Below are 56939 nucleotides of genomic sequence, written 5' to 3'. Positions count from 1 at the left end.
TGACCAGCGGCCTGGTGGCGGAGCGCGGCTGTCCCTCCGGCACGGAGAGGGCGTCGTCGCCGAAGAGTGCCTTGGGGTAGGCCGGGCTGAGCAGCGAGAAGTAGGCGGCGACCCGCATCTCGTAGCGCAGGGTGGCCGCCGTGGCCTCGAAGAGCGGCCGGGGCATGCGGCCGAGGATCAGGGTGATCAGCCACCACAGGACCGCCAGGGCCGACCAGCCGGAGGTGACGAGGCCCTGCACGATCGCGGCGGGGATGACCAGGAACACCCGGAAGAAGACGGCGAGCCGGTTCAGCCGGGTCGGCCGGACATCGATGCGCACCGGGTACTGCGGCGGCTGGGACAGCGTGAACGGCGGGTAGCTGTCGACGAGCAGCATGGCGCTCGCGGCCACCCTGGTCCGGTAGGCCAGCACCTGGGCGAGGAAGCGGTAGACGGGCCCGGGGAGCCGGGCGAGGGCCAGCGCGGCGAACCAGCCGAAGATCAGCGTGAAGAAGGCCGCGATCTCCAGGAAGAACAGCACGACGGCGTGCGGGATCAGCAGGAGCAGCCGGGAGAACACGGTGAGCCGCCGCTGGCGTGCGGGTTCGACGATGTCCAGCACGGGCCGGAACTCGTTCGCGTCCCCCTCACGTGGACCCGGGCTCCACTGGGCGTCCGTCATGTCGCTCCTCTTCGGCGGTGACCCGCGCGGCCGGGCCCGCCCGCCCGCGACCTTGGCGGCCGGGCGGGCCTCGCGGCACGCCCGGTGTCTCCCACCGTCGGGCGCGGGGCGGCGGTCCGCAATCGGCCGCGGGCCGATCGGGTAGCCGGACCGCGGCGGGGTCAGCGCTTGGTGGAACGGCCGCGGGCCGCCTTGCGGCGGACACCGTGCCGCAGCCGCGACCAGGCCGACGCGGGTACCGCGGTGCGCCGGGGCGTGGCACGGGCCCCGGTCTTCTTGCCCGGTACGGCCTTCGTGCGCGGCTCGCTCTTCTTGGCGGGCTCGGCCTTGCGGCGGGTTCCGGTCTTCGGGCGGCCGTTCTTCGGTCGCCGGGTCTCGCGGGCCGCCGGGGCGCGTGCCGGCTCCTCCGCGAGGACGTGGTAGCGGTGGCTCAGGCGCCGCCCCACCAGCAGGTAGGCGAGCAGAGCACCCGCGGTGTTGAGGATGACGTCGTCCACGTCGAAGGCGCGGCCCCGGACGATTGCTCCCTGCACCAGCTCCACGAGGACGATGACCAGCACCGTCAGCACGAACATGCGGAGCATCCTGAGCTTTCGCGGGACGAGGATGGGCAGCAGGATGCCGAAGGGCATGCCCAGCACCAGGTTGCCCCCGGCCTGCTTGCACGCGGCGAGGAACGTGTAGTCCTCGGCGTACTGCCGCAGCGAGCGGCCCGGGTGCAGGTTCGACTTCACGAGTTCCTCGGAGGCGGGCGACGGGGTGAGCGTCACCTTCGCCAGCACCACCGAGAATCCGACCATGGCCACGAAGGCCAGCACGAGAATGGAGACGCGCAGCAGAAGCCGCCCCCACCCTCTGCTGCGCGTTCCGTCGCGTTCGGGTCTTGCCGCCACTGCGTCCATGGGCGACGGATGCCCCGCAAGCGCGGGACCACACCCGTCGCGCCGTGCGGGGCGCGGAGCGCGGCGGCACACTGGTCGCGAGGGGCCGGCCGCACAGGGCCCGGCGTACACGGACGGATGCGGAGACCTCATGACGGGCGATCACGCGCACGCACCCCTGAGCTGCCTGGTCACCGGCGCCACCGGCTATATCGGCGGCCGGCTGGTGCCGGAGCTGCTGGCCGCGGGACACCGGGTGCGGTGCCTGGCCCGCACCCCGGAGAAGCTGCGCGACCACCCCTGGGCCGGGGAGGTCGAGACGGTCCGGGGCGACGTCACGGACGCGGCGTCGCTCGCCCCGGCGATGGACGGCATCGACGTGGCGTACTACCTGGTGCACGCCCTGACGACCGGGTCCGGCTTCGAGGAGACCGACCGGCGGGCCGCCGTCGCCTTCGCGGAGCAGGCACGGGCCGCGGGCGTCGGCCGCATCGTCTATCTGGGCGGTCTCACCCCCGAAGGCGTGCCCGACCACGAGCTGTCGCCGCATCTGCGTTCGCGGGCCGAAGTCGGCCGCATCCTGCTGGAGTCGGGCGTCCCGACCACCGCGCTGCGGGCCGCCGTCATCATCGGATCGGGTTCCGCCTCCTTCGAGATGCTGCGCTACCTCACCGAACGGCTGCCGGTCATGGTGACGCCGAGCTGGGTGTCGACGCGGATCCAGCCGATCGCCGTACGCGATGTGCTGCGCTATCTGGTGGGCAGCGCCCGCATGCCCCGGGACGTGAACCGCACGTTCGACATCGGTGGTCCCGACGTCCTCACGTACCGCGACATGATGCAGCGCTACGCGGAGGTGGCCCAGCTGCCGCACCGGCTGATCCTGCCCGTGCCGATGCTGTCACCAGGGCTGTCCAGCCACTGGGTCGGGCTCATCACACCCGTGCCCGCGTCGATCGCCCGGCCCCTCGCCGAGTCCCTGCGGTACGAGGTGGTGTGCCGGGAGCACGACATCGCGGGCCACGTCCCCGACGGCGCGGGGCAGCCGTTCGGTTTCGACACGGCGCTGCGGCTGGCCCTGCAACGGGTGCGCGAGGCCCGGGTCACCACCCGGTGGTCCTCCGCATCGGTGCCGGGCGTGCCCAGCGACCCGCTGCCGACCGACCCGGACTGGGCGGGCGGCAGCCTGTACACGGATGTGCGCGAACGGGCCGTCGACGCCTCGCCCGAGGCCCTGTGGCGGGTGGTCGAGGGCATCGGCGGGGAACACGGCTGGTACTCGTTCCCGCTGGCCTGGGCGGTGCGCGGCTGGCTCGACCGGCTGGTCGGCGGGGTCGGGCTGCGGCGCGGTCGGCGCGACACCGACCGGCTGCGGGTGGGCGACTCGCTGGACTTCTGGCGCGTCGAGGAGATCGAACCGGGTCACCTGCTGCGGCTGCGCGCCGAGATGCGGCTGCCGGGCCCGGCCTGGCTGGAGATGTACGTGGAGCCGGACGGGGAGGGCCGGTCGCGCTACCGGCAGCGGGCCCTGTTCCATCCGCGCGGGCTGTTCGGTCACGCGTACTGGTGGAGCGTCTCGCCCTTCCACGCCCTCGTGTTCGGCGGGATGGCGCGCAATATCGCGCGGGCCGCGGAAACGCGTACGTCACCCGGACGGGCGGTACCCGCGGTGTCGCGCTGAGCGATGCGTCCGGGGGAGGCAGGGTAGCGGCAGCATGACTGTCCCCGCCTCTTCCGGAGTTGCCCCATGACCGTTGCGGTCGTCCTGTTCACCGCCGATCTCCGCCTGCACGACCATCCGCCGCTGCGGGCCGCGCTCGCCTCGGCCGACGAGATCGTGCCTCTGTTCGTCCGGGACAGCGCGATCGAGGCGGCCGGCTTCGACGCCCCGAACCGGCGCGCCTTCCTCGCCGACTGTCTGCGCGACCTCGACGCCGGGCTGCGCGAGCGGGGCGGCCGGCTGGTCGTCCGCTCCGGGGACGTGGCCGAGGAGGTGTGCGCGGTCGCCTCGGAGGCCGGTGCGGACGAGGTCCATGTGGCGGCGGGCGTCAGCGCGTACACCCGGCGCCGCGAGGAGCGGCTGCGCGAGGCGCTGGAGTCCGGCGGGCGCCGGCTGCGCGTCCACGACGGGGTGGTCACCGCGGTGGCTCCCGGCGCGGTGACACCCGCTTCCTCGGACCACTTCGCCGTGTTCACCCCGTACTTCCGGCGCTGGTCGGGGGAACGGTTGCGCGAGGTGTTCGGTGCGCCGCGTGCGGTACGGGTGCCGGAGGGACCGCGGTCTGAGAAGCTTCCGGCCCGAAGCGGTGTGTCCGGCGTGTCGGAAGGACTCCCGGAGGGCGGGGAGCAGGCGGCGCGCAAGGCGTTCACGGCCTGGCGGCGGCGCGGTCTCGCCGCGTACGAGGAGCGGCACGACGACCTGGCGGGCGACGGCACCTCGCGTCTCTCGCCGCATCTGCACTTCGGCACCCTGTCCCCCGTCGAGCTGGTGCACCGGTCGCGCGACGCCGGCGGCGCCGGGGCCGAGGCGTTCGTACGGCAGCTGTGCTGGCGCGAGTTCCACTACCAGGTCCTCGCGGCCCGGCCCGCCGCGTCCTGGGAGAACTACCGTGACAAGCAGGACCGTTGGCGCTCCGAGAAGGAGGCGGCCGACGAGGTGGAGGCGTGGCGCGAGGGGCGCACCGGCTATCCGGTGGTCGACGCGGCGATGCGCCAGTTGCGCCACGAGGGCTGGATGCACAACCGGGGCCGGTTGCTCACCGCCTCGTTCCTGACAAAGACGCTGTACGTGGACTGGCGTGTGGGCGCACGGCACTTCCTGGATCTCCTGGTGGACGGCGACATCGCGAACAACCAGATGAACTGGCAGTGGATGGCCGGTACGGGGACCGACAGCCGGCCCAACCGGGTACTCAATCCGGTGGTGCAGGCCAAGCGGCTCGACCCGGACGGGGCGTACGTACGGCGCTGGGTGCCGGAGCTGGCGTCGCTGTCCGGGTCCGCCGTGCACGAGCCGTGGAAGCTGCGGGGCGGGGAGCGGGAGCGGCTGGACTATCCGGAGCCCGTGGTGGACCTGTCCGAGGGGCTGGACCGGTTCCGGCGAGCGCGCGGTCTGGAGTGAGCGCGGCGGACCGGGGCGCCGGGCCCCACTCCGCGCTGTTGCTGCTCTCGGCGGCGTCCGGGGCGGCGGACGCGTTCGTGTTCATCTGCGTGGGCCAGGTCTTCGCCGGGGTGATGACCGGGAACCTGGTTCTGCTCGGCGCTTCGGCCGCCGGGGCGGGCGAGGAGGGGGTGGCGCTGCGGGTGGTCACCGCGCTGCTCTCGTACGGCTGCGGGGTGGCCGGCGCCGCGCTGGTGGGTGAGCGGATGTGGCGGCGGGTGCCGGTGATGCTGCTGGCCGAGGTGGTGCTGCTCGCGGCGGGGGCGGCTCTGTGGGCGGCCCGGCTGGTCACGTCGGACGCGGACCGGCTGGGGCTGCTGGTGCTGATGGGGCTCGCGATGGGCATCCAGGGGCGGGTGCGGGCCACGCCCACGAACTACTTCACCGGGACCCTGACCTCGCTCGTCGGCCGGCTGGCCGTGGGGGCGTGGCGCGGCGGCGACGGCTGGGTCGCCGGGCGGCTGGCCGCCGTGGTGGCGGGCGCCGCGCTCGCCGCGCTGACCGTGCGGCTCCGGCCCGAAGCCGGTGCGGTGGCAGCGGCGGCGCTGGCGGTGGCCGCGCTGCTGGTGGAGGCGTCGACGGGGCCGGGGCGCACGGATACGGACGCGGAAAAGGAGAAGCCCCGGCCGGATCGGGGGAATCCAGCCGGGGCGGCTTGAGAAGTGGGCGCTCGCGCGTCATCCACATATAGGTGAACGATAAACCACCGCGCGCCGTTCCCGGCAATCCGCACCCCGCACTGTGATCCAGGGCACGGACGCCGGGCCGCTCGGGCGGGTCTCACTCACCGGCGGCGGGCACCTCGGTGCCGTAGCGGCGGTGGAACTGTTCGATCCGGCCCGCCGTGTCCAGCACCTGCCGGGTTCCCGTGTAGAACGGGTGGCTCGCCGACGAGGTCTCCACGTCGATCACGGGGTAGCTGCGGCCGTCCTCCCACGTCACGCGCCGCTCGGAGTCGGCGGTGGAGCGAGTGAGGAAGGCCGTCCCGGCGGCACGGTCACGGAAGACCACCGGACGGGAGACGGGGTGGATACGGGACTTCATGGGCATTCCTTCCTTGGCGCGGGAGAGGGCGTATGGGCGTACCGGACGGTCAGCGTTCCTCGCGGAAGAGGACGTGCCGCCCTGCGGCCGGGTCGTACTTGCGCAGGACCAGACGGTCGGGGTTGTTGCGACGGCTCTTGCGCGTCGCATAGCTCTGCCCCGTCCCCGCGGTCGAGCGGAGTGTGACTACGGGACGGATCTCGCTGCGGGCCATGAGCACCTTCCGGAGTCGTGGATCACGAGCCCCGCACCGTCCTGGTAACGGGATTCGTTTTCGTTCTGCCGGTACAACGCGAGGGCACCCGCATGCATTCCCGCCCGTTCCCGCCCGTCACGCGGCCCGCGATTTGCGCCAACCTCCTTGAACAGCAAGGCTGTTCGAGAGAAGTGGGCTAGAGTCAGCCGCTGGCATATGCCGGATGCAAGAACGCGTCGAGTGTTGCCAAACCACTTACGGGCCCCTTCCGGCTGTGCGAAAGTCGTATGCGGTCCACCCTTCGTCACTGGTTGTGCCGCCCTGCATCGGAGTACGTCATGCCGTCCCCCCTCTCTGCGGACCGCCCCGCCCCACAGCCGCCGGAGCGCGATGCCGTCGACGCGTTGATCCACCGGACGCGCCGGCTGCGCGGTGATGTGGACGCGGTGCGGCGCGACGCCGTGCTCGTCGACGAGGACGACCCGCGGATGCGCTGGCAGCGCGCGCTCTGCGAGCTGGCGGTGAACCACCTCGACGACCTCGGCACCCACCTCGGACAGCTCCGGGAGGGGCTGCCCGAGGAGCCCGAACGGCCCTCGCGCGAAGACACCGCCCCCGCCGGGCCCCAGGGCTCCCTGATCGCCCGGGTGGGCAGCGCCGAATGGAATCTGCTCACCGACGAGGTCAGCTGGTCCGACGAGCTCTTCCGGATCTTCGGCCGGGCGCCGGAGGCGGGCGGGCTGTCGCTCGACGACCTGCCCTCCACGCTGCTCCCCGAGGACCAGCCCCTGCTCACCGCGCTCGTCACGGACTGCCTGGTGGACGGCAAGCCGATAAACGGCGAGTTCCGCATCCGGCACACCGACGGGCGCGTCCGCACCCTGCACATGATGGGCGAGCCCGTGCTCGACTCGGACGGCTGCACCGCCTCCATGTGGGCCGTCCTGCGCGATGTCAGCGCGCTGCGGCGCAGCCAGCAGGTGGTGCGCCGCACCCATGAGTCGCTGCGGCGCGAGCAGCACCTCGCCAGGACCGAGCACCGGGTCGCGGTGGAGCTGAAGGAGGCCGTGCTCCCCCCGTGGCAGAGCTCGCTCCGGCTCCCCGACCACGGCCCCGGCACCCTGGACATCGCTGCCCACTACTTGCCGTCGGAGACGAGCGCCCTGGTCGGCGGCGGCTGGTACGACGCCATGGAACTGCCGGACGGGCGGACCCTGCTCACCGTCGGCGACCTGACCGGCCACGGCATCCAGGCCACCTCCGCCATGGCCGTGGTGATGGGCGCGCTGCGCGGCATGGCGGTGGCCGGCATCGAGCCGGGCCCCCTGCTCGGCCATCTCAACCAGTTACTGGAAACCTCCATTCAGCCGGCCCTGGGCAGCGCCGTGTGCTGCCGGTTCGACCCGGCGACCCGCACCCTGGACTGGGCACAGGCCGGACACCCCGCGCCGCTGCTCTTCCGCGACGGGACCGGGCGCCCGCTGCCCCTCCCGGACGGCGTGCTGCTCGGAGCCGCCTCCGGGGTCGCCTACGAACAGGACGAGGCCCACCTGCTGCCCGGCGACGTGCTGGTGCTGCACACCGACGGACTGGCCCGCGACAACTCCTCCGGGCACGGTGGTGCGCGCCCCGGTACGGAAGCGCTGCTCGGTCTGGCTCCACGCTTCGCCGAGGCCCGTTCGGCACAGGAGTGCGTACGAGCCGTGGTCGAGGAGTTCGGCACGGCCGAGCGACTGGACGACGCGTGCGTGCTGATCGCCCGCGTCGGGGCGTAGGGAAGCGACGACGGCCCTGAGCGGGGCGTCGGCACGACCGCACGGCGGAACCCGGGTCTCATCGCGTCCCGGGTCTCCTCAGATCTCGGCGCTCCTCGCGTTCTTGGCGCGCCGGCTGTGCGGGAGCGCGAGCTGGATCTCCTGGCGCAGGTCCTCGATCTTCGCGTAGCCCGCGAACTGCCCGGTGAGCCGGTACATCTCGCGCAGCCGGTCCCAGGTCCGGTGGGAGGAGGTCTCCCCCATCGTGACCAGGGCGAGCCGGGCGTAGCGGTCGGCCTGCTCCGGGTCGTCGGCGATGAAGCAGGCCGAGGCGAGCGAGATGTAGTCGAAGATCTTGGACCGCTGGCGCCCGTTGGCGCGCAGCTCCAGGGCCTGCTTCGCGTGCCGCTGGGCGACTACGGCCACCGAGGGGTCGTGCTCGGCGAGCGTCCGGAAGGCAAGGGCCTGCATGCCGTGCATGTCGGCCTCGTCGAACATCTGCATCCAGCTGGGCGGCGGCACGTCGCTCTTGTCCGAGACGAACAGCTCCTCGGCCCGGCCGAGCGTGCGCCGCATGGCCTGGCCGCGCCCCATGGACGCCTGCGCCCATGCCTCGATGGTGCAGAGCATCGCCTGGGTGCGCGGCAGGACGCTGTCGCCCGAGCCGGACTTGGCGAGCTTCATGAGGTCGAGCGCGTCGTCGGGACGGCCCAGGTGGACCATCTGGCGGGCGGCGCGGGACAGGGCCTCGCCGGCGCGCGGGCGGTCGCCGCCCTCGCGTGCCGCGTGCGCGGCGATGACGAAGTACTTCTGGGCCGTGGGTTCGAGGCCGACGTCGTGCGACATCCACCCCGCCAGGACGGCGAGGTTGGCGGCGACGCCCCACAGGCGTTTCTGGAGGTGGGCGGGGTGGTGGTAGGAGAGCATGCCGCCCACCTCGTTGAGCTGGCCCACCACGGCCTTGCGCTGGAGACCGCCGCCGCGGGAGGCGTCCCAGGCGCGGAACACCTCCACGGACCGCTCCAGCGCCTCGATCTCCTCGGAGCCGATGGGCGCGGCCTCGTACCGGTCGAAGCCGGCGGGGTCCGCGTGTACCGGGCTGTCGGCGCGCGGGGCGTCGGCCGCCAGTACGGGGTCGGTGTGCAGCCAGTCGTGCATGGGGCCGGCGATGGTGGAGCCGGCGGCGAGCGCGGCGCCCGCGCTCACCAAGCCGCGTCGGTTGAGCATGAGGTCCATTCCCGTGAATTCGGTGAGGACCGCTGCCGTCCGTTCGGGCGCCCACGGGAGCCGGTCGGGATTGTCCTGCGTCCCGGCCTCTCGCCGTTTCCCCACACGCCCGCGCCGGCCGAACCCGAGGTCCTCGATGGTCACGACACGGCCGAGTCGCTCGGTGAACAGAGCCGCCAGCACCTTGGGCACGGGATCGCGGGGGGACTCCCCCATGTCGATCCAGCGCCTCACGCGCGAGGTGTCGGTTGCCAGTTGGGGGTGGCCCATGGCCGCCGCCTTCCGGTTCACCATTCTCGCGAGTTCGCCCTTGGACCAGCCGGCAAGGCCGAACAGGTCCGACAGGCGGGTGTTGGGTTCTCCGGTCACGTCAAGCCCCCAGGTTCTCGGCTGTGTTGACAGTAACCCCGCGTCAGATGCCTTGCGACTATTCGCCAGGGTTCGCCAGGGTGCGCTATGTCGAGAGACACCCTCGCGCCGGTGTCAGGTAGGAAAGCGCAACCCCGCCCGGCAGCCCTAGGGACTCCCCAGGGTGCCGAAGGGCCGCCGGCCGGGGTGGCGCACGCAACTTGTCGGCGCACGAAGGGATCTGTCTCGCCCATGTACACAGCATCGTCCTCCGTGTCCGCCCCGCCCCGGCCGCTGCGTCCGATCCAGGCGGGCGCCGGGCCGTACCTCGACCCGCGCGCGGGTGTCCCGGCCCCCGGCCTCGGGCGGCCCCGCCGCCCGGCGGGACCGGGCGTCCCCTCGCTGGGCGGACGGCTCGACCTGTCGGGCCCGCAGGGCGCCCAGTTGAGGATGGTGATCGCGTCCGTGCACCGCATCTGCCCGGAGTTCAATCCGGTGCAGGTGCTGCGGCGCAGCGGGCGTTCGGTCCTGCTCGTCGGCTCCACGGGGCGCGCGACGGCGGTCGCGAAGTGCTTACTGGACCACTCCCCGGCGTGGTCGGAGCGGTTCCGGCACGAAATAGCTGCATACCGGGCGTTCGTCCGGCACCGTCCGCCGGTCCGGGCGCCCCGGCTCATCGCCGCCGATCCGGAGAACTGCACGCTGATCATCGAGCGGATGCCCGGACGGGTGGCGGCCCTGACGCGCCATCCGTCCGAGGCCCCGCCCCGCGCAGACCTGCGGGCGGTGCTCGGCGCGGTCGCCCGGGTGAACGCCTGGCGTCCGCCGGCGGGCCTGTTCGAGGCCCCGCTGGACTACGCGGCGCGGATCGCCCGCTACCACGAGCTGGGTCTCTTCACCGACCGGGACCTGGGCGACCTGCAGAAGCTGCTGCACGGGCTCGCCCACTCCGGCGGACGGCACAGCATGGGGCAGTTCTGTCATGGGGACGCGCTGCTCTCCAACATCCTGCTGTCGCCCACCGGTCCGGTGCTGGTGGACTGGGAGCACGCGGGCTGGTACCTGCCGGGCTACGACCTGGCGACGCTGTGGACCGTGCTGGGTGACGCCCCGGTGGCGCGGCGCGAGATTAGCAAGCTGGCCCAGGTGAACGGACCGGCCGCGCGGGACGCCTTCCTGGTGAACCTGATGCTCGTACTCACCCGGGAGATCCGCAGGTACGAGACGGCCGTGCAGCGTGCCATGCGGGACACGGGGACCACACGGGCGGGGCAGGACCGTCCGGGCGCGCTCGCTCCCGGTGAGGAGCAGCGACTGCTGCTGCGCCGGCTGCACGACGACTGCGCGATGGCCCGGAACGCCGTGCGGGCGGCGGTCGGCACGCGCTGACCGGCCGGCCCCACGGGGCGCGCCGCGGGTCCGGTGCCGACACACCGGGCCCGCGGCGCGCTGTTGTGTTCCCCCGTTCCCGTTCCCTCGCTTCAGCGGGCGCGGACGATGTCCACGTCGGACGCCTTGACGAAGGCCACGCGGTGGCCGATCTGGACGGTCACGTACTTCTCCTTGCCCTTGAAGTACGCGTGGTCCAGGGGGTAGGAGGCGTCGATCGTCGGCGCGTAGAAGAAGCCGGTGGGCGCCTCGCCGCCGCCGGGGTAGGACTGGCCGGCCTTGATCGTGTACTGGAGCGGTGTGCCGACCCGCTGGTCCGCGAAGTCCGCCGGATATTCGGACTTCTCCGGGTACGCCACTCCGTACACCGGCACCTCGGCCTTGCCCGCCTTCGGGCGGACGACGTAGCCGGAGGTGGGGACGGTGGTGCGGGTGTGGGCGGGTGTGCGGAACCACGCCTTCTCTCCGTACCACCAGATCGCCGTCCAGCCGGGGGCGCGGCCGGCCACGACGGCCTGCTGGGTGGCGCTGATCTTGCTGCCCCAGTCGGCGGCGCAGTTGGTGCCGGGCGAGCCGTCCGTGTGGATACCGGGGTCGGAGAAGAGGGGCGCGTCGTCGGAGGGAGCGGTGTGCAGCGGGACGGCGCTGGAGCCCTGGACGGGCAGGTCGACGTTCTTCTCGCAGTCGCGGAACGCCTGCTTGTTGTCCTTGAACCGGGGGCTGACGGTGACCAGTTGGCTGCCCGGGAAGGCGGTCGGCACGGTGGGCCTGCCGAGCAGCGTCATGAAGTAGTTCCAGTCCCAGTAGGTGCCCGGGTCCCAGTGCATGTTCTTGGTGCCGGCGGCGCTCGTGGGCGGGACGCCGTCGTGGCCGATGATGTGCTGGCGGTCGAGCGGGATGTCGTACTTGGCGGCGAGGTAGCGCACGAGGGCCGCGGTCGAGCGGTACATCTCGGGGGTGTACCACTGGGCGCCTTCGACGGCGACGCCTTCCTGCTCGATGCCGATGGAGTGGCTGTTGACGTACCAGTTGCCGGCCTGCCAGGCGACGTCCTTGTTCTTGACCATCTGGGTGACGTGTCCGTCGGCGGACCGTACGACGTAGTGGGCCGAGGTCTGCTTCAGCGGGTTCTGGAAGATCTTCAGCGTGGTGTCGAAGTCCTCCTCGGTGTCGTGCAGCACGATGAACTTGATCTTGTTGGTGCCCGGACGGTCGGCGGTGTCGTAGTTGCCGTACGTCTCCTTGTCGGCCGGGTCGCCGGTCTGCTGGTAGGCCGCCGGGACCCAGTCGCAGGCGAGACCGCGCGGGCACTCGGGCCGGACCCCGTCGGCACCGGCCTGGGCGGCCGGGCTGAGCAGTGCGAGGCTCAGCGCTCCGGCGGTGGTGAAGGCGAGTGCGAGCCTGGTCCTCTGCTTGGACGTCATGACAACCCTTCGTAGAGCCGGGTGGAGCCGTTGCGGACGTGCGCGCACACTCTGTGACCTGAGGTGAAGGGGCGTCAAGAGCGCTGGACGGGCAGCGCGTTGAGCCACTGGACCAGACCACTGACAGGGGCTGTGACCTGCGAAGGGCGGCGAACGGCGAGGCTCTGGCGATGACCCGTTACCAGGGTTTTACGAGGACGGACCGGCCCGGTGTCCCTCGAACGGGCGCTCTGCGGTGTGACTAATGGCGGGGGTGCGTGCCCCGAACGGCCCAAGGGTAGGGCTCGCGCCGACAGGACCGATACGCGTGGCACTCGCGCGGTGGCTCTCGGAAAGGCCGGACGCACATGGCTCAGCCGTTCACCCTGCCGGACTTCTATGTTCCGTATCCGGCGCGTCTCAACCCCCATGTGGAGGAGGCCCGGCAGCACACGAAGACGTGGGCGCGGGCCATGGGGATGCTGGAGGGGTCCGGTATCTGGGAGGAGAAGGACCTCGACGCCCACGACTACGCGCTGCTGTGCGCGTACACCCATCCCGACTGCTCGGCCGAGGCACTGTCGCTCGTCACCGACTGGTACGTGTGGGTCTTCTTCTTCGACGACCACTTCCTGGAGTTGTTCAAGCGGACCCCGGACCGGGAGGGCGGCAAGCGGTATCTGGACCGGCTGCCGGCGTTCATGCCGATGGAGCGCGGTGCGCCGGTGCCCGAGCCCGAGAACCCGGTGGAGGCGGGTCTCGCCGATCTCTGGGCGCGTACGGTGCCCGCGATGTCGGACGCCTGGCGGGTGCGGTTCGCGGAGTCGACGAGGAACCTCCTCAACGAGTCGCTGTGGGAGCTCGCCAACATCAACGAGGGCCGCATCGCGAACCCCGTCGAGTACATCGAGATGCGCCGCAAGGTGGGCGGGGCACCCTGGTCGGCCGGTCTGGTGGAGTACGCTGCGGGGGCCGAGGTACCGGAGGCGGTGGCCGGTGAACGGGCGCTGCGGGTGCTGCGCGACGCGTTCTCGGACGGGGTCCATCTGCGCAACGACCTCTTCTCGTACCAGCGCGAGGTGGAGGACGAGGGCGAGAACAGCAACGGGGTGCTGGTCCTGGAGCGCTTCCTCGACTGCTCGACGCAGGAGGCGGCCGAGGCGGTGAACGACCTGCTGACGTCCAGGCTCCAGCAGTTCGAGAACACGGCCCTGACCGAAGTGGGACCGCTCTGCGCGGCGAAAGGCCTGGACGCGGCGCAGACGGCGGCGGTCGGGGCCTATGTCAAGGGCCTTCAGGACTGGCAGTCCGGCGGCCATGAGTGGCACATGCGCTCCAGCCGCTACATGAACGACGGCGGGGCCGGCGGGGCCGAGCCGGGCTTCGGGATGTCCGCCGCGTCGATCCGCTTCACCAGGCGCTCGGAGTCGGCCCGGCTGCGCAGCCACAGCCACGCGTTCTTCCAGCACGTGGGCCCGTCCCTCCTGCCCGACTTCGATCTGCCGTTCAGTACGACGCTCAGCCCGCATCTGGAGGGCGCCCGGGAGCGGCTGGTGGTGTGGGCCGGCCGGATGGGCATCCTGGGGCCGCAGCCGGGGGTGCCGGGTTCGCACATCTGGGACGAGGAGCGTCTGCGGGCGATCGACCTGCCGTTGTGCGCCGCCGGTATCCACCCGGACGCGACACCGGACGGTCTCGACCTGTCCTCGGGGTGGCTGGCCTGGGGGACATACGGCGACGACTGGTTCCCCGTGGTGCACGGCCGGTCCCGCGACCTGGCGGGGGCCCGGCTGGCCAACGAGCGGCTCTCCCTGTTCATGCCGCTGGACGGGAGCCCGGCCCCGGTGCCGGTCAATGCGCTGGAACGGGGGCTCGGTGACCTCTGGGAACGCACGGCGGGCCCGATGGACGACGCCGGGCGGCGGGCGTTCCGTACGTCCGTCGAGGACATGACGGCGAGCTGGCTGTGGGAGTTGGCGAACCAGGCGCAGCACCGGATCCCCGACCCGGTGGACTACGTCGAGATGCGGCGGATGACGTTCGGGTCCGACCTGACGATGAGCCTGTGCCGGATCGGGCACGGCAGGAAGGTACCGCCGGAGATCTACGAGAGCGGCCCGCTGCGCTCCCTGGAGAACGCGGCGGCCGACTACGCGGCGCTGCTCAACGACCTGTTCTCGTACCAGAAGGAGATCGAGTACGAGGGTGAGGTGCACAACGGTGTCCTGGTGGTGCAGAACTTCTTCGGGGTGGACTACCCCACGGGGATGTCGATCCTGTACGACCTGATGAAGTCGCGGCTGCGGCAGTTCATCCATGTCGCCGAGAACGAACTGCCGGTGCTGTACGACGACTTCGGGCTGGACGCCGAGGCGCGGGAGACGCTGGCGGGTTATGTGCGGGAGCTGGAGCACTGGCTCGCGGGCATCCTGATCTGGCACCGGGGCTGCCGGCGCTACCGCGAGGAGGATCTGCGGCGGGGCACGGGAGCCCCGTGGCACCTCAACGGTCCCACGGGGCCCGGCACTTCGGCGGCGCAGGTGGCGGCGCTGTTCGGTCAGCTCTCGGGGGTGAACGTGTAACGGCCGCCCGCGCGCGCCCGGAGGGTCTTCCGGCCGTTCGCGAACAGTGTGGAGCGGACCGTCGCCGTACGGGTGCGGCTCGCCGTGAGCACCGCGCGGCGGGCCGCGCCCCCGGCCCACGCGATGTCGACGGTGAATCCTCCCCGGGCGCGCAGCCCGCGCACCGATCCCTCGGGCCAGCTCGCCGGGAGGGCGGGGAGGAGGTCGATGGTGTCGTGCTGGCTCTGGAGGAGCATCTCCGCGATGCCGGAGGTGGCACCGAAGTTGCCGTCGATCTGGAACGGGGGGTGGGTGTCCCAGAGATTGGGCAGGGTGGAGTTCTTCAGCTGCTCCGCGAGCATCCTGTGGGCGTGGTCGCCGTCCAGCAGCCGGGCCCAGAAGTTGATCTTCCATGCCTTCGACCATCCCGTGCCCCCGTCGCCCCGGGCGGTGAGCGAGACCTTGGCGGCCTCGGCCCAGGCGGTGCCCGCCTCGATCCGGCGGCCGGGGTGGAGGGCGAAGAGGTGGGAGACGTGGCGGTGGGTGTCGGCGGGGTCGTCCCGGTCGGTCTTCCACTCCTGGAGCTGCCCCCAGGAGCCGGTGCGCAGGCCGGGGTCGAGACGGTCCAGGGCCGCTTCGAGCCGGCCGCGGAAGGCGGGGGCGTCGCCCAGGGTGCGGGCCGCCTCCAGGGTGCTGGTGAGCAGGTCGTGGACGATCTGCTGGGACATCGCGGCCCCGGCGGTGAAGTCCCCGTGCTCGGGCGAGTAGCCGGGGGTGACGACGAGCAGCCCGTCGCGGGGGTCGGTGCGCAGGTTGGCCAGCCAGAACTCGGCGGCCTCCTTCATGGCCGGGTAGGCGGTGGAGCGCAGATAGTCGGTGGAGCCGCCGAAGCGGTAGTGCTCGTACATCTGCTGGGTGAGCCAGGCGGCGGCCTCGGGGAACCAGAAGGCGGTGGACCAGTCGTGGACGCCGGTGAAGCCGTAGGGGTTGGTCTCGTTGTGGACGACCCAGCCGGCGGTGCCGAACATCTCCTTCGCCGTTCTCCGGCCCGGTTCGCGCATGGCCTGGACGTAGCGGTCGTAGGGGGCGGTGGTCTCGGCGAGGTTGGTGACCTCGGCGGGCCAGTAGTTCATCTGGAGGTTGATGTTGCTGTGGTAGTCGGCGGACCACGGCGGGGTGGTGGAGTTGTTCCAGACGCCCTGGAGGTTGGCGGGCAGTGAGCCGGCCCGCGAGGAGGCGATGAGGAGGTAGCGGCCGTACTGGAAGAACAGGGCCTCCAGTGCCCGGTCCGCGGAGCCCGCGCCTCCCGTGTACGCGCTCAGGAGCTGGTCGGTGGGTACGTCGGGAAGCTGCTGGCCGATGTCGAGGACGACCCGGTCGAACAGGGCGCGGTGGTCGCGGGTGTGGGCGTCGCGCACCTTCTCGTACGAGCCCGCGGCGGCGGTGTCGACGGCTGCCGTGACCTTGCGGTGCGGGTCCTCGCCCCGGTAGTCGGGGTAGCTGTCCGCGTAGTCGGTGCCGGCGGCGAGGAGGAACCATGCGCGGTCGGCGCCGGTGACGGTGAGACTTCCGTCGGGGTTGGCGGTGACCGTGCCTCCGGCGGTGCGGACGCGTATCTGGGCCTCGAAGCGCAGGCCGTTGTCCTCCAGCGCGCCGCGCACGGTGAGCCGGTCACCGCTCGCGGCCGCCGTGAAGTCGTCGCGCGGTGAGGTGTAGCGCAGGGTGAAGGCGATCCGGCCGGGGCGGTCGGCGCCGAGCCGTCCACCGATGACACCGCCCGGGTGCGAGGCGAAGTACTCCCGGGTGTGGGCGGCGCCCTCGTGGGTGTACGTGACGGTGGCGAGCGCGGTACGCAGGTGCAGGGAGCGCCGGTAGGAGGCGTCCGGGGCGGCCGGCGCTCCCGGCAGGTCGAGCCGCAGTTCGCCGAAGACCTGGTAGGCGCCGTAGCCGCGGCGGGCCTGGCCGAGTTCGGCGGCGACGGCGTCGGGGCCGAGGGCCCCCTCCGCGTCGAGGCGGTCGCGTACACCGTCGAGGGCGCCGGGGCGCGGCGCGGTCCAGTTGCCGAAGTCGTAGCCCTGGGCCGAGCCGGGGCCGCCGGTCCAGAGCGTCTTCTCGTTGAGGGTGAGGCGTTCCGAGGCGAGTGTGCCCCAGATGCTCGCGCCGAGTGCTCCGCTCCCGATGGGCAGCGACTCGCGCTCCCAGCCGGCGGCGGGGGCACGGTAGTGGAGCACCGGGTCCGGGAGCGTGGTGGCTCGTGCCTGCTTCGCGGATTCATCGGAGGTACCGGCGGCGGCTGCGGTGCCCGCGAGAGTGGGAACTCCCAGGGCCAGAGCGCCGGTTGCGCCGATCACCGTCTTCACTGTGGTACGTCGCGTCATTCCGGATGTCATGCCGGAACACGCTAGAGGTCCGATGACTTGCCGGACAAGGGACATGACAAAGCAGCCTCTTGGACAGAGGCCGCGCGCAGTTGGACGGAAGTGGGATCACCGGGCGGGCGGCCCGGTGACCGTGACGGGCTCAGCCCTGCTGGAAGAGTTCGGCGGGCAGCGGCTTCAGGAGGGTGTAGAGGTCGTCGGTGATGGGCCTGTCCCAGCTGGCGATGGTGACGAGCACACCGTCGCTGCGGTCGAACTGCACACAGGAGATGCGGCTCTCGGAGAGCTTCACACGGCGCACGATCAGCAGGTTGTCGCCCTGCATGACGGGCATGTCCTCGGTGCCGGTGACCTCGACCGGCTCGTCGTTCTCCAGCGCGAGCAGCAACTGCGCCACCTCGAAGGGCACCTGCCCCTCCTCGGTCTCGCGCGCGGGCGAGCCCTCCGGGAGGTTGCCGATGATCATCGCCGGACCGCGCCCGCCGAACAGGTCGTACCGCAGGAACACGCCCTGGCAACTGCCGTCGGGAGCGGGCAGCAGACCGGCGCCGAGGTTTCCGGGCCAGTCACCGGGGTCCATGGCCAGGACGTCGAAGTCGGGGCCCGCGGGTGTGGCGGCGCTACGGCGGCGGAGGAAGGACATGCACACATGTTACGTGTCCCGGCCCACCTCGCAGAGCCGGGCCCGAACCGGCATATGCGCAGGCCCACGGCACACCTCCACGCACTCCGGCACCATCACCCGGTGCGCGACTCCGCCGCCAGCCGTTCCAGTACGGCGACGGCCTCACCGGTCCGCTCGTACGGCACGAAGAGGTGGTCGTGGTGGAAGCCCGCCACCACGTTGCAGCTGATCCCGGCGTCGGTCAGGGCGAGCGAGACGGCGGCGGTCAGCCCCACGGCCTCCAGCGCCGAGTGCACCCGCAGGGTGATCCACCCCGCCACGTAGGTACAGGGCAGTCCGGCCGACGCGGCCTCCGCCTCGGGGAGCACCAGGGTGAGTCCCTCGGTCTCGCGGACGGTGACGACGGGGGTGACGGTGTCGGGCAGGGTGCCGTCGGGCGCGATGGCGTAGACGTAGCGGCCCGGGTGCGGCTCGGGACTCAGGTTGCTCAGCAGGACTCGAAGGTCGCTCTCGGCTGTCACACCACCACGCTACCCACGGGTGCCGTACGGGCGCGGGCGTGAGCCATTCGGGCACGTCCCGTGTCCAACCGCTCACCGTACGTGGCACCGGGGCGGGATCGCCCATAGCTTCGGCTCATGAGGAAACGACACATCACACGCATCGTGGGCATCGCAGCCGCATCGGCCGCCGGACTGGTCGCGGCGGTGCCGTCCGTTCCGGCCGCCGCCGCAGCCGGCGCGCACGTGGTGTCGCCCGGCCAGTCGATCCAGGCGGCGGTCGACGCCGCACGGCCCGGGGACACCGTCGTGGTCCGGCCCGGCACCTACCGCGAGAGCGTGCGGATCAGCACCCCCGGTGTGACCCTGCGCGGCTTCGGGGACCGCACCGTCATCATGCCCGCCGCCGGCCGGGCGGCGTCCGGCGACGCCTGTGCGCAGGCGGGCAACGGGATCTGCGTCCTGGGCACGGCGGACGCCACCGTGGACGGTGTGACCGTCAGGTCCCTGCGCGTCACCGGGTTCACCCGCAGCGGCCTGTGGGCGTCCTGGACGGACCGGCTGACCGTCCGCTCGGTGACCGCCGACACCAACGGCGTCTGGGGCATCGCCGAGCAGCGGTCCACCCGTTCGGACATCCGGGACAGCACCGCCCGCTCCAACGGTGACGCGGGCATCTTCGTCGCCAACAGCGTCGACGAGGAGGGCGGCGCCACAGACACCGGCGGCACCCGCGTCCGCGGCAACACACTGACCGACAACCGGATCGGGTTCACCGCGCGCCGGGTGCGCAATCTGTCGGTGCGCGACAACACCTTCACCGCCAACTGCAGCGGCGTGTTCGTCGTGGGCGACGAGGGCACCCCGCAGGCCGGCGCCATGTCCGTCCGCTCCAACCGGATCACCGGCAACAACAAGTTCTGCGCCGCCACCGACCGGCTGCCCGCGATCCAGGGCTCCGGGATCGTCCTGACCGGCACCGCCTCCACCGAGGTGCGGTCCAACGAGATCCGCGACAACGTGGGTTCGACCCCGCTGTCGGGCGGTGTCGTGCTGTTCAAGAGCTTCGTGGGCGCGAAGAACACCGACAACACCGTCAGCGGCAACGTGGTCCTCGGCAATCAGCCGGCGGACCTGGCGAACCGGGACACCGGCACGGGCAACCGGTTCACCGGCAATGTCTGCACGACCTCCGCACCGGCCGGGATGTGCTGACCGGTGACCCCCCGTACGAGGAGAAGCGAGACGGCATGACCACCGTGAGCACGACCCCCGGCACCACTCCCGTCCAGCCCCTTCCCACCCCGCAGCCCGCGATGCGGCTGCGCGAGATCGTGTTCGGCGCGGCCCGCTCCGCCGCCGTGCGCGCCGCGGCCCGGCTGGGCGTCGCCGACGCGCTGGGCGACGAACCCGAGACCGCGGAGCGGCTGGCGGCGGCGGTGAAGACCGAAGCCGGCCCGCTGCGGCGGCTGCTGCGGGCGCTGGCCTGCTACGGCGTCTTCACGGAGAACGCCGACGGCACCTTCGCGCACACCGACATGTCCCGGCTGCTGCGCCAGGACGACCCGCACAGCCTGCGGGCGATCTCCCTGTGGTGCACGGAGCCCTGGACCTGGGAGGTCTGGCCCCGTCTGGAGGACGCGGTGCGCACCGGCGACAACGTCTTCGAGGAGGTGTTCGGCAAGGAGTTCTTCGACTACCTCCACCAGGACGCCCACGAGTCGGCGCAGGTGTTCAACGCGGCCATGACCACCTCCAGCGTGCAGTCGGCGCTGGACGTCGCCTCCCTGCTCGACCTCACCGGTGTCTCGGCGGTCGCCGACATCGGCGGCGGTCAGGGGCACGTGCTGGCGAGCCTGCTGGAGAAGCACCCGTCGGTCAGCGGCACCCTGATGGACCTGCCGGGGGTGATCGCCCGCGCCGACGAACGGCTGCGCGAGGGCGGTGCGCTGGCCGGACGGGCGGGCATCGTGGCCGGGGACTGCCGTGAGGGCATCCCGGTCGCCGCCGACCTCTACATCATCAAGAACATCCTGGAGTGGGACGACGACAGCACCCGCCGGGCGCTGCGCTCGGTCGTCGAGGCGGCCCGTCCCGGCGCCCGGGTGGTCGTCATCGAGAACCTTGTCGACGACACCCCGTCGATGCGGTTCACCACCGCCATGGACCTGCTGCTCCTGCTGAACGTGGGCGGAGCCAAGCACACCCGGCAGAGCCTGGTGGACCGGCTCTCCGAGGCGGGGCTGCGGATCGACACGGTCCGGCCGGTCAACCCGTATCTGCACGCCTTCGAGTGCGTGGTGCCGGACTGACCCCGGGACGCACGCGAACCGCCCCGGTCCCGGCCACAGAGGCCGGGGCCGGGGCGGTGTTCGTGGCTCACGCGGGGGCGCCGCGCTCCCAGCGGTAGAACTCCTGGGCCATCGCGTCCTTCGGCCCGCGCCAGGTCTCGGGGTCGTAGGGGCTGACGAAGGCGGTGAGCCGTTCGCTGATGGCCCTGAACTCCGGGTGCTCGGTCACCTTGGCGATCTCCGGGCCCGGCGGGCGCTCGGACTCGATCATGTGCAGGTAGACGTCGCCGAACTGGAAGAGCTTGCGGCGGGTGACGCCGACCAGATGCGGCAGTTCGCTGTTGTCGGACGCGGCGAACAGTTCCGCGATGTCCGGGGCCGATCCCGGCGCCATCCGGGCGACGATCAGAGCGTGGTGCATCGGTGGTGCCTTTCTGCCGCCCCGGACCGGGACCCGGCCGGGAGGCCGGGTGCGCCGGCCTGCGACGGCGGGTCAGTTGGCCGGGACGGCGGCGGAGCGCTCGCGGTCGCGCTGCTCGATCTTCTGCCGGATCAGCTCCATCTGGACCTTGGAGTTCCGGTTGATGTTGTCGGTCATCCAGGCGTCGTCGACCGGCGCGTCGGGGCGCATGGCGAAGTCCTGCTGCCAGTGCATCCGCGTACCGCCGGGCACCTCAGCGTACTCCCACCGGATGTCCATGTGCTGGAAGGGTCCGGGCTCGACGCGGCGGGCCCGCACGGTGCGTCCGGGACGGTCGGTGGTGCGCTCGGAGACCCAGCTCCACACCTTGCCGTTCTCGTCCGGGTGCATGGTCAGCCGGAAGGTGGTGCGCTCGCCGTCCCGCTCGATGACCTCGACGGCCGCGTACTCGCTGAAGAGCTGCGGCCAGTTCTCCAGGTCGTTCGTCATCTCCCACACCAGGTCCAGGGGGGCGGCGATGACGATCTCGTTCTCGGTGTGTCCGGACACGTCAGGCTCCTGTCATGAGGCTGTTGTTGACGAGGTCGAGGAACTCGCGGGGCGTCTTGCAGCGGTCCGCGTCGGCCGGCAGCGGCTGCCCGTGCCGGTTCTCCAGTACGCCGACGATGCCGAGGAGGCCCAGGGAGTCCAGGCCGAACTCGTCGAAGGCGGTGTCGGAGCGGTTCTCCATCTCTCGGGGGTCGACGGAGAGCCCGGCGCCCTTCTTCATCAGGGCGGCGAGTTCTTCGTACGTCAGTGGTTCGGCCATGAGGGACTTCTCCTTCTCACGAGGGGTGGGTGGGGCTCAGGCGGGGCGCCGCAGCACCAGGGCCGCGTTCGAGCCCATGAGGCCGCGGCTGAGCACGAGCGCGGTGCGCAGTTCGGCGGGGCGGGCCCGCTCGGTGACGACGTCGAGGTCGTGGCAGATCTCGAAGACGTTGGGCGTGGGCGGTACGAGCCCGTTCTCCATGGACAGGACGGCGGCGGCCGCGTCCAGGACGGGACCCCCGCAGTAGGCGCGGCCGATGCCCGTCTTGGGAGCGGTCACGGGGACGCGCCGGCTGTGCGCGCCGAGCGCGTCGGCCAGCGCCAGCGCCTCGGCGCGGTCGGCGGCCGGTGAGCCGAGCGCGTCCGCGAAGACGACGTCGACCTCCTCGGGCGCGCAGCCGGCTTCCCGCAGGGCGCCCTCGATCGCGTGGGCGAGGCCCTCGCGGGACTCCTCCCAGCGCGCCGCCGTGGTGAAGGTGGCGGCGTGGCCCGCGATCTCCGCCCGGACCCGGGCACCGCGTTCGCGGGCCGACTCCTCCTCCTCGACCACGAACATCGCGCCGCCCTCGGCGGGTACGAAGCCGCAGGCGTCCGAGGTGAACGGGCGGTACGCCCGCGTCGGGTCCTCGGCCGCACTCAGATCGCGGTAGCCGAGCTGGCAGACCACGGAGTAGGGCGCGAGCGGGGCCTCCGCCGCGCCGACCACGACCGCGTCGGTGCCGCGCCGCACGGAGCGGTCGGCGTGCGCGAGGGCGTCGAGACCGCCCGCCTCGTCGCTGGCCACCACCGCGCACGGCCCCTTGAAGCCGCCGCGGATGGAGATCTGGCCGGTGCTCGCCGCGTAGAACCAGGCGATCGACTGGTAGGGGCCGACGTACGTGGATCCCTGGCCCCACAGCCGTTGCAGTTCGCGCTGGCCGAACTCGCCGCCGCCGGAGCCGGCCGCGGTGACCACGCCCACGCCGAACGGCCGGTCCTCGTAGTCGGCGCGGCCGAGCCGGGCGTCGTCCAGGGCCATGTCGGCCGCGGCCATCGCGAAGTGCGTGAACCGGTCGGTCTGGACGAGGTAGCGCTCCTCGATGAGCGCGACGGGGTCGAAGCCGCGGACCTCGCCGGCGATGTGCAGCGGGAGGTCCTCGCATCCTTCCCGGGTGACCCGGTCCAGGACGCTCATGCCCTCCTGCGTGCGCTTCCAGAAGGCTTCGGTGCTCGTGCCGTTGGGGGCGACGACTCCGATGCCCGTGACGACGGTGCGCCGGGCCTTATGGGTGCTCATGGTGTCCTCCCACCTGTTCGGGTCAGGGCCACCGCGGACTGGAAGCCGCCGAAGCCGCTGCCCACCGACAGGACGCTGCGCAGCTTCAGCGGGCGGGCGGTGCGCGGCACGTAGTCGAGGTCGCACTCCGGGTCCGGGGACTCGTAGTTGGCCGTGGGCGGCACCGTCTGGTTGACCAGGGCCAGGACGCAGGCGGCGATCTCTATCGCGCCGATCGCGCCGAGGGAGTGGCCCACCATCGACTTGATGGAGCTCATCGGCACCTTGTGGGCGTGTGCGCCGAGGGCCCGCTTCACCGCGGCGGTCTCGTGCCGGTCGTTCTGCTTGGTGCCCGAGCCGTGCGCGTTGACGTAGTCGATGTCCTGCGGGGAGATCCGGCCGTGGCCGAGCGCGCTGTTGATGGCCTCGGCCATCTCCAGACCCTCGGGGGTGAGCCCGGTCATGTGGTAGGCGTTACCGAAGGTCGCGTACCCGGCGATCTCGCAGTACACCGTCGCCCCGCGGGCCCGCGCGTGCTCCAGCTCCTCCAGGACGAGCACGGCGCCGCCCTCGCCCATGACGAACCCGTCGCGGCGGGCGTCGAAGGGCCGGGAGGCGTGCTCCGGGTCGTCGTTGTTGGGGGAGGTCGCCTTGATGGCGTCGAAGCAGGCCACGGTGATCGGGGTGATCGGCGAGTCGGAGGCGCCCGCGATGCAGACGTCGACCCGTCCCTCCTCGATGGAGTGGAAGGCGTAGCCGATGGCGTCCAGGCCCGAGGTGCAGCCGGTGGAGACGGTCTGCACGGGGCCGTGCGCGCCGACCTGTTCGGCGACGGCCGAGGCCAGTGAGCTGGGTGAGAAGGCGCGCTCCAGGTGCGGGCCGGCCCGGCGGTGGTCGACGTCCCAGCGCGCCCCCCTCTCGCTGACCGCGACGTAGTCGTGCTCCAGCCGGGTGGTTCCGCCGACCGCGGTGCCGAGGGAGACGCCCATCCGCCAGGGGTCGGTCCGCTCGGGGTCCAGACCGGCGTCGGCGAGCGCCTCGCGGGCGGCGACCATCGCGAACTGGACGTAGCGGTCCGCGCGGGCGGTCTCCTCGTCGTCCAGTCCGTGGGCCGCCGGGTCGAAGTCGCACTCGGCGGCGATCCGGGAGCGGAAGCCCGCGGGGTCGAAGAGGGTGATGCCCCGGGTCGCGGTGCGGCCGTTGGAGAGGAGGTCCCAGAAGGCCGGGGCCCCGATGCCGCCCGGGGCGACGACGCCGACTCCGGTGACCGCCACGCGCCGGGTCATGAGGCGGCCTCGGTTCGTTCTGGCGGCGCGCCCGCCTCGGCGGTCTCGGTCACCTCGGTGTCGACGTGGCCGAGTTCGGGGCGGGGGGCGAGCGGGCCGAGGTGGAAGACCATGCGGGCCTCGGTGTCGCCGACGTTGCGGAAGCGGTGGCGCACGTGCGGGGGGATCAGCAGGCCCTGGTCGGGGCGCATCTTGTGCGTCTCCCCGTCCAGGTCGACCTCCAGGAGCCCCTGCACCACGTACACGAACTCCTCGGAATACGGGTGGTAGTGCTCGCCGATGCGGTCGCCGGGCTCGACGATGGCCAGGCCCATGAAGCCGCTGGTGGCGCCCACCGCGGTCGGGGTGAGCAGAGCGCGCAGGTCGCCTCCGCGCCTGCGGTTGGGCTGGGTCTCACTGAGGTCCACGATGCGTGGCCGGTGGGTGGTCATGTCTGCTTTTCCTCCTGGGCGCAGGGCGCGTTGTGATGACGGGTCGAGCGAGAACCCCCCGGGGTGCCGGAGCGCGGTTCAGGAATCCGCGGCCCGCCGGTCGGTGATCAGCCGCATCTCGGACCGGGCGAGGAAGCGTGCGGCGTCCTGGTCGGTGGCCTGGACGGCGTTGGCCTCTCCCTCCAGGAGGCGGGCCAGACGGGCCGCCTTGCCGGGGCCGTTGATGCCGAGCGCCTGCGCGGGCTGTGCGTCGAGCGGGCCGCTCGCCTCCAGCAGGCGGACGACGACGTCGTCGCGCTGGAAGATGGTGCTGCTGTCGATGGGGCTGCCGGTGTCGTCGGCGGCCTCCTCGTCGTGGGCGGCCAGCAGCCGGGCCAGGGCCATCCCGCAACCCTCCTTGGCCTGGTAGAAGACCGCGTGCCGGTTCAGGCTCTCGGGGGCGTGGCGGCCGGCCGAGACGTGGTGCACGGTGGGCAGGGCCGCACGGGTGAAGAACATCCGGGCGGAGTCGGGGTCGGCGAGGTCGCGGTCCTGTTCGAGGTAGGGGTTGATGGCCTCCTCGACGGCGCGGATCTCGGGCTGGCGCGCGACGTGGCGCAGCGCGGCCATGAGGTCTCCCTCGACCTCGACGGCGCGCACCACACGGTTGCCGTGCATGAAGAGCGAGGTGCGGCGCAGCCGGGTGTGGTCGTCGACGCGCGCGCGGGGCGACTCGTAGTCGGCGAGGAGCTTCGCGACGATGTCCTCGGTGCCCGGCTTGACGGTGAAGGTGAGCGCGTGGCGCACGACGCCGTCGCCGAGCCGGGGGGAGGTCTGGAGGCTGCCGCGGACCGGGTCCGGGACGGTCTCGAAGCCCTTGCCGGTCTCGCGCAGAACGCTGAAGCGCAGCGACCGGGTGTCGCGTACGCAGCTGTGCAGGGGCTGCACGGTCGCGACGTGCTCCTCGCTGTTGACCCAGGCGAGGAAGGGCGGGGCGCTCTCCCACTCGCTGGTGATCAGCCACTGCGAGGGGTTCTCGATGGACTGGCACAGCTGGTCGCTGATGTGGCCGGGGACGGAGGCGATCTGGTTGCGCATGTGCTCGTACGCCTCCAGGAACTGGTTCTGCGCGCCCTCGTACAGGTCCAGCAGCAGCACGACGCGCAGCCTGGATCCGTCGAAGGCGGACTGTGAGATCCGTTCCGAAAGGGTGGTGGTCATCTGGCGAACTCCTTCGACGCGGTGAGGCGGGGACGCTGGGAGAGCCGGCCGGAGCTGTGGAGCCGTCGGCTGCCGAGGGGGATCGGTACGGGGAGCCCCGGCGATCACGCACGGCCCGCCCGGACCGAGGGCGTCGTCTCCGTGACCGATCGTGAAACGCTGGTCCGCCCGACGCGAGATTTATGAACCGTTCAGGTGAGCGGGCTCCCGAAGCGCTCCTGCCCGGCCCCCGGCCGGGCATGGACAGTGCATCTGTACGGCGTCGGAGCTGGAGCAACTGATGAACGAGAACGTCGACCTCCATGTACCCGTCCTCATCGTGGGCGGCTCGCTGGTGGGCCTGTCCGCGTCACTTTTCCTCGGTCGGCTCGGCGTCGAGCACCTGCTGGTCGAGAAGCACGCCGCGACCTCGACGCATCCGCGCGGCCGGGGCAACAACGTCCGGACGATGGAGGTGTTCCGCCGTGCGGGTGTCGAGCGGGAGATCCGGGCGGCCGCCTCGGTGCTCGCGGACAACCACGGCATCCTCCAGGCCGGCTCGCTGACCGGCGACGATCAGGAGTGGCTGTTCAAGGAGATCGACCCGGGCGGGGCGATCGCCCGGTTCAGCCCGACGGGCTGGTGCCTGTGCAGCCAGAACGACCTGGAGCCCGTGCTGCTGGACCGGGCCCGGGAGCAGGGCGGCGACCTGCGGTTCTCGACCGAGATGATGTCGTTCGACCCGGACGCCTCCGGTGTCACCGCCACCCTGAAGAACCGGGAGACCGGTGAGCACACGACCGTGCGGGCGGACTACCTGATCGCCGCGGACGGGCCGCGCAGCCCGGTCCGCGAGCAGCTGGGCATCGGCCGTTCGGGTGCGGGCGACCTGTTCCACAACGTGAGCATCACCTTCCGGTCGCGCGGGCTGGCCGAGGTGCTGGGCGACCGGCGCTTCATCGTCTGTTACCTGACCAACCCGCAGGCGGAGGGTGCTCTGCTGCCGGTGGACAACGAGCGGGAGTGGGTGTTCCACGCCCCGTGGCAGCCGGGCCGGGGTGAGACGCTGGAGGACTTCACGGACGAGCGGTGCGCCCTCCACATCCGTACCGCCGTCGGCGCGCCGGACATCGACGTGGAGATCACGGGCAAGGCGCCGTGGCACGCGGCGGAGCGGGTGGCCGAGCGGTACGCGCGGGACCGGGTGTTCCTGGCCGGTGACTCGGCGCACGAGATGTCGCCGACCGGGGCGTTCGGCTCCAACACGGGCATCCAGGACGCGCACAACCTGGCGTGGAAGCTGGCGGCGGTGCTGCGGGGCGAGGCGGGCCGGGGCCTGCTGGACACGTACGGGCAGGAGCGGCTGCCGGTGGCACGGGCTACGAGCGAGCGCGCGTCGGCGCGGTCCGGTGAGCACAGCCACCCCGGTTACGCACCGCCGCCCTCGGTGGGCGGCGGCAAGCGGGGCGGGATGCTGAACGTGGCACTGGGCTACCGCTATACGGCGGGCGCGGTGCTGGGTGTGGCGCCGGACGCGCCGGTGGTCCCGGAGGGGGTGCGGCTGACGGGCGAACCGGGCAGCCGGGCGCCCCACCTGTGGGTGCGCAGGGACGGGGAGCGGATCTCGGCCCTCGATCTGTACGAGCGTTCGTTCGTGCTGCTCACGGACAGCACGGACACGGTGTGGCGGCGGGCCGCGGCCGAGGTCGCCGACCGGCTGGGGGTGCGGCTCGACGCGTTCGGCATCGGTGCGGGCGGTGATCTGGAGCCGGAGGACGGGGCGGACTGGGCCGAGGCGCACGGGACGCACCGGGACGGTGCGGTCCTGGTGCGCCCCGACGGCTTCGTCGCCTGGCGTACGGAGTCGGGCGTCGAGGACGCCGAGGCGACGCTGCGCGAGGTCATGGTGACGCTGCTGCACCGCGACTGACACAGCGTCAGTTCATGGATCAGATACCGAACGACCGGAGGGCTGCCAGGAATTCCTCCGGTCGTTCGGTGTGTACGAGATGGCCCGCGTCGATGGTGACGTGTTCGGCGCCGGGAATGCGCCGGGCCATCCAGGCCAGGTCCTCCTGATCGATCCGGCTGCTCGGGCCACCGCCGATGATCAGGGTGGGGGCGGTGATGTCACCGAGGAGTTCGGGCCCGGCCGGGTCCGGGTCGTTGAGCTGGGCGTCGATCGCCGGCACGAGGGGCCAGTCGAAGTCCAGCTCTCCGGCGGGCCGTTCGGGTGCGGGGCGCGGCGGGTCCAGCGGGAAGGGCGGCGGCGCCTCCTCGATGACGAGGCGGCCGATGAGCCCGGGGTGCCGCTCGGCGAGCAGGTAGGCGGCGGCACCGCCCATGGAATGTCCGACGACGGTGGCACCGGCGAGGTTGCGGGCCTCCAGGAAGCCGTGCAGGTCGTCGCGGAACAGCTCGAAGGAGTAGCGGCCGGGCCAGTCGCTGAGCCCGTGGCCGCGGAAGTCGAAGGCGTACACCCGGTGCGTGGCGGCGAGTCCGGCGGCGATGTGGGCCCAGTCGCCGCTGTTCCCGCACCGGCCGTGGGCCAGGACCACCGGCGGCGCGGCCGGGTCGCCCCAGACCCGGTGGGCGAGCCGTATCCCGCCGGCCCGGACGCTGTGCACCTCGGGGTCGAGGAACGCCTCGACGGTACGGGCGAACGCCCCCGCGTCGTCGGTCCACGGGAAGTGCGCGGCGCCGCGCTGTACCGCGAACTCCGCGTGCGGGAAGAGCGCGGCCAGTTCGGCGGCCCGGTCGGGCGTGGTGACGGTGTCGTACTCACCGGCCAGCACGAGGACCGGGGCCTCCAGGGCGCGCAGGGCCGGGACGGTCTCGGCCGGGTCGAAGGCGCCTTCCGCGGCGTACTCCGCCGCGGCCTCGGCGTTGATCTGCGCCGACGAGCCGGCGGCGTGCTCCTGTGCGGCGGCGTCCCAGCGTGCGTACAGGAACGGCCGCGTCCTGGCGCGCAGTTCGCCGGTCATCCGGCCGGCCCAGATCTCCTCCAGGGCGGCGAGCGCGTCCTCGTACCAGGGTTCCGAGCAGCGCAGCGCGGCCGCCTCGCGGGCCTCGGGCACGGCGACGGGGATTCCGGTGGCCCCGGTGGTGGGGGCGACGAGGACCAGGTTGCGCAGCCGCTCCGGGTGGCGGGCGGCGTAGAGCGCGGCGAGGTCGCCGGCCGCGGAGTGGGCGAGGAGATCGACGCGCTCCAGGCCGAGGTGGGCGCGCAGGGCCTCGACGTCCTCGGCCTGCCGGTCGCAGCGGTAGGTGGCGGGGTCGTCGGGGGCGGCGGAGTCGCCCGTGCCGCGCAGGTCGAGAAGGACCAGCTGCCGGTGGGCGGCCAGTCCGCCGAGGGTGCCGAAATAGGTACTCGCCCGCATGGGTCCGCCCGGCAGGCAGATCAGCGGTGTCCCCTCCCCCACGAGGTGATAGGCGAGCTCGGTTCCGTCGTACGTATGGAAGGTCGGCATGCCCCCATCCAAACAGGGCCGTCCGGGTGACGCAGCCGTGTTCGGTACGGGCGTATCCGGGTCGGAGGGCGATGTGCGTCACGCCTCTTGCCAGGCGGTGCAAGATCCTGAATTACTGCTCCGGAAGGAGTCGACCGAATGATCGGTCGTCCGCACGGCGCGTACGGCACGAGGGAGGCCCGCATGACGGCTCTGCTGGATGCGGCGGAACGGATGAGCCGCGACGAGCTGGCTGCGCTCCAGCTGGACCGGCTGCGGGCCACGCTGCGCCACGCGTACGAGAACGTGGCGCACTACCGGGCGGCATTCGACCGGGCGGGGCTGAAGCCGGAGGACTGCCGTTCGCTTGCCGATCTGGCCCGGTTCCCGTTCACCACCAAGGCGGACCTGCGGGACAACTACCCGTTCGGGATGTTCGCGGTGCCCGAGGAGCGGGTCCGCCGTATCCACGCCTCCAGCGGGACGACGGGCCGCCCGACCGTCGTCGGCTACACGGAGAAGGACCTGGAAACGTGGGCCGACGTGGTGGCACGCTCCATCCGAGCGGCGGGCGGGCGGCCGGGGCAGAAGATCCATGTGGCGTACGGCTACGGGCTGTTCACCGGCGGCCTCGGCGCACATTACGGGGCGGAACGGCTCGGCTGCACGGTGATCCCCGCGTCGGGCGGCATGACGGCCCGCCAGGTGCAGCTGATCCAGGACTTCCGGCCCGACATCATCATGGTGACGCCCTCGTACATGCTGACGATCCTCGACGAGTTCGAGCGGCAGGGCGTCGATCCGCGTACGACCTCGCTGAAGGCGGGAATCTTCGGTGCCGAGCCGTGGACGCAGGAGATGCGGCGCGAGATCGAGGAGCGGTTCGCGATCGACGCGGTCGACATCTACGGCCTGTCCGAGGTGATGGGGCCGGGTGTGGCGCAGGAGTGCGTGGAGACGAAGGACGGGCTGCACATCTGGGAGGACCACTTCTATCCGGAGGTGGTCGACCCGTTCACCGGCGAGGTGCTGCCCGACGGGGAGCAGGGGGAGCTGGTGTTCACCTCGCTGACCAAGGAGGCCATGCCGGTGATCCGCTACCGGACACGGGACCTGACCCGGCTGCTGCCCGGGACGGCCCGGGTGTTCCGGCGCATGGAGAAGGTCACCGGGCGCAGTGACGATCTGGTGATCCTGCGCGGGGTCAACCTCTTCCCGACGCAGATCGAGGAGATCGTGCTCCGTACTCCGGGGGTGTCGCCGCACTTCCAGCTGCGGCTGACGCGCGAGGGCCGGCTCGATGTGCTGACGGTACGGGCGGAGGCCCGGCCGGGGGCCACGCCGGAGCAGCGGGCGGCGGCCGCCGCCTCCGTGGCGGCGGCGGTCAAGGACGGGATCGGGGTGTCGGTCGGTGTGGAGATCCTCGATCCGGAGACGCTGGAGCGGTCGGTGGGCAAGTTCCGGCGGATCGTGGACGAGCGTCCCTGACTGCCCTGCTGGCCAGTGGGGTTGCTGTGACACGATGAGCCGGAACGACCGTCGTCCGCGGGGGGACTCGCGTTCTTCCGCCGAGTGATTGGGGATCACACATGACGGCAGACCGGACCGGCACACCGGTCGACACCAGCAGGCCGCACCCGGCACGCGTCTACGACTACCTGCTCGGCGGCAAGGACCACTACCCCGTCGACCAGGCACTCGGCGAGCAGATGCCGGACCTGGCCAAGACGGGCGTCGCGCAGAACCGGGCCTTCATGCACCGGGCGGCCGACTGGGCCGCGCGGGAGGGCATCGACCAGTTCCTCGACATCGGGACGGGCATTCCGACGCGGCCGAACCTGCACCAGATCGTCCAGGAGGTCGATCCGTCGGCCCGGATCGTCTACACGGACAACGACCCGATCGTCCTGCGGCACGCGGAGGCGCTGCTCGTCAGCAGCCCGGAGGGCGCCACCGAGTACCTCCAGGCCGATGTGCGCGAGCCGGAGAAGATCCTCGCCCACGCCCGTACGGTGCTGGACTTCGACCGGCCCGTGGCGCTCTCGATGATCGCCCTGATGCACTTCCTGGCCGACGAGGACGACCCCTACGGGATCACGCGCACACTGCTCGGCGCGCTGCCCGCCGGCAGTTGCCTGGTGCTCTCGCACTTCACCAAGGACTTCCTGTCGGCCGAGCAGGACAAGACCGACGAGTACCGGGCGAGCGGCATCACGCTGCGGCCCCGTTCGCGTGTGGAGGTGTCGCGGTTCTTCGACGGGCTCGACCTGGTCGGACCGGGCGTGGTGACCGCTCCGCAGTGGCACTGCGGCACGCCCGCGCCGGAGCGCCGGGAGACCACCGACAGCTTCCATGTGGGGGTCGGCCGCGTCCGCGCGTAGGGGGTCTCAGGCGAGACGGTCGCGCAGCTCGCGCTTGAGGATCTTCCCGCTGGCGTTGCGCGGGAGGGCGTCCACGAACACGATCCGCTTCGGTGCCTTGAAGGGGGCGAGCCGTTCGCGGGCGTGCGCGATCAGTTCCTCCTCGCCCGCCTCGCCCTTCAGGACGACCACGGCGGTGACCGCCTCGATCCAGCGTGCGTCGGGCAGCCCCACGACGGCCGTCTCGGCGACGGCGGGGTGGGTGTAGAGGGCGTCCTCGACCTGCCGGGAGGCGATGAGTACCCCGCCGGAGTTAATGACGTCCTTCACCCGGTCGACGACCGTGAAGTAGCCCTCCGCATCCCTGACGGCGAGGTCTCCGGAGTGGAACCAGCCGTCCCGGAACGCCTCCGCGCTCTCCTCCGGCCTGTCCCAGTAGCCGGCGCACAGCTGGGGTGAGCGGTAGACCACCTCGCCCGCGGTGCCGTCGGGGACGTCCTTGCCGTTCTCGTCGACCACCTTCGCCTCGACGAAGAGGACGGGCTTTCCGCACGAGTCCATCCGGCCCTCGTGCTCGTCCGGTCCCAGCACGGTGGCCAGCGGGCCGATCTCGCTCTGCCCGAAGCAGTTGTAGAAGGCCAGGGCGGGCAGCCGGTCGCGCAGGCGTTCCAGCACGGGGACGGGCATGATCGACGCCCCGTAGTAGGCCTTGCGCAGTCCGCCGAGGTCGCGGGTGGCGAACTCGGGGTGGTTGGCGAGGCCGATCCAGACGGTGGGCGGGGCGAAGAGACTGTCGGCCTGCCCGGACTCGACCAGGTCGAAGACCCGGACCGCGTCCGGTGCGTCGAGCACCGTGTTCTCGGCGCCCACCGCGAGGTAGGGCAGCAGGAACACATGCATCTGCGCCGAGTGGTAGAGCGGCAGCGCGTGGACGGGCCGGTCGCCGGCGCGCAGGTCGAGCGCGGTGATCGCGCTGACGTACTCGTGGACCAGGGCACCGTTCGTCATCATGGCGCCCTTGGGGAGCGCGGTGGTCCCGGAGGTGTAGAGCAGCTGGACCAGGTCGTCGGCGGCCGGTTCGCGCGCGGGCGTGAACGGGCGCGGCGTGCTCAGTCCGGCCAGCAGCGAGCTCTCGTCGTCGCGCAGCGCCCGTACGGGGAAGCCCTCGGGGACGCGGTCGGTGAGGCCCGGGTCGGTGAGGACCAGGGAGCTCCCGGACTGGCGCAGGATGTACGCCAGGTCGTCCCCGGTGAGGTTCTGGTTGACCGGCACATGGACGAGCCCGGCGCGGGCGCAGGCGAGGAAGGCGATGAGATACGCGTCGGAGTTGTGCGCGTAGGCGGCGACCCGGTCCCCCGGGTTCAGCGCGTGGTCCCCGGTGAGGGCGGCGGCCGCGGTGGTGACGGCCTCGTCGAGCTCGCGGTAGGTCCAGGCACGGCCGGCGTAGCGCAGGGCGGTGCGTTCGGGGGTGCGCCGTGCGCTGCGGGTCAGGACACTGTCGACTGTGCTGCTGCGTACACCGGTCATGGCGTGATCCTGTGCGGCCGGGGGCCGGTGGTCAAGGGTCCGGATCCCGCCCGGCGCTGTTGACAGGGGTGGGGGCGTGCTGGCTGAGTTGCCCGCGGTATCTGGAACTCCTGAGCAACCGGCTTTTGTAACCGCAGAGTTGGGAGGACCGTTTCCCTTGTGGAACCGTCTGAGGATTCTCGCCGTGTCCGGCCTCGCCCTGTTCACCGTGTCGGCCTCGCTGCCACCGGCCTCGGCGCACGCCCCGCGCACCCACCATCCGTCGGGCGGCGGTCTGTCCGCCGTGATCCGCTACACCGAGTACGGCATTCCACACATCGTGGGCAAGGACTACTCGGACCTGGGCTTCGGCAACGGCTGGGCGCAGGCCGCCGACCAGGTATGCGTGCTCGCCGACGGCTTCGTGACGCTGCGCGGTGAGCGCTCCCGCTGGTTCGGCCCGGACGCGGCGCCCGACGGCTCGCTGTCCTCGGCGTCCAAGAACCTGGCCAGCGACCTGTATTTCCGCGGGGTGCGCGACAACCGCACGGTGGAGAAGCTGCTGAGGACGCCCGCGCCGGCGGGCCCGAGCCGTGCGGTGAAGGAGCTGCAACGGGGGTGGGCGGCCGGGTACAACGCCTGGCTGGCGCAGAACCGGATCACCGATCCGGCCTGCCGGGGCGCCCGCTGGGTGCGCCCGGTGACCGCGGTCGACGTCGCGGCACGCTCGTACGCGCTCTCGGTGCTCGGCGGCCAGGGGCGGGCCGTCGACGGGATCACGGCCGCGCAGCCGCCCGCCGGCGCGCCGGACCCCGCTCCCCCGTCGCCGTCGGGTGCGGCGAGGGCCGCGGAACGGCTGCTGTCGGCGCGGGACGCGGACATGGGTTCCAACGCCGTGGCCTTCAGCGGCGGGACGACGGCGAACGGGCGCGGGCTGCTGCTCGGCAACCCGCACTATCCGTGGGAGGGCGGGCGGCGGTTCTGGCAGTCGCAGCAGACCATCCCCGGCAAGCTCGACGTGGCGGGCGGTTCGCTGCTCGGTTCGGCGACGGTTTCGATCGGGCACAACGCGCACCTCGCGTGGAGCCACACCGTGGCCACCGGGGTCACGCTGGATCTGCGGCAGCTCACGCTCGCTCCGGACGACCCGACCGTGTACCTGGTGGACGGCAGGCGGCACCGGATGACGGCGCGGTCGGTCTCCGTCCCGGTGGCGGGTGGAGGCACGGTGGCGCGTACGCAGTGGTGGACCCGGTACGGCCCGGTCGTCACCTCGCTCGGCGCGGGCCTGCCGCTGCCCTGGACGGGGACGACCGCGTACGCGCTGGACGATCCGAACGCGGCCAATCTGCGCTCGGGCGACACCGCTCTCGGGTTCAGCACGGCCCGCACCACGGCCGGGGTGAAGGAGGCGCTGCGGCGGACCCAGGGCCTGCCGTGGGTGAACACGATCGCGGCGGACTCCTCGGGCCACACGTTCTTCTCGCAGGCGCAGGTGCTGCCGAGGGTCACGGACGAGCTGGCGGAGCGCTGCTCGACGCCGCTGGGGCGGGCGACGTTCCCGGCGTCGGGCCTGGCGGTGCTGGACGGTTCACGCGGCGACTGCGCCACGGGCTCGGACCCGGACGCGGTGCAGCCCGGCATTTTCGGTCCCGGCCGGATGCCGGTCCTGGAGAACGTGCCGTACGTCGAGAACTCCAACGACAGCGCCTGGCTGGCGAACGCCTCGGCGCCGCTCACCGGCTACGGGCGGATCTTCGGTACGGTCGCCACGCCGCGCTCGGTCCGTACGCGCGGCGCGCTCCAGGACGTGTCCGCGATGGCGCGGGGCGGCGGACTGACCGTGGCGAGTCTCCAGCACCAGCAGTTCGCGAACCGGGTGCCGGCCGGAGAACTGGCCGCGCCCGCCGTGGCCGAGGCGTGTGCGGCGCTGCCCGGCGGGACGGTGGCCGGGAGCGACGGCAGGGACGTCGATGTATCGGCCGCGTGCCCGGTGCTGCGCGCCTGGGACCGCACGGCCACCACGACGAGCCGGGGCGCGCTGCTCTTCGACCGGTTCTGGCGCCGGGCCGAGGCGGTGCCGGCCGGCCGGCTGTGGAAGGTGCCCTTCTCCCCCGCCGATCCCGTCAACACGCCGAACACGCTCGACGCATCGGCCCCGGGGGTCCTCGCGGCGCTCGCGGACGCGGTGAGCGAACTGCGGGGCGCGGGGGTCGCGCTGGACGCGCCGCTGGGCGAGCACCAGTGGGTGCGGCGGGGTTCGCAACGCATTGCGCTGAGCGGGGGGACGGAGGCGCTGGGCGTCTGGAACAAGACCGAAGGCGTGTGGGACGCGTCGGCGGGCGCGTACACGGACGTGTCGACCGGGTCCAGCTACATCCAGGCGGTCGGCTGGGACGGCGGCCCCTGTCCGGTGGCGCGCACGCTGCTCACGTACTCCCAGTCGTCGAATCCGGACTCGCCGCACTTCAGCGACCAGACGGAGCTGTTCTCGCGCGGGCGCTGGGTGACCTCACGGTTCTGCGAGAAGGACATCCTGCGGTCTCCCGCGCTGCGAGTGGTCCGGGTGCACGAGGGACGGGGGCGCTCGCACCACTGACACCACAACAGTTTCTGATAGAACATCAGATTCTTTGTGGTTCACGCCCCTACGGGACGACGGGTCCTGACAGTACTCTCTCTGCTCGGCAGGAAGTTTCATGCTCGGACGGGATTTCGAAAGTTACTTTCAGGCAGTGGGAAGGGGCAGTGCATGACGCAGGACACGGCGGGCGGGGGTATCAGCCGGCGGAGGGTCGGCGGTGGGATGCTGGCCCTGGGCGGAGCACTCGCCCTGGCGCCCATCCCGTTCGCGGGCACGGCGTCCGCCACGGAGTCGGGGACGGAGTCGTCGGGGATGCACGCGGGCCGGGGTGCGAAGCCGACGCTGCGGCGCGGTCCGGCCTCCCGTGCCGGACTGCTGCAGGCACCGCTCGACCAGCTGGTCACCGAGGCGGAGCGCTACCTGGCGGCGTCGCCGAAACACCCCTGGTACGCGGGCGCGGTGCTGCTCGCGGGCCGGGGCGGGACGGTGGCGCTGCACCGGCCGATCGGCAAGGCGGTGCGCTACTCGGCGTACGACGAGACCACCGACACCGGGGTGGAGTTCCCCGCGGACCAGCAGATCGCGATGGCCGAGGACACGGTCTTCGACCTGGCCTCCGTCTCCAAGCTGTTCACCTCGATCCTGGCCGTGCAGCAGATCGAGCGCGGCACTCTGGAGCTGGAGGCCACGGTCGCCTCGTACCTTCCGGAGTTCGCCGGCGGCGGCAAGCAGGACATCACGATCCGTCAGCTGCTCACGCACACCTCGGGGTTCACCGCCTGGATCCCGCTCTACAGCGCGCCGACCCGGGAAGGGAAGCTGGAGCTGCTGTGGAAGGAGGTGCCGGCCAACACGCCCGGCACGGTCTACCTCTACTCCGACCTCAACCTGATCTCGCTCCAGCTGGTCCTGGAGAAGCTGACCGGCCGGACCCTGGACGTCCTGCTGCGCGAGCGGATCACCGGCCCGCTCGGAATGCACCGCACCCGCTACAACCCGCCCGCCTCCTGGAAGCCGAAGATCGCCGCGACCGAGGATGCCCGGCTCCCCTGGTCCGGCCTGGACCGCGGCCTGGTCTGGGGCGAGGTGCACGACGAGAACGCGTACAGCCTGGACGGCGTCGCCGGGCACGCCGGAGTGTTCTCCTGCGCCTGGGACCTCGCGGTCCTCGCGCGCACCCTGCTCAACGGCGGGGTCTACGGGCGCGCGCGCATCCTCTCGGAGGACTCGGTCGACCTGCTGTTCACCGACTTCAACACGGCGTTCCCCGGGGACGCGCACGGCCTCGGCTTCGAGCTCTACCAGCACTGGTACATGGGGGCCATGGCCACACCCCGTACGGCGGGCCACACCGGCTTCACCGGCACCAGCCTGGTCCTGGACCCGACCACCGACTCGTTCCTGATCGTGCTGGGCAACTCGGTGCATCCGGTACGGAGCTGGCGCTCCGGCAGCGCGCCGCGCGTCGCCACCGCCAACCAGATGGCGCGGGCGGTCGCGGTCCGGCCGGCCCGGGGCCGTACGGCGTGGTTCTCCGGGATGGCGAGCGCCACCACGGCCACCCTGGCGCTGCCGCCGCTGCCGCTCACCTCCTCGCGCGCCCGGCTGAGCTGTGCGCTGTGGTGGGACACCGAGCCGGCCTCCGACTTCCTTCACCTGGAGGCCTCGACGGACGCAGGCGCCACCTGGCAGCCGGTCCCGTTCACCACCACCCCGACGGGACAAGGCCCGCGCCCGCAGCCCGAGCCGCACCCGGACGGCTCGCTCTCCGGCTGGTCGGGCCGGGTCTGGCACCGCCTCGACGCGGACCTCGCGCCGTGGCGCGGCACCGGGACCGTGCTGCGGTGGCGGTACACGACGGACCAGCTGTACGTGGGCCGCGGGGTGTACGTGGACGCCGTCCGGGTCGAGGACGGCGGCCGTACGGTCTTCGACGAGAGCCGGCCGGGTGACGCCCGGCTCATCACGGCCGAGGGGTGGGCCGCGTCGGCGGACTGACCGTCGCCCCCGCGAAGAACCCGTCGCGGGGACCGGAACGCACGCGTCCCGGTCTCCGTGATGGGTAGGATCACGCCGCACGCCGAGCGGGCGGTCCGAGCCGCGCCGCGTACGGCTCGGAACCGAACCATCGAGGGTGCACGGCATGAGTACATACGGCAACGGTCCATGGGGACCGCCCGGCGGACCCGGCCCCGGACAGCCGGGTCCAGGTCCTCAGCCCACTCCGGGGCCCGGCCCGTACCCGTATCCGTACCCCACCGGTCCCGGCGCCGGGCCCTACCCCCCGGCCGGATCCGTGCCGCCGCAGGGCCCGTACCCGCCGCAGCCGTACGGCCCGCAGCCGCCGGTCCCGCAGCCGCCCCGGCCGCCGCTGTCGCGCGGACAGCGGATCCTCAAGTGCGTCTACAACCCGTTCTACGCGGCTCAGCGCGCCTTCCGCCCCTCGCGTCCGGACACCGTCGAGGATCTGACGGTGCGCAAGCTCCAGAACTGGCGGACCGGGCTCGGCATCGTCGCCTGGCTCGTCCTGGTGATGTCGTACAAGCCGGTCGACAGCGCCAAGGGTGTCGGGGCGGTGGCGGACGACAAGTTCGGCGACAGCTGGATCAGCACGCTCGTCCTGGTGTGCGCCTTCCCGTTCGTGATCGCCGCGTTCGCGTTCGCCGCGCGGGGCAGTCTGCGCGGGCTCTACCTGCGCAGATCCCTCAAGTCCTTCGGGGCGGTGGCGGCGCTGATGGGGTCGATGGCCACGTTCCCCCTCGCCATGGCGCCCGACGCGGCGACCACCGCCTTCCGCGACGCCGTCGGAACCCCCGGCAAGGTCGTGATCATCACGCTCTGCGCGTGGTCGACGGGCTTCGCGCTGTACGGAATCTGGCTCTGCCTCGCGCATGTGTTCCGCACGGCCGACATCCACGAGGTGCTGCCGCCGGTCCTCGCCACGCTGCTGGTCTGGGTGATGGCCGCCCTCGCCATGTTCAACAACGAGAACGCGGAGGTCCCCGCCCTGGCCCGGATCGCCTTCCTGCTCGGCGGTCCGGTGTCGGTGACGGTGCTGTCGTGCTGGGAGCTGTACCGGCTGGGCAAGTACCACGACATGAGCGTGCGCCAGGCGCTGGGGCGCTAGGGCGCTGGGGCGCTGGGGCGCGTCCGTAGCGACCCCGGGGTCACCGGCCCAGTGCCGCCATCGCCGCGTTGTGGCCGGGGACCCCGCTCACCCCGCCGCCGCGCACCGCGCCCGCCCCGCACAGCAGGACGTTGGGGTACGCGGTCTCCACGCCCCAGCGGCCGGTGGTCTCCGTGGCGTAGGGGAAGGCGAGGTCGCGGTGGAAGATGTGGCCGCCGGGCAGGCGCAGGTCGCGTTCCAGGTCGAGCGGGGTCTTCGCCTCGATGCACGGTTCGCCGTTCGCGTCGAGCGCCAGGCAGTCGGCCAGCGGCTCCTCCAGATGCGCGTCGAGCTCGGTGAGGGTGGCCCGGAGCAGGGTGGCGCGGGCGGTGTCGTTGTCGTCGGCGAAGAGGCGGGCCGGGGTGTGCAGGCCGAAGAGCGTCAGGGTCTGGTAACCCCGGGCGGCGAGGTCCGGGCCGAGGATCGAGGGGTCCGTCAGGGAGTGGCAGTAGATCTCCGACGGCGGCGCTGCGGGCAGCCGGCCGGCCGACGCGTCCCGGTGGGCGGCGGCCAACTGCCCGTACCCCTCCGCGATGTGGAACGTACCGGCGAACGCCTCGCGCGGGTCGACGGACCGGTCGCGGAGCCGGGGCAGCCGGGTGAGCAGCATGTTCACCTTGAGCTGGGCGCCCTCGGCGGGCGCCGGCGGCTCGTCCCCGAGGAGGGCGGCGAGTGCCTGCGGGGAGGCGTTGACCAGGACCCGGTGGGCGCCGACGGTGTGTTCGCCGTCGTCCGTGCGTACGGTCAGCTCGGCGCGCGTCCCGTCGGTGTCGATCCGCAGCGCCTCGTGGCCGGTACGGATCTGTGCGCCGGCGGCCAGGGCTGCCCCGGCGAGGGCGTCGGTGAGCGCGCCCATGCCGCCGACCGGGACGTCCCAGTCGCCGGTGCCGCCGCCGATCACGTGGTAGAGGAAGCAGCGGTTCTGGAGGAGTGAGGCGTCGTGGGCGTCGGCGAACGTGCCGATCAGCGCGTCGGTGAGGACGACGCCGCGCACGAGGTCGTCCGCGAAGTGCTCCTCGACGGCGACGCCGATGGGCTCCTCGAACAGCATGCGCCAGGCGTCCGCGTCGCCGATCCGCTCCCGCAGCGCCTCACGGGCGGGCAGCGGTTCGGTCAGGGTCGGGAAGACATCGCGGGCGACCCGCCCGGTCATCGCGTAGAAGCGCTGCCACGCCTCGTACTCGCGGTCCGAGCCGGTGAGTGCGGCGAAGGAGTCGCGGGTTCCGTCGCCGCCGACGAGGAGGCCGGTGGGCCGTCCGTCGCGGACGGCGGGGGTGTACGAGGAGACGGTCCGCTTGCGTACGGCGAAGTCCAGTCCGAGGTCGCGGACGATCTTCCGCGGGAGCAGCGAGACGAGGTAGGAGTAGCGGGAGAGCCGGGCGTCGACACCGGCGAAGGGACGGGTCGAGACGGCCGCCCCCCCGGTGGCCGCGAGCCGTTCCAGGACCAGCACCCGCTGTCCGGCACGGGCCAGATAGGCCGCCGCGACCAGGCCGTTGTGGCCGCCGCCCACGATCACCGCGTCAAAGCTCTCCCGTACCGTCATGCCCCTTGGTAACACGCCACGGGCGGCCGGGCCAGGGCGTGTGACGGGTCAGAGCCGCGGCCCGCCGACCCGCTGCCGCAGCGCGGCCACCTCGCGGTAGAGGTCGGCGGCCTCACGGGTGCGGCCCAGCTGTTCGAGGCAGTGGGCCTCGTCGTCGCGGCCGGCGAGCGTGTCGGGGTGGCCGGCCCCCAGCAGCCGGGCGCGTGCCTCGGCGACCTGCCGGTAGACGGTGAGCGCGTCGGTCCAGCGGCCCAGCCAGCCAAGGGCGACGGCGACCTCGCGGCGGCTGACGAGGGTGTCGGGGTGGTCGGGGCCGAGGACGTGTTCACGGGCGGCGCACACGGCCTGCGCCTCCGCCAGGGCCTCGTCCCAGCGGGCCAGCCGCCCGAGGTTGACGCCCAGTCCGTGGCGGGCGCGCAGGGTCTCCGGGTCGGCCGGCCCGTTGACCCGGCTGCGGTCGGCGACGAGCGCGCCGTACAGTTCCAGCGCGTCGGCGCTGCGGCCGAGCCGTCCCAGGCTGATGCCGACCTCGTAGCGGGTGGCGAGGGTGTCCGGGTGGTCGGAGCCGAGCAGCCGGGTCCGCGCCTCGGCGACCTGCCGGTAGGTGTGCAGCGCCTCGGTCCACCGGCCGAGCCGGCCCAGCGCGTAACCGACCTCGTAGAGCGTGACGAGGGTGTCGGGGTGATCGGCCCCCAGCACCCGGGCGCGGGCCGAGGCCACGTCGCGGGCCATGCGGTAGGAGTCCTCCAGGTGTCCCAGCCTGCTCAGGCTGAAGGCCAGGTTGTGGCGGCAGCGCAGGGTGTCGGGGTGGTCCGGGCCCGCCGCGCGCTCCCATGACACCAGCACGGCGGCGTGGAGTTCGTGGGCCTCGGCGTGCCGGCCGAGGCGGCCGAGCGCGTACGCCATCTGCTGCCGGGCTGCGAGGGTTTCGGCGTGGTCGGGGCCCAGGACGCGGGCGCGGTCGTCGGCGAGGCGGCCGAACTCGCGCAGCGCGCGCTCGGCCCGGCCCTTGCGGCCGGGGCCCGCGCCCGGGATCTCGTGGGCGGGGGCGGGGCCCGGTGCGGGAGCCTGTCCGGCACCGGTGGTCCAGGTGCGGGTCAGGCCCGCCGAGTGGTCGGGCGGCGTCAACGGGGTCACCGCGCCCGTCGCCTTGGGGCCGCCGGTTACCGTGCGGGCCCAGTCGGGCAACGGCGGCGCGGGGGCGGGCGTCCGACCGGACAGGGCGACCGGGACGGGCGGGGCGAGCGGCACCTCACCGGTCGGCTCGATGAAGGGCTGCTCCCCGGTGCGGCCGACGGCGATGCGGCGGCGCAGGTCGTGGGCGTCGGACGGGCGCTCCTCCGGGGTCTTGGCGAGCAGGTCCAGGACGACCCGGTCGAAGAACCCGGGCAGTTCGGCGCGGTGGGAGCGCAAGGGCTCGGGCGGGGTGTCGCGGTGGCCGACGAGGATGCCCCAGGAGTCCGCCATGTCGAAGGGCGGGGCGCCGGTCGCGATCTCGTACAGCACACAGCCCAGCGAGTAGAGGTCGCTGCGGTGGTCGACCTGGCCGCCGCTGATCTGCTCCGGCGACATGTAGTGCGGGGTGCCCATGGCGACGCCGACGCCGGTGAGCCGGGAGGTGACGGGGATGCCGTGGCCGGGCCTGGCGATGCCGAAGTCGCAGATCTTCACCGTTCCGTCGGACAGCCGCATGATGTTGGCGGGCTTGAGGTCGCGGTGGACGATGCCCTGTTGATGGGTGTAGCCGAGGGCGTCGGCGACCTGTTCGGCGATGTCGACGATGTCGTCCACCGGCAGCGGGTGCTGCTCGTTGTCCTCCAGGAGCTGGCTGAGGTTGCGGCCGTCCAGCAGTTCCATCACGAGGTAGAGCACGCCCTCGTACTCGCCGAAGTCGTGCACGACGGTGACGCCCCGGTGCTGGAGGGCGGCGGCGACCCTGGCCTCGCGGCGGAAGCGTTCGCGGACGATGCGGGTGTAGTCGTCGTCCTGCTGCGCGCTCATGGGCTTGAGGCATTTGACGGCGACCTGGCGGCCCAGCGATTCGTCACGGGCGCGCCAGACCTCGCCCATGCCGCCGCGCCCGATCAGGTCGAGCAGCCGGTACCGGCTCTGGATCAGCCTGGTTTCCGCCATCCCTGTTGCCGCCCCCGTCGTTCCGCCTGCTGCCGCCGCGCCCTCCCCGGCCCGTCCAGTATGGCTGCCTGCCTCTTCAGTGTGTACGGGGTGGGGCGGCTGCCGGGTCCCAGGCGCGCCATCGCGTTCATGATGTGACCTGGCGGAAGCCGCCAGCGCAGCCGCGCGGGAACGGCGCGCAGGAGTGCCCCGGTGGTACGCAGCCGCCGGTCGACGGCGGCGGGCGACGGCGCCGTCCTGCCGTACAGCTCGTGGGCGAACGGCGGCAGCGACTGGTAGGCGAGGGCGGCCACATGCCGCCACAGCAGGGCGCGCGCCGGTACGAGGAGGGGCGGTACGGGTGGCCGGCGCAGGAAGTCGTCGACGTCCCTCGCCTCCGGGGTCCCGGCGAGCTGCGGCCGTACCCGGGCGAAGTAGCCGTCCATCTCGGCGGTCGTCGCGGGTACGTCGTCCGGGTCGAGGCCGACGAGGCGGGCGCTGTGCCGGTGTTCACCGATGTACTGGTCGGCCTGCCGGGCGGTGAGCGGGTAGCCGGAGCGGCGCAGGACCTGGAGGTAGGAGTCGGCCTCGGCGCAGTGCACCCACAGCAGCAGCTCGGGCTCGTCGACACCGTGGGTGCGGCCGGTCGCCGGGTCGGTGACCTTGAGGTGCCGGTGGATCTTCCGGACCCGGGCGCCCGCCTTCTCGGCGGCCTCGGTGGTGCCGTACGTGATCGTGCCGACGAATCCGGCCGTGCGCATGAGCCGGCCCCAGGCGTCCTCGCGGAAGTCCGAGTTCTGCATCACCCCGAGCACGGCGAGGGGGTGGAGCGCCTGGAGGTAGAGGGCGCGCACGCCGGCGACCCACATCATCGGGTCGCCGTGCAGCTGCCAGGTGACCGACGAGGGGCCGAAGAGTCCGGGGTCGGCGTCCGTCATGTGCGTGTCCCTCCCGTTCTGCGGCGGCCCGGTGGCGGGGTCACCGGAGACCACCAGTGTGGCCGGGCTCGGGCGCGGTGGGCACCCCGCCACCAGGGAGTCGGGCGGGAGGGGTCCGGAGGCGGTCCAGGAGGGCCGCCTCCGCGGTGTCGGAATGCGTGCCCTGCCAGCTGGACAGGGGCACGGCCCGCAGATGGCGGCCCTGCGGGTCGAGGAGGTGGCCGGCGAGCTTCATCGGCCACAGCGTGAGCGCCCGGTCGGCGACCGTCAGTTCGGGATGGCGCGCGGTGAGCCGGGCCTCGAAGGCGCCGATGTCGTCGACCGAACGCAGCCAGGCGGCGAGCAGCAGGTTGTGCGGGCCGGTCAGGGAGGCACAGAGCCGGATCTCGCGGATCTGGCTGATGCTCTTGGCGAGCTGCGGCGCCCGGCTCTGCGGCACCGCCGCCCAGTACGAGACGGAGACCGGCCAGCCGGAGAGCGACCGCGCCACCTCGCAGCGGTAGGCGAGCGCCCGGTCGGCGTCGAGGCGGTCGAGGCGGCGGCGGACGGTCGTGGGGCTCAGTCCGGTGCGCTCCGCGAGGTGGGCGACGGGCCGGCGCGGGTCCTCGCCGAGGACGCGGACCAGTTCCTGGTCGCGCTCGGGGACGGCGCGGGTGGGCTGCCGGTTCGGGGCCGGCGGTGCGAGTCTGCGGCGCTGCTCGTCGGTGAGGCGGTCGAGCCGCCAGCGACTGCCCTCGGTGTGCAGGGTGGTGGCGACCTGGGTGCGGGAGGCCGCGACGCCGTCGAGCGCGCCGAGGCGGAACCCGACGTACCGGGCCAGCTGGGCGTTGTCCGCGAAGACCGCCGTGACCAGAAGGTCCCGGCTGCCGCTGACGTGCTCCAGATTGAACACGTGCGGGTCGTCCGCGATGTGCCCGGCCACCTCGTGCAGCCGCCCGGAGACGCAGTCGACCTCGATGAACGCGACCAGGGCCGGGGTGTCCGGGCTGATCGCCGCGACGGCCGGATGCACCCCGATCCAGGCGTGGCCGGCCCGGGTGAGCCGGGACCAGCGCCGGGCGACCGTCGAGGCGTCGATGTCCAGGACGTCACCGATGGTCCGCCAGTCCGCGCGCGGCGCGATCTGGAGCGCGGTGACGAGCAGCAGGTCGACCTCGTCGAGCACGGTCCGCCTCCGGGTGGTTGTGGCGTCGACAGGGGCGGTGGTGGTGGTTGTCGGCAAATGATCTGCTTGATGCGGAGGATACCCGCACGACGGCAGGTCCGATCGGCCGGATCGGCACCATACCAGGCATGTTCGAACGCACTGACGCCCTCGCCATCGAAGACTCCCTGGTCCGCCTGCGCCACGCACTGCACCGGCAGCCGGAACTCGGCCTCGACCTCCCCCGGACCCAGCGGACGGTCCTGGACGCCCTGGCCGGACTGCCCCTGGAGATCACGACGGGCCAGAAACTCAGCTCGGTCACCGCCGTGCTGCGCGGCGGCCTGCCCGGACCCGCCGTGCTCCTGCGCGGCGACATGGACGCGCTGCCCGTGCAGGAGGACAGCGCGGTGCCGTACGCCTCCGAGGTACCCGGGCGGATGCATGCCTGCGGCCACGACGTGCACACCGCGGGTCTGGTGGGGGCGGCCCGGCTGCTGTCCGCGCGGCGCGAGGAGCTGGCGGGCGATGTCGTGTTCATGTTCCAGCCCGGCGAGGAGGGCATGGACGGTGCCCGGCTGATGATCGACGAGGGCGTGCTCGACGCGGCGGGCTCCCGGGTCGTCGCCGCGTACGCGCTCCACGTCACCTCGGCCGTGCTGCCCGCCGGCACGGCCGCCGTACGGCCGGGCCCGGTGCTCGCCGCCTCCGATGACGTGACCGTCCGGGTGACGGGGGCCGGCGGTCACGGCTCCTCGCCGCACCTGGCCCAGGACCCGGTGCCGGCCGTCTGCGAGATGGTCACGGCGCTCCAGACGATGGTCACGCGCACCGTCGACATCTTCGACCCGGCCGTCATCACGGTGGGCTCGCTGCACGCGGGGTCGGCCGGCAACGTCATCCCCGGGACCGCCGAATTCACCGCCACCATCCGGTCGTTCTCCGAGGAGACCCGGGCCCGGGTCCGGGCCGGCGTCGGGCGGACCGTGCGCGGGATCGCCGCCGCGCACGGCCTGAGCGTCGACGTCGACCAGCGGGACGGCTACCCGGTGACCGTGAACGACGCCGACGAGGCCGCGTTCGCCCTGCGCACCGCGCGGGAACTCCTCGGCGCCACGCAGGTCTCCGAGGCGCCGCGCCCGATGGCCGGCTCCGAGGACTTCTCGTACGTGCTGCGCGAGGTCCCGGGGGCGTTCCTCGGCCTCGGCGCGTGCCCGCCCGGCCGCGATCCGTCGGCCGCGCCGATGAACCACTCCGAGCAGGCGGTCTACGACGACCGGTCGGTGACGGACGCCGCTCTGCTGCTGGCCGGGCTCGCCGCGAGCCGCCTCCGGCAGGCTGCGGACCGGTCGGCCGTCCGAGCCGCCGCCGTCACCACTGAGGAGGCTTCATGAGCACCACCGAGTCCGTGCGGCCCGCCTCCACCGGGGCCGCTCCCCCGCCCTCCGCGTCCGTCGGCGCGGTCGTGGGACTGCTGATCCTTTTCGAGATGACCAGCGGGTTCCTCCAGGGCGGCATCGCCCCGCTGCTGCCGGACATCGGTACGGAGCTGGGGATGGCCGACGCCGACCTCAACTGGGTCATCGCCGCCCAGCTCCTCGCCGCCGCCGTGTCCGTGCCCGCCTTCGGCCGGCTCGGCGATGTGTACGGGCACCGCCTCATGCTGCGGGTCTCGCTGATCTGCGTCGCCGTCGGCTCACTGCTGGTGGCCTTCGCCCCGTCGCTGCCCGTGCTGCTGGCCGGCCGGGTGCTGCTGGGCCCGCTCGCCGCCCTGCTGCCTCTGGAGATCGCCCTCGTACGCGACCGGCTCTCCGTGGAACGCGCCCGCGGCGCCATCGCACGCCTCGTCGGCGCGCTCACCCTCGGGACGCTGCTGGGCGGGGTCGTCATGGGCCTGGCGCACAAGGCGACGGGCGACGTACGGATCACCCTGCTGCTGCCGGCCGTGCTGGCGGTGCTGTGCGTGCCGGTCTCGTTCCTCGCGATCCCGGAGTCCACGAGGACGCCCGGCGCCCGGCTCGACTGGCCGGGCGTGGGCCTGCTGAGCCTGGCCATGCTCCTGCTGCTCGCGGGCATCTCGGCGGCGAAGAGCGGTCCGCTGCTCTCCGGCGCGGTGCTCGTCCCGGTTCCGCTCGCCCTGCTGACCGGTGCCGTGTGGGCCGTACGTGAGCTGCGGGTGCCCGATCCGCTGGTGGATCTGCGGGCGCTGGCCGACCGCAGTGTCGCCCCGTACTTCCTGTGCGCGGCGGCCTTCGGTGTCGTCTACTTCGGCAGCATGGCCCCGGACTCCACCTTCCTGGCGGCGGACCCGGAGCGTACCGGTTACGGCTTCGGGCTCTCCGCCCTCGCCATCTCGCTGATCATCCTGCCCGCCGGCGTGGCGGCCGTCATCGGCTCCTCGCTGACCGCGCGCATCGCGGGGCGCCTCGGCTACCGCCCCGCGCTGATCGTCTCGTTCGCCCTGATCGGCGTGAGCTTCCTGGCCACGGCCGCGTTCCACACGGCGATCTGGCAGCTGGTGGCGGCGAAGGTGCTGGCCGGGGCCGGCATCGGTGTGGCGCTCGGTGCGCTGCCCACGGTGATCGCCGAGGCCGGCGCCCCCTCCCGTACGGGCATCACCACGGCCCTGTACAACAACGTGAAGACCCTGGGCGGCGCGATCGCCGGAGCCGTCATCGCCGTCGTCCTGGCGACCCCGGCGACGGAGACGGGGAGCGCCGTCACCGATACCCAGGAGGCGGCGAGCGAGTCCGGGTACGTCACGGTCTGGCTGCTGTGCGCCCTGCTGTCCCTGGGCGCGGCAGCGGCGGCGGCCTCCGCACGTCGCGGGGCGGCGGGCTGAAGCGGGCGGGACGGGCGGGCTGAAGCAGACGAGGGTGGCGGGCTGAAGCGCGGGGCAGCCTTCTTGTCATACTGCTCCGATGATCGAACTGCCCTCCCCCGTACTGGATTCCCTCGCCGGACTCGCCTTCGGTGACGCGTTCGGCGACCGCTGGTTCGGCATCCTGCGCCGCGAGGGCCCGGCGGCCCTGGAGACGCGGATCCTTCCCCCGGAGACCGTGTGGCGGTGGAGCGACGACACCGCCCAGGCGCTGGTCCTGGTCCGCGAGCTCGCCGAGGGCGGCGGCACCGTCGACCAGGACCGGTTCGCCCGGCGCCTGGCCGAGGAGTACGCGGCCGACACGCACCGCGGCTACGGCGCCTCGATGCACGACGTCCTGCGCCGGTTCGGCGCGGGCGAGTCCTGGCATGCGGTGGTGACCGCGCAGTTCGAGGGCATGGGCTCCTGGGGCAACGGGGCGGCGATGCGCGTCGCCCCGCTCGGCGCCTGGCACGCGGCCGACCTCGACGCCGTCGCCGACCAGGCCGCGCGCCAGAGCGTCGTCTCGCACAGCCACCCGGAGGCGGCCGCCGGTGCGGTGGCGGTCGCCCTGGCAGCGGCGCTGGCGACCCGCAGCCGGGGCGGGCCGGCGCCGGAACGCGCGGACTTCCTGCGGGAGGTCGCCGCGCTCCTGCCCGACAGCGACGTCCGCTCGGGCATCCGTATCGCGGCCCGGATGCCGGCCCACACCTCCCTCCGCCACGCGGCGGAGGTCCTGGGCTCGGGCTACCGGATGTCCGGGCCCGACACCGTTCCCTTCGCCCTCTGGTGCGCGGCGGGGCACCTGGACGACCTGGAGGAAGGGCTGTGGCGCACGGTCGAGGGGCGCGGTGACATCGACACCACGTGCGCCATCGCGGGCGGAGTGATCGCGGCCCGCACGGGCGTCGCGGCCCTCCCGGAATCCTGGCACACGGCCCGCGAACCGCTGCCCCGCATCGTCCCGGGCGCCGGCTCCGACGCCTGACCGGGGCCCGAACGGCGTCTGGGGGGGTCCGCCTGTTGCCGCGCGACCGCCGGCTCAGCGCTTGACGGCGCGCAGCACCACGAACTTCGGGTCGCCCGCCACTGTGGTGCAGTTGCCGAACACGCGGCGCAGGGTGGTGTGGTGGCCGAGGTGCCGGTTGGCGACCACCCACAGCTCGCCGCCCCGGCGCAGCGCGTGCCGCGCCCCGTGGAACATGGTCCGGGCAGTGGCGTCCGTGGTGGCCTGGTGCGAGTGGAACGGCGGGTTGTTGAGGACGAGGTCCGCGCTGCCGGGCTCGGCACCGGACAGGCCGTCCCCGACGACGAAGCGGGCCTCGGCGCCGGGGCCGGTGTTGCTCCGGAACGTCTCCTCGGCGGAGGCGACGGCCTGGTGGGACTCGTCGACGAAGGTGACGGTGGCCTCGGGGTTGGCGAGCGCGGCGGCGAGGCCGACGACGCCGTTGCCGCAGCCGAGGTCCACGACCCGGTCCGGGCCGGTGCGGGCCGGCAGGTGCTTGAGGAAGAAGCGGGTGCCGATGTCGAGACGGTCGGCGCAGAAGATCCCCGCGTGGTTGGTGACGGTGCGCCCGGCGGCCGGTCCGGCGTCGGCGGGCAGCTCGTAGCGCAGCGGCCAGGGGCTGGGGGTGCGGGGCAGGGCCGGGTCCGGAGTGCAATGGATGAGCCGGGCCTTGCGGACCGCGAGGGAGGTGCGGGTGGGACCGATGATCCGCTCGAACAGGTTGAGCGTGGAGGTGTGGATCTCCTTGACCATGCCGGTGCCGATGACGACGGTACCGGCGTGCACGAAGGGCGCGAGCCGGTACAGCTGGTCCTCCAGGAACGCGAGGCTCTTCGGTACGCGTACGAGCAGCACGTCGACACGGTCCGGAGGGGTGTCGCGCGGGGACAGCAGGCGCACCGCGTCGGCGGGCACCCCGTTCCGCTCCAGGTTCGCGCCGGTCGCCCGCTGCCCGAGGTAGGAGTCGCTGATCTGCACGGGGCGGTGCCCGGAAAGCACGGTGCTCAGGGCGCCCCAGCGGTCCCCGACCACGACGACGTTCCCCGAGACGTCGACCGCCTCCTCCTGAAGGTGCTGGAGGAGGTAGGCGTCGGCCGCGTCCCAGGCGCGGAACGGGTCGCGGGGGTCCTCGGGGAAGCGGGCGAGGTCGTAACCCGCCTCTGACGTCGTCAAACGGTTCATTGTGCGTTCAGGCTAACCGAGCCGTGCCCGGCGCCCGTAACCGCCGACGGCGCGACGGTCGCGGGCCGCCGCGCCGCGCCGCCGTCTACGGCAGCAGCTTGTCGATGGCGGCCCGGCCCTCCCTGGCCAGGGTGCGGCGCGCCCACTCGAGATTCTGCGGAGTCAGGTCGCGCCCCGACGCGAGCACCAGGTCCTCCGCCGAGGGGTTGTCGCTGGCGCCGGTGTGCAGAAGGGCGTCCGGGGTCACGCCCCGGGTACTGGATACGGAATCGGACTCGTCGCTCATGCCGCCTCCTTGTCCTTCCCGTCATTCTCGCCCGCCACCGGCGCTCCCGCATCCGTGGCCGGGCGGGGTCACGAAGGAGGTCCCGGGCCCTCACTTGACCTGCACATGATAGATACGGCGTGTTCACACATCGTGACGGTCCGCATGGAAGGCTCCCGCGTACACATAGCGGACACGACCACCGCGGAGCCGTCCCCCACCCCGTGACGGCGCCGCGGTGCGCGTATTCCCGGAGAGGACACCCCACATGTCCCGTCGTCACCTTCCCCTGCGCCGCACCCTGCCCGCCGCGCTCGCCGCTCTCGCGGTGCTGACCGGCACGGCGGCCGCCGCGCCCGCTCCGACGCCACCACCGACCGCCGCCTCCCCGCTCGCCGCGCTCGACGACACGTACTACCAGGACGCGACCGGCAAGACCGGCGCCGCGCTCAAGAGCGCGCTGCACACGATCATCAGCGACCAGAGCAAGCTCACGTACAGCCAGGTGTGGGACGCCCTCAAGGACACCGACGAGGACCCGGCCAACTCCTCGAACATCATCGAGCTCTACACCGGCCGCTCGGAACCCAAGAGCAACAACGGCGGCAACTCCGGCCAGTGGAACAGGGAGCACGTCTGGGCCAAGTCGCACGGCGACTTCGGCACAGCCACCGGCCCCGGCACCGACATCCATCACCTGCGCCCGTCCGACGTCCAGGTCAACTCCACGCGCGGCAACAAGGACTTCGACAACGGCGGTACGGAACTGAGCGACGCGCCCGGCAACTACACCGACAGCGACTCCTTCGAACCGCGCGACGCCGTCAAGGGTGACGTGGCCCGGATGATCCTCTACATGGCGGTGCGCTACGAGGGCGACGACGCCTTCCCCGACCTGGAACCCAACGACAGCGTGTCGAACGGCTCCTCACCGCACATCGGCCGGCTCTCCGTCCTGAAGGCATGGAGCCAGGAGGACCCGCCGGACTCCTTCGAGAAGCGGCGCAACGACGTCATATACGAGCAGTACCAGCACAACCGCAACCCGTTCGTGGACCACCCCGAGTGGGTGGAGGCCATCTGGTGACGGACCCGCGCTGAACCACCGCGAGGCCGTCGGCCGTCAGCTCCGCTCCGCCTGGGCGATCCGGGGGAACGACTTGACGCCGGCGGCCTTGCGGCTGTTCGCGTGCTCACTGACCGTCCGGTCGGTGGGCGCGTCCGGGAAGCCGAGCACCACGGAGTCCAGCACCTTGCCCGACGCGTCGACGAACTCCACGCGCACGGCGAAGAACGCCGGCTTGTCGCTCCGGTTGGTCACCCGCACCAGCGCGCTGCGGAACTGCTCCCCGGGCCGGACCGCGATGCCGTTGACGGAGACGTCGTCGACCGCGTTGCCCTTGCCGTCGACGTCCTTGAGGGTGGCCACGGCCTTCTGCCGGTTGCGCTCGACGTCGGCGGAGACCGAGGCCGCGAACTCCTCCTGGGTGCGCCCACTGCCGGTCGGGCTCGGGCTCGCCGTCGGCTCGGCGGAGATCGTACGGGTACTGCGGGCCTCGCCCGCCGCCGGACTGCCGGAGCCGCTGCAGGCGGCTGCGCCCGCGACGAGCACCGCGACGAGCACGGCGGGGGTCAGGCCGCGGGACACACGGCCTCGGAGGGGGCGCCGCGCGGGGCCGGTCGGATTCACAAACGCTCCGTCCACTGAAGCGGGCACGGGGAAGCAGGGCTTCTCGCACCCGGGATGACCAACTCGCCCATATTAGGATCAAAAGGTATGAATTGACTCGTTGAATCACCCGCTCCGCGCGCAGTGCGCACTTCCCCGGGAGGGAACTGATGGACACGGACGCCCTGACCGCCGGCCTGCTGCAGGAGCTGCGCAGGGCCAGGCCCTATCCGGCTCTGTCCCTGACCATGCCGACCCACCGGCGCGCCCCGGACAACGCCCAGGACGCCGTACGGCTGCGCAACCTGCTGTCCGAGGCGCACAACAGGCTGGAGGCCGATCCGGCGGTCAGCCGCGAGACGTGCGCCGCGATCAAGCAGCAGCTCGAACGCGCGGTCGACGAGCTCGATCCGCGCCGGGCGCTGGACGCGCTAGTGCTCTTCGCGACCGCCGACGAGTTCCAGATCTGGCGACTGCCGCGTACCGCACCCGAACGAGTGGTGCTGAGCGACAGCTACCTCACCCGCAACCTGGTCTCCGCGAAGGCGCAGGCGCGGCCCTTCTGGGCGCTGACCGTGGCCGCCGACCACGCCGCTCTCTTCAGCGGCACAACCGAATCCGCGCAGGAGGCACACATCGGCGGCTTCCCGCTGACGGCCCCGCGCGAGGAGTTCAACCCGCAGCGCATGGAGCGGACCGGCGACACCCCGAGCACCTTCGCCAACGAGGACACCAAGCTCTTCCTGCGCACGGTCGACGAGAAGCTGCGCGCCGTCCTGGCCACCGACCCGCGTCCGCTGTATCTGGTCGGCATCGCCCCGGCGCTCGCCCTGTTCGACGAGGCGGGCCAGTGCGCGAAGGACGCGGTGGGCCGGGTCACCAAGGGCGCCCCCGCCGACAACGCGCCCCGCGACCTGCTCACCGAGCTGCGCCCTGCCCTGGAGGCCCGGCGCGCGCACTTCGCGAAGGAGATCGAGGGCCGGCTCGACGCGGCGCGCGGCCGGAAGGCGTTCGCCGGCGGGCTCGACGAGGTGTGGGCCGCCGTGCGTGAGGGCCGGGTGGGCCTGTTGGCGGTGGAGGAGCACTACCAGCAGACGGTCCGGGTCGACCAGGAGCACCTGAAGCCGGTGACCGACGACGTGGTCGACCCGGCCGACGGGAACGTCCGTGAGGACATCGTCGACGAGCTGGTCGAGGCGGCGCTCGACAGCGGCGCGGAGGTCTACTTCGTCGCCGACGACTCGCTCAAGGGGCACGGGCGGATCGCGGCGGAACTGCGCTTCTGACCCTGCCCGGCAACACGGAGCGGGCCCGGACGGTGATCTCCGTCCGGGCCCGCTCCGTGTTGCCGGGGGATTCAGCCCTCCCAGGACCAGTCGGCCACTTCGGGCAGGTCGGTGCCGTGCTCCCGGATCCAGGCGTGGTGACGGGTGCGCGTGTCCGCCATCTCCTGACGCACCGCCACGGCACGCACGCCCAGGCCGGGGACCCGGTCGATGACGTCCATGACCAGCCGGTAGCGGTCGAGGTCGTTGCGGACGACCATGTCGAAGGGCGTGGTGGTGGTGCCCTCCTCCTTGTAGCCCCGCACGTGCAGGTCGCCGTGGCCCTCGCGGCGGTAGGCCAGCCGGTGGATCAGCCAGGGGTAGCCGTGGTACGCGAAGATGACCGGCCTGCCCCGGGTGAACAGCGCGTCGTACTCGGAGTCCGGCATGCCGTGCGGGTGCTCGGAGTGCGGCATGAGCCGCGCCATGTCGACGACGTTGACCACCCGCACCGCCAGGTCCGGCAGATGGCGCCGCAGGAGCTGGGCGGCCGCCAGGGTCTCCAGGGTGGGTACGTCCCCGGCGCAGGCGAGGACGACGTCGGGTTCGCGGCTGCCGTCCTCGGTGCCCGCCCACTCCCAGACACCGGCCCCGCGCGCGCAGTGCACCCGGGCCTGGTCCAGGGTGAGCCAGTCGAAGCTCGGCTGCTTGCCCGCCACGATGACGTTGACGTAGTCCCGGCTGCGCAGGGCGTGGTCCGCCGCGGAGAGCAGGGTGTTGGTGTCCGGTGGCAGGTAGACGCGGACGACTTCGGGGCTCTTGTTGAGGATGTGGTCCACGAAGCCCGGGTCCTGGTGCGAGAAGCCGTTGTGGTCCTGGCGCCAGACGTGCGAGGTGAGCAGGTAGTTGAGGGAGGCGATGGGGCGGCGCCAGGCAAGGCGGCGCGCGGTGCGCAGCCACTTGATGTGCTGGTTGACCATCGAGTCCACGATGTGCGCGAAGGCCTCGTAGCAGGAGAACAGCCCGTGCCGGCCGGTCAGCAGATAGCCCTCCAACCAACCCTGGCACAGGTGCTCGGACAGGACCTCCATCACCCGGCCGTCGCGCGCGAGGTGCTCGTCGGTGGGGAGCGTACGGGCCTGCCAGGCCTTGCCGCTCGCCTCGTAGACCGCGTCGAGCCGGTTGGACGCGGTCTCGTCGGGGCCCACGAGGCGGAAGTCCCTGCGGTCGGCGGTCGCCGCCATGACCGCCTCCAGCAGACCGCCCAGCACCCGGGTCGGCTCCCGCAGGGAACTGCCCGGCCGGGCCACGGGGACGGCGAACCCGTCCAGGTCCGGAATGGGCAGGTCCCGCAGGAGCAGGCCGCCGTTCGCGTACGGGGTGGCGCCGAGGCGGGCCGCGCCCTCGGGGACGCAAGCCAGCACCTGTGCGGTGGGGCGGCCCTCGGCGTCGAAGAGTTCGTCCGGCCGGTAGGACCGCATCCACGCCTCCAGCTGGCGCAGGTGGTCCGGGTTGTCGCGGACGCCGGGCAGCGGGACCTGGTGGGCGCGCCAGGTGCCTTCGACGGGCAGGCCGTCGACCTCGGCGGGGCCGGTCCAGCCCTTCGGGGTGCGCAGCACGATCATCGGCCAGCGCGGACGCTCCGTGTCACCGCCGGTGCGGGCGGCGGCCTGGATCTCCTCGATGCGGTCGGCTGCGCGGTCCATCGCGAGGGCCATCGCCCGGTGCACAGCGCGCGGGTCGTCGCCCTCCACGTACAGGGGGTCGTGCCCGTAGCCCCGCAGCAGGGCGTCGAGTTCGGTGTGCGGGAGGCGGGCGAGCACCGTCGGGTTGGCGATCTTGTAGCCGTTGAGGTGGAGGACGGGCAGGACGGCCCCGTCGTGGACCGGATCGAGGAACTTGTTGGCGTGCCAGGACCCGGCGAGCGGTCCGGTCTCCGCCTCGCCGTCCCCGATGACGCAGGTGACCAGCAGCTCCGGGTGGTCGAGGGCGGCGCCGTAGGCGTGGGCGAGGGAGTAGCCGAGTTCGCCGCCCTCGTGGATGGAGCCGGGCGTCTCGGGGGCGACGTGGCTCGGGACACCGCCGGGGAAGGAGAACTGCTTGAACAGCAGCCCCATGCCTTCCGCGTCCCGGCCGACGTCCGGGTACGTCTCGGAGTAGCTGCCCTCCAGCCAGGAACCGGCGAGGACGGCGGGGCCGCCGTGGCCGGGGCCCCAGATGCACAGCGCCCGGGTGCCGCGTGCGCCGATGAGGCGGTTGAGGTGGGTGTACACAAGGTTGAGCCCCGGTGAGGTGCCCCAGTGGCCGAGCAGCCGGGGCTTGATGTGCTCGGGGGCGAGCGGCCGGGTCAGCAGGGGGTTGTCCATCAGGTAGATCTGCCCGACGGCCAGATAGTTGGCGGCCCGCCAGTGCGCGTCGAGGGCATCCAGCTCCTCGTCACAGGGGCCGGCCGGCGCGGGCGGTGGGGCGTCGCTCATGGTCACCTCTCTGCGGGCGGGTGCGGGGGCGTCGCTCGTACGGTCACCGGGGCTCGGCGCCGTACCAGACGGTGGTGGCGTTGCAGAACTCGCGGATGCCGTGTCCGGCGAGCTCACGCCCGTAGCCCGAGCGCTTGACCCCGCCGAAGGGCAGCGCGGGGTGGGAGGCGGTCATGCCGTTGAAGAAGACGCCGCCGGCCTGGAGGTCCCGGACACAGCGCTCGGTCTCGGCGGCGTCGCGGGTCCACACGTTGGAGCTGAGTCCGAAAGGGGTGTCGTTGGCGACTTCCACGGCCTCGTCGAGGCTGTCCACGCGGTAGAGGGTGGCGACCGGGCCGAAGGTCTCCTCGCGGTGGATGCGCATGCCGGGCGTGATGCCGGCGAGGACGGTGGGGGCGTAGAACCAGCCGTTCTGCAGACCGCCGCTCAGGCCCTCGGGCCGGCCGCCGCCGCAGAGGACCTCGGCGCCCCGGTCCACGGCGTCGTCGACAAGTTCCTCCAGGTCGGCGCGGCCCTGCTCGCTGGCGAGCGGTCCGACGTCGGTGGTCTCCTCCAGCGGGTCGCCGACGGTCAGTTCGCGCATGCCGACGGTGAAGCGCTCGGCGAACTCCTCGTAGACCTGGGTGTGCACGATGAACCGCTTGGCGGCGATGCACGACTGGCCGTTGTTCTGGGCGCGGGCGGTGACGGCGACGCGGGCGGCCTTCGCGACGTCCGCCGAGGGCAGGACGAGGTAGGGGTCGCTGCCGCCGAGCTCCAGGACGGTGTGCTTGACCTCGTCGCCGGCGATCGCGGCGACGGAGCGGCCGGCCGGCTCGCTGCCGGTCAGGGTGGCGGCGGCCACCCGGTGATCGCGCAGGATGCCCTCGACGGCCTTCGAGCCCACGAGCAGTGTCTGGAAGCAGCCGGCCGGGAATCCGGCGCGGTGGAAGAGGTCGCCCAGGTACAGCGCGGTCTGCGGCACGTTCGACGCGTGCTTCAGCAGGCCCGTGTTGCCTGCCATCAGGGCGGGGGCGGCGAAGCGCACGACCTGCCAGAGCGGGAAGTTCCACGGCATCACGGCGAGCACCGGGCCCAGCGGCCGGTAGCGGACGTAGGCGCGCACGGCGCCGGAGTCCTCGACATCGGCGGGCGCGGGATGTTCGTCGGCGAGCAGTTCCTCGGCGCGGGCGGCGTACCAGCGCATCGCCTTGGCGCACTTCGCGGCCTCGGCGCGGGCGGCCGTGACCGGTTTCCCCATCTCCAGGGTCATGGTGCGCGCGATGTCCTGCTGGTCCTCGTCCAGGAGGTCGGCGGCGCGGTTGAGCATCCGGGCCCGTTCGGCGAACGTGGTGGTGCGGTAGTCGCGGAAGGCGGCGTCGGCCGCGGCGATCCGCTTCTCGATCTCGTCGTCCTCCAGCGCGTCGAACGTCCTGAGCGTCTCGCCGTTCGCGGGGTTGACCGTCGCGATGGGCATGCCTGTGGCCTCCTTGCCTGGATACTTCGACCGTGCCGCGCGCCGGGCCCGCTCGCAACGCGGGCCGGGGCACGGAGGGCCCCCGCCACCGGATACCCGGCCGGCGCGGATCATGCGTGCCCGGGGGCATGCGATCCGCGCCGGCCGGGTATCC

General features: G+C 72.6%; 46 protein-coding genes (1 of these 46 cut by a window edge). 19 read left to right on the top strand and 27 right to left on the bottom strand.

What is annotated here, in order from left to right:
- Positions 1 to 664: the 5' portion of a DUF4389 domain-containing protein gene (locus tag EAO73_RS12820; protein ID WP_147971659.1), read on the bottom strand. Its footprint begins 119 nt before the window's first position; only the first 664 of its 783 coding nucleotides appear in the window; its start codon is at positions 662 to 664; its stop codon lies beyond the left edge, outside the window.
- Between the two features lie 161 nt (positions 665 to 825).
- Positions 826 to 1566, bottom strand: a complete 741-nt coding sequence (locus EAO73_RS12815; protein ID WP_147971658.1) for a VanZ family protein — start codon at positions 1564 to 1566, stop codon at positions 826 to 828.
- 130 nt (positions 1567 to 1696) lie between these two features.
- Here EAO73_RS12815 and EAO73_RS12810 point away from each other — a divergent pair, with 130 nt between their 5' ends.
- The 3 genes from EAO73_RS12810 (at position 1697) to EAO73_RS12800 (ending at position 5364) form a co-directional block, all read left to right on the top strand.
- Positions 1697 to 3226 (top strand): SDR family oxidoreductase, encoded by a 1530-nt coding sequence (locus tag EAO73_RS12810; protein ID WP_147971657.1) that lies wholly within the window; start codon positions 1697 to 1699, stop codon positions 3224 to 3226.
- 66 nt (positions 3227 to 3292) lie between these two features.
- Positions 3293 to 4666 carry a cryptochrome/photolyase family protein gene (locus tag EAO73_RS12805; protein ID WP_147971656.1) on the top strand — a complete coding sequence of 458 codons (1374 nt, stop codon included), beginning with the start codon at positions 3293 to 3295 and terminating at the stop codon, positions 4664 to 4666.
- A gap of 38 nt (positions 4667 to 4704) precedes the next feature.
- Positions 4705 to 5364, top strand: coding sequence for a YoaK family protein (locus EAO73_RS12800; RefSeq protein ID WP_147971675.1), 660 nt, complete (start codon positions 4705 to 4707; stop codon positions 5362 to 5364).
- A 121-nt stretch (positions 5365 to 5485) separates the two neighbouring features.
- On the opposite strand, the gene EAO73_RS12795 is transcribed toward EAO73_RS12800, so the two are convergent.
- Positions 5486 to 5749: a type B 50S ribosomal protein L31 gene (locus tag EAO73_RS12795; protein WP_147971655.1), complete on the bottom strand. Its 264-nt coding sequence runs from the start codon at positions 5747 to 5749 to the stop codon at positions 5486 to 5488.
- A gap of 49 nt (positions 5750 to 5798) precedes the next feature.
- The gene (gene rpmG, locus EAO73_RS12790; RefSeq protein WP_147971654.1) at positions 5799 to 5963 is read right to left on the bottom strand and encodes a 50S ribosomal protein L33; all 165 of its coding nucleotides are present in this window, start codon (positions 5961 to 5963) and stop codon (positions 5799 to 5801) included.
- Between the two features lie 320 nt (positions 5964 to 6283).
- On the opposite strand from rpmG, the gene EAO73_RS12785 reads away from it, so the two are divergent.
- On the top strand, positions 6284 to 7720 hold the full coding sequence (locus EAO73_RS12785; protein WP_147971653.1) for a PP2C family protein-serine/threonine phosphatase: 1437 nt from the start codon (positions 6284 to 6286) through the stop codon (positions 7718 to 7720).
- A gap of 78 nt (positions 7721 to 7798) precedes the next feature.
- Here EAO73_RS12785 and EAO73_RS12780 read toward each other — a convergent pair whose 3' ends face one another.
- Complete coding sequence (locus tag EAO73_RS12780; RefSeq protein ID WP_147971652.1) at positions 7799 to 9295, bottom strand: hypothetical protein; 1497 nt, start codon at positions 9293 to 9295, stop codon at positions 7799 to 7801.
- 231 nt (positions 9296 to 9526) lie between these two features.
- On the opposite strand from EAO73_RS12780, the gene EAO73_RS12775 reads away from it, so the two are divergent.
- Positions 9527 to 10663, top strand: a complete 1137-nt coding sequence (locus EAO73_RS12775; RefSeq protein ID WP_147971651.1) for an aminoglycoside phosphotransferase family protein — start codon at positions 9527 to 9529, stop codon at positions 10661 to 10663.
- 92 nt (positions 10664 to 10755) lie between these two features.
- Here EAO73_RS12775 and EAO73_RS12770 read toward each other — a convergent pair whose 3' ends face one another.
- Entirely contained in the window at positions 10756 to 12087 is a 1332-nt protein-coding gene (locus tag EAO73_RS12770) for an N-acetylmuramoyl-L-alanine amidase (RefSeq protein ID WP_147971650.1), read from the bottom strand.
- 347 nt (positions 12088 to 12434) lie between these two features.
- On the opposite strand from EAO73_RS12770, the gene EAO73_RS12765 reads away from it, so the two are divergent.
- Positions 12435 to 14648: a terpene synthase family protein gene (locus EAO73_RS12765; protein ID WP_147971649.1), complete on the top strand. Its 2214-nt coding sequence runs from the start codon at positions 12435 to 12437 to the stop codon at positions 14646 to 14648.
- Here EAO73_RS12765 and EAO73_RS12760 read toward each other — a convergent pair.
- The 3 genes from EAO73_RS12760 to EAO73_RS12750 form a co-directional block, all read right to left on the bottom strand.
- On the bottom strand, positions 14624 to 16858 hold the full coding sequence (locus EAO73_RS12760; protein WP_147971674.1) for a glycosyl hydrolase family 95 catalytic domain-containing protein: 2235 nt from the start codon (positions 16856 to 16858) through the stop codon (positions 14624 to 14626). The genes EAO73_RS12765 and EAO73_RS12760 overlap by 25 nt on opposite strands.
- 289 nt (positions 16859 to 17147) lie before the next feature.
- On the bottom strand, positions 17148 to 17648 hold the full coding sequence (locus EAO73_RS12755) for a hypothetical protein (protein WP_018550733.1): 501 nt from the start codon (positions 17646 to 17648) through the stop codon (positions 17148 to 17150).
- 95 nt (positions 17649 to 17743) lie between these two features.
- Complete coding sequence (locus EAO73_RS12750) at positions 17744 to 18151, bottom strand: ACT domain-containing protein (protein WP_147971648.1); 408 nt, start codon at positions 18149 to 18151, stop codon at positions 17744 to 17746.
- A 117-nt stretch (positions 18152 to 18268) separates the two neighbouring features.
- Between EAO73_RS12750 and EAO73_RS12745 the strand changes: the two genes are divergently transcribed.
- The gene (locus EAO73_RS12745) at positions 18269 to 19345 is read left to right on the top strand and encodes a nitrous oxide reductase family maturation protein NosD (RefSeq protein WP_147971647.1); all 1077 of its coding nucleotides are present in this window, start codon (positions 18269 to 18271) and stop codon (positions 19343 to 19345) included.
- A gap of 35 nt (positions 19346 to 19380) precedes the next feature.
- On the top strand, positions 19381 to 20442 hold the full coding sequence (locus EAO73_RS12740) for a methyltransferase (RefSeq protein ID WP_147971646.1): 1062 nt from the start codon (positions 19381 to 19383) through the stop codon (positions 20440 to 20442).
- A gap of 67 nt (positions 20443 to 20509) precedes the next feature.
- Here the strand turns inward: EAO73_RS12740 and EAO73_RS12735 are convergent, their stop codons facing one another.
- The 7 genes from EAO73_RS12735 to EAO73_RS12705 all read right to left on the bottom strand — a co-directional run bounded on the left by EAO73_RS12735 (position 20510) and on the right by EAO73_RS12705 (position 25821).
- Entirely contained in the window at positions 20510 to 20842 is a 333-nt protein-coding gene (locus EAO73_RS12735; protein ID WP_147971645.1) for a TcmI family type II polyketide cyclase, read from the bottom strand.
- A gap of 72 nt (positions 20843 to 20914) precedes the next feature.
- A complete protein-coding gene (locus EAO73_RS12730; RefSeq protein WP_147971644.1) occupies positions 20915 to 21391 on the bottom strand; it encodes an SRPBCC family protein in 477 nt (158 codons plus the stop codon).
- Position 21392: 1 nt separating this feature from the next.
- The gene (locus EAO73_RS12725) at positions 21393 to 21650 is read right to left on the bottom strand and encodes an acyl carrier protein (RefSeq protein ID WP_147971643.1); all 258 of its coding nucleotides are present in this window, start codon (positions 21648 to 21650) and stop codon (positions 21393 to 21395) included.
- 36 nt (positions 21651 to 21686) lie between these two features.
- A complete protein-coding gene (locus tag EAO73_RS12720; RefSeq protein ID WP_147971642.1) occupies positions 21687 to 22925 on the bottom strand; it encodes a beta-ketoacyl synthase N-terminal-like domain-containing protein in 1239 nt (412 codons plus the stop codon).
- The gene (locus EAO73_RS12715; protein ID WP_147971641.1) at positions 22922 to 24190 is read right to left on the bottom strand and encodes a beta-ketoacyl-[acyl-carrier-protein] synthase family protein; all 1269 of its coding nucleotides are present in this window, start codon (positions 24188 to 24190) and stop codon (positions 22922 to 22924) included. The genes EAO73_RS12720 and EAO73_RS12715 overlap by 4 nt, the downstream gene beginning before the upstream one ends.
- Entirely contained in the window at positions 24187 to 24621 is a 435-nt protein-coding gene (locus EAO73_RS12710; protein ID WP_147971640.1) for a cupin domain-containing protein, read from the bottom strand. The genes EAO73_RS12715 and EAO73_RS12710 overlap by 4 nt, the downstream gene beginning before the upstream one ends.
- A gap of 78 nt (positions 24622 to 24699) precedes the next feature.
- Positions 24700 to 25821, bottom strand: coding sequence for a SchA/CurD-like domain-containing protein (locus EAO73_RS12705; RefSeq protein ID WP_147971639.1), 1122 nt, complete (start codon positions 25819 to 25821; stop codon positions 24700 to 24702).
- A 280-nt stretch (positions 25822 to 26101) separates the two neighbouring features.
- Here EAO73_RS12705 and EAO73_RS12700 point away from each other — a divergent pair, with 280 nt between their 5' ends.
- The gene (locus tag EAO73_RS12700; RefSeq protein WP_147971638.1) at positions 26102 to 27730 is read left to right on the top strand and encodes an FAD-dependent oxidoreductase; all 1629 of its coding nucleotides are present in this window, start codon (positions 26102 to 26104) and stop codon (positions 27728 to 27730) included.
- Positions 27731 to 27749: 19 nt separating this feature from the next.
- Here EAO73_RS12700 and EAO73_RS12695 read toward each other — a convergent pair whose 3' ends face one another.
- Positions 27750 to 29270, bottom strand: a complete 1521-nt coding sequence (locus EAO73_RS12695) for an alpha/beta fold hydrolase (protein WP_147971637.1) — start codon at positions 29268 to 29270, stop codon at positions 27750 to 27752.
- Between the two features lie 183 nt (positions 29271 to 29453).
- On the opposite strand from EAO73_RS12695, the gene paaK reads away from it, so the two are divergent.
- Entirely contained in the window at positions 29454 to 30737 is a 1284-nt protein-coding gene (gene paaK / locus EAO73_RS12690) for a phenylacetate--CoA ligase PaaK (RefSeq protein ID WP_147971636.1), read from the top strand.
- A gap of 101 nt (positions 30738 to 30838) precedes the next feature.
- Complete coding sequence (locus tag EAO73_RS12685) at positions 30839 to 31630, top strand: SAM-dependent methyltransferase (protein ID WP_147971635.1); 792 nt, start codon at positions 30839 to 30841, stop codon at positions 31628 to 31630.
- 6 nt (positions 31631 to 31636) lie between these two features.
- Here EAO73_RS12685 and EAO73_RS12680 read toward each other — a convergent pair whose 3' ends face one another.
- On the bottom strand, positions 31637 to 33136 hold the full coding sequence (locus tag EAO73_RS12680; protein WP_147971634.1) for a fatty acyl-CoA synthetase: 1500 nt from the start codon (positions 33134 to 33136) through the stop codon (positions 31637 to 31639).
- A 157-nt stretch (positions 33137 to 33293) separates the two neighbouring features.
- Between EAO73_RS12680 and EAO73_RS12675 the strand changes: the two genes are divergently transcribed.
- The 3 genes from EAO73_RS12675 (at position 33294) to EAO73_RS12665 (ending at position 38826) form a co-directional block, all read left to right on the top strand.
- Positions 33294 to 35714, top strand: coding sequence for a penicillin acylase family protein (locus EAO73_RS12675; protein WP_191134039.1), 2421 nt, complete (start codon positions 33294 to 33296; stop codon positions 35712 to 35714).
- Between the two features lie 153 nt (positions 35715 to 35867).
- A complete protein-coding gene (locus tag EAO73_RS12670; RefSeq protein WP_147971632.1) occupies positions 35868 to 37697 on the top strand; it encodes a serine hydrolase domain-containing protein in 1830 nt (609 codons plus the stop codon).
- Between the two features lie 298 nt (positions 37698 to 37995).
- Complete coding sequence (locus EAO73_RS12665; RefSeq protein WP_224756262.1) at positions 37996 to 38826, top strand: hypothetical protein; 831 nt, start codon at positions 37996 to 37998, stop codon at positions 38824 to 38826.
- 40 nt (positions 38827 to 38866) lie between these two features.
- Here the strand turns inward: EAO73_RS12665 and EAO73_RS12660 are convergent, their stop codons facing one another.
- The 4 genes from EAO73_RS12660 to EAO73_RS12645 are packed head-to-tail and all read right to left on the bottom strand — an operon-like array spanning position 38867 to position 44626.
- Positions 38867 to 40411 carry a phytoene desaturase family protein gene (locus tag EAO73_RS12660; RefSeq protein ID WP_147971630.1) on the bottom strand — a complete coding sequence of 515 codons (1545 nt, stop codon included), beginning with the start codon at positions 40409 to 40411 and terminating at the stop codon, positions 38867 to 38869.
- 48 nt (positions 40412 to 40459) lie between these two features.
- On the bottom strand, positions 40460 to 42544 hold the full coding sequence (locus EAO73_RS12655) for a protein kinase domain-containing protein (protein ID WP_147971629.1): 2085 nt from the start codon (positions 42542 to 42544) through the stop codon (positions 40460 to 40462).
- A complete protein-coding gene (locus tag EAO73_RS12650; protein WP_147971628.1) occupies positions 42526 to 43461 on the bottom strand; it encodes an oxygenase MpaB family protein in 936 nt (311 codons plus the stop codon). Before EAO73_RS12650 ends, EAO73_RS12655 begins: the two co-directional genes overlap by 19 nt.
- A 40-nt stretch (positions 43462 to 43501) precedes the next feature.
- Complete coding sequence (locus tag EAO73_RS12645; protein WP_147971673.1) at positions 43502 to 44626, bottom strand: Lrp/AsnC family transcriptional regulator; 1125 nt, start codon at positions 44624 to 44626, stop codon at positions 43502 to 43504.
- 128 nt (positions 44627 to 44754) lie between these two features.
- Between EAO73_RS12645 and EAO73_RS12640 the strand changes: the two genes are divergently transcribed.
- From EAO73_RS12640 to EAO73_RS12630, 3 genes are all read left to right on the top strand, one after another.
- On the top strand, positions 44755 to 45999 hold the full coding sequence (locus tag EAO73_RS12640) for a M20 metallopeptidase family protein (RefSeq protein ID WP_147971627.1): 1245 nt from the start codon (positions 44755 to 44757) through the stop codon (positions 45997 to 45999).
- Positions 45996 to 47447 (top strand): MFS transporter, encoded by a 1452-nt coding sequence (locus tag EAO73_RS12635; RefSeq protein ID WP_147971626.1) that lies wholly within the window; start codon positions 45996 to 45998, stop codon positions 47445 to 47447. Before EAO73_RS12640 ends, EAO73_RS12635 begins: the two co-directional genes overlap by 4 nt.
- A 79-nt stretch (positions 47448 to 47526) precedes the next feature.
- Entirely contained in the window at positions 47527 to 48453 is a 927-nt protein-coding gene (locus EAO73_RS12630; RefSeq protein ID WP_147971625.1) for an ADP-ribosylglycohydrolase family protein, read from the top strand.
- A gap of 54 nt (positions 48454 to 48507) precedes the next feature.
- On the opposite strand, the gene EAO73_RS12625 is transcribed toward EAO73_RS12630, so the two are convergent.
- Together EAO73_RS12625 and EAO73_RS12620 are read right to left on the bottom strand one after the other, a co-directional pair.
- Positions 48508 to 49653: a methyltransferase gene (locus EAO73_RS12625; protein WP_147971624.1), complete on the bottom strand. Its 1146-nt coding sequence runs from the start codon at positions 49651 to 49653 to the stop codon at positions 48508 to 48510.
- An 85-nt stretch (positions 49654 to 49738) separates the two neighbouring features.
- Positions 49739 to 49939: a hypothetical protein gene (locus EAO73_RS12620; RefSeq protein ID WP_147971623.1), complete on the bottom strand. Its 201-nt coding sequence runs from the start codon at positions 49937 to 49939 to the stop codon at positions 49739 to 49741.
- Between the two features lie 247 nt (positions 49940 to 50186).
- On the opposite strand from EAO73_RS12620, the gene EAO73_RS12615 reads away from it, so the two are divergent.
- On the top strand, positions 50187 to 51005 hold the full coding sequence (locus EAO73_RS12615; protein WP_147971622.1) for an endonuclease I family protein: 819 nt from the start codon (positions 50187 to 50189) through the stop codon (positions 51003 to 51005).
- A 36-nt stretch (positions 51006 to 51041) separates the two neighbouring features.
- On the opposite strand, the gene EAO73_RS12610 is transcribed toward EAO73_RS12615, so the two are convergent.
- Entirely contained in the window at positions 51042 to 51566 is a 525-nt protein-coding gene (locus EAO73_RS12610) for a hypothetical protein (protein ID WP_224756261.1), read from the bottom strand.
- 191 nt (positions 51567 to 51757) lie between these two features.
- Here EAO73_RS12610 and EAO73_RS12605 point away from each other — a divergent pair, with 191 nt between their 5' ends.
- Entirely contained in the window at positions 51758 to 52873 is a 1116-nt protein-coding gene (locus EAO73_RS12605) for a chemotaxis protein (protein ID WP_147971620.1), read from the top strand.
- A 71-nt stretch (positions 52874 to 52944) separates the two neighbouring features.
- Here EAO73_RS12605 and EAO73_RS12600 read toward each other — a convergent pair whose 3' ends face one another.
- Positions 52945 to 55329 carry a phosphoketolase gene (locus EAO73_RS12600; RefSeq protein WP_147971619.1) on the bottom strand — a complete coding sequence of 795 codons (2385 nt, stop codon included), beginning with the start codon at positions 55327 to 55329 and terminating at the stop codon, positions 52945 to 52947.
- Between the two features lie 43 nt (positions 55330 to 55372).
- The gene (locus EAO73_RS12595) at positions 55373 to 56785 is read right to left on the bottom strand and encodes an NADP-dependent succinic semialdehyde dehydrogenase (RefSeq protein WP_147971618.1); all 1413 of its coding nucleotides are present in this window, start codon (positions 56783 to 56785) and stop codon (positions 55373 to 55375) included.
- Between the last annotated feature and the right edge of the window lie 154 nt (positions 56786 to 56939).

It is taken from the genome of Streptomyces sp. col6, from assembly GCF_008042035.1.
Classification (GTDB): Bacteria; Actinomycetota; Actinomycetes; order Streptomycetales; family Streptomycetaceae; genus Streptomyces.
The sequence above is the reverse complement of the archived record's forward strand: the minus strand, read 5'-3'. Positions and strand labels throughout refer to the sequence as shown.

Bases quoted from the DNA above. Each gene is read 5' to 3' on its own strand.
- EAO73_RS12755 (WP_018550733.1), bottom strand. From the start codon at position 17,648: ATGTCCTTCCTCCGCCGCCGTAGCGCCGCCACACCCGCGGGCCCCGAC.
- EAO73_RS12635 (WP_147971626.1), top strand. From the start codon at position 45,996: ATGAGCACCACCGAGTCCGTGCGGCCCGCCTCCACCGGGGCCGCTCCC.
- EAO73_RS12785 (WP_147971653.1), top strand. From the start codon at position 6,284: ATGCCGTCCCCCCTCTCTGCGGACCGCCCCGCCCCACAGCCGCCGGAG.
- EAO73_RS12630 (WP_147971625.1), top strand. From the start codon at position 47,527: ATGATCGAACTGCCCTCCCCCGTACTGGATTCCCTCGCCGGACTCGCC.
- EAO73_RS12735 (WP_147971645.1), bottom strand. From the start codon at position 20,842: ATGCACCACGCTCTGATCGTCGCCCGGATGGCGCCGGGATCGGCCCCG.
- EAO73_RS12605 (WP_147971620.1), top strand. From the start codon at position 51,758: ATGGACACGGACGCCCTGACCGCCGGCCTGCTGCAGGAGCTGCGCAGG.
- EAO73_RS12810 (WP_147971657.1), top strand. From the start codon at position 1,697: ATGACGGGCGATCACGCGCACGCACCCCTGAGCTGCCTGGTCACCGGC.
- EAO73_RS12655 (WP_147971629.1), bottom strand. From the start codon at position 42,544: ATGGCGGAAACCAGGCTGATCCAGAGCCGGTACCGGCTGCTCGACCTG.
- EAO73_RS12625 (WP_147971624.1), bottom strand. From the start codon at position 49,653: ATGAACCGTTTGACGACGTCAGAGGCGGGTTACGACCTCGCCCGCTTC.
- EAO73_RS12705 (WP_147971639.1), bottom strand. From the start codon at position 25,821: ATGACCACCACCCTTTCGGAACGGATCTCACAGTCCGCCTTCGACGGA.
- EAO73_RS12715 (WP_147971641.1), bottom strand. From the start codon at position 24,190: ATGACCCGGCGCGTGGCGGTCACCGGAGTCGGCGTCGTCGCCCCGGGC.
- EAO73_RS12725 (WP_147971643.1), bottom strand. From the start codon at position 21,650: ATGGCCGAACCACTGACGTACGAAGAACTCGCCGCCCTGATGAAGAAG.
- EAO73_RS12680 (WP_147971634.1), bottom strand. From the start codon at position 33,136: ATGACCGGTGTACGCAGCAGCACAGTCGACAGTGTCCTGACCCGCAGC.
- EAO73_RS12660 (WP_147971630.1), bottom strand. From the start codon at position 40,411: ATGACGGTACGGGAGAGCTTTGACGCGGTGATCGTGGGCGGCGGCCAC.
- EAO73_RS12710 (WP_147971640.1), bottom strand. From the start codon at position 24,621: ATGACCACCCACCGGCCACGCATCGTGGACCTCAGTGAGACCCAGCCC.
- EAO73_RS12815 (WP_147971658.1), bottom strand. From the start codon at position 1,566: ATGGACGCAGTGGCGGCAAGACCCGAACGCGACGGAACGCGCAGCAGA.
- EAO73_RS12595 (WP_147971618.1), bottom strand. From the start codon at position 56,785: ATGCCCATCGCGACGGTCAACCCCGCGAACGGCGAGACGCTCAGGACG.
- rpmG (WP_147971654.1), bottom strand. From the start codon at position 5,963: ATGGCCCGCAGCGAGATCCGTCCCGTAGTCACACTCCGCTCGACCGCG.
- EAO73_RS12600 (WP_147971619.1), bottom strand. From the start codon at position 55,329: ATGAGCGACGCCCCACCGCCCGCGCCGGCCGGCCCCTGTGACGAGGAG.
- EAO73_RS12640 (WP_147971627.1), top strand. From the start codon at position 44,755: ATGTTCGAACGCACTGACGCCCTCGCCATCGAAGACTCCCTGGTCCGC.
- EAO73_RS12740 (WP_147971646.1), top strand. From the start codon at position 19,381: ATGACCACCGTGAGCACGACCCCCGGCACCACTCCCGTCCAGCCCCTT.
- EAO73_RS12745 (WP_147971647.1), top strand. From the start codon at position 18,269: ATGAGGAAACGACACATCACACGCATCGTGGGCATCGCAGCCGCATCG.
- EAO73_RS12615 (WP_147971622.1), top strand. From the start codon at position 50,187: ATGTCCCGTCGTCACCTTCCCCTGCGCCGCACCCTGCCCGCCGCGCTC.
- EAO73_RS12685 (WP_147971635.1), top strand. From the start codon at position 30,839: ATGACGGCAGACCGGACCGGCACACCGGTCGACACCAGCAGGCCGCAC.
- EAO73_RS12765 (WP_147971649.1), top strand. From the start codon at position 12,435: ATGGCTCAGCCGTTCACCCTGCCGGACTTCTATGTTCCGTATCCGGCG.
- EAO73_RS12720 (WP_147971642.1), bottom strand. From the start codon at position 22,925: ATGAGCACCCATAAGGCCCGGCGCACCGTCGTCACGGGCATCGGAGTC.
- EAO73_RS12620 (WP_147971623.1), bottom strand. From the start codon at position 49,939: ATGAGCGACGAGTCCGATTCCGTATCCAGTACCCGGGGCGTGACCCCG.
- EAO73_RS12670 (WP_147971632.1), top strand. From the start codon at position 35,868: ATGACGCAGGACACGGCGGGCGGGGGTATCAGCCGGCGGAGGGTCGGC.
- EAO73_RS12650 (WP_147971628.1), bottom strand. From the start codon at position 43,461: ATGACGGACGCCGACCCCGGACTCTTCGGCCCCTCGTCGGTCACCTGG.
- paaK (WP_147971636.1), top strand. From the start codon at position 29,454: ATGACGGCTCTGCTGGATGCGGCGGAACGGATGAGCCGCGACGAGCTG.
- EAO73_RS12770 (WP_147971650.1), bottom strand. From the start codon at position 12,087: ATGACGTCCAAGCAGAGGACCAGGCTCGCACTCGCCTTCACCACCGCC.
- EAO73_RS12795 (WP_147971655.1), bottom strand. From the start codon at position 5,749: ATGAAGTCCCGTATCCACCCCGTCTCCCGTCCGGTGGTCTTCCGTGAC.
- EAO73_RS12700 (WP_147971638.1), top strand. From the start codon at position 26,102: ATGAACGAGAACGTCGACCTCCATGTACCCGTCCTCATCGTGGGCGGC.
- EAO73_RS12695 (WP_147971637.1), bottom strand. From the start codon at position 29,270: ATGCCGACCTTCCATACGTACGACGGAACCGAGCTCGCCTATCACCTC.
- EAO73_RS12775 (WP_147971651.1), top strand. From the start codon at position 9,527: ATGTACACAGCATCGTCCTCCGTGTCCGCCCCGCCCCGGCCGCTGCGT.
- EAO73_RS12805 (WP_147971656.1), top strand. From the start codon at position 3,293: ATGACCGTTGCGGTCGTCCTGTTCACCGCCGATCTCCGCCTGCACGAC.